General features: G+C 72.2%; 48 protein-coding genes and 1 tRNA gene (2 of these 49 cut by a window edge). 17 read left to right on the forward strand and 32 right to left on the reverse strand.

The window, feature by feature from the left end; translation table 11 throughout:
- From QSK21_RS02120 to QSK21_RS02150, 7 genes are all read right to left on the reverse strand, one after another.
- Nucleotides 1-987: the 5' portion of an SPFH domain-containing protein gene (locus tag QSK21_RS02120; RefSeq protein ID WP_285693211.1), read on the reverse strand. It extends 519 nt beyond the left edge of the window; the window shows 987 of its 1,506 coding nt (coding positions 1-987); the start codon lies at nucleotides 985-987; the stop codon falls past the left edge of the window.
- A 17-nt stretch (nucleotides 988-1,004) separates the two neighbouring features.
- Entirely contained in the window at nucleotides 1,005-1,820 is an 816-nt protein-coding gene (locus tag QSK21_RS02125) for an SAM-dependent methyltransferase (protein ID WP_285693213.1), read from the reverse strand.
- A gap of 60 nt (nucleotides 1,821-1,880) precedes the next feature.
- Nucleotides 1,881-4,157, reverse strand: coding sequence for a transcriptional regulator (locus tag QSK21_RS02130; protein WP_285693215.1), 2,277 nt, complete (start codon nucleotides 4,155-4,157; stop codon nucleotides 1,881-1,883).
- A gap of 1 nt (nucleotide 4,158) precedes the next feature.
- Nucleotides 4,159-4,230 (reverse strand) — tRNA-Pro (locus tag QSK21_RS02135).
- Nucleotides 4,231-4,277: 47 nt separating this feature from the next.
- Nucleotides 4,278-5,276: a YihY/virulence factor BrkB family protein gene (locus QSK21_RS02140; protein WP_285693217.1), complete on the reverse strand. Its 999-nt coding sequence runs from the start codon at nucleotides 5,274-5,276 to the stop codon at nucleotides 4,278-4,280.
- Complete coding sequence (locus QSK21_RS02145; RefSeq protein ID WP_285693220.1) at nucleotides 5,255-5,638, reverse strand: DUF3618 domain-containing protein; 384 nt, start codon at nucleotides 5,636-5,638, stop codon at nucleotides 5,255-5,257. The genes QSK21_RS02140 and QSK21_RS02145 overlap by 22 nt, the downstream gene beginning before the upstream one ends.
- Complete coding sequence (locus QSK21_RS02150; protein ID WP_285693222.1) at nucleotides 5,635-6,162, reverse strand: phage holin family protein; 528 nt, start codon at nucleotides 6,160-6,162, stop codon at nucleotides 5,635-5,637. The genes QSK21_RS02145 and QSK21_RS02150 overlap by 4 nt, the downstream gene beginning before the upstream one ends.
- A gap of 208 nt (nucleotides 6,163-6,370) precedes the next feature.
- Here QSK21_RS02150 and QSK21_RS02155 point away from each other — a divergent pair, with 208 nt between their 5' ends.
- The 3 genes from QSK21_RS02155 to QSK21_RS02165 all read left to right on the forward strand — a co-directional run bounded on the left by QSK21_RS02155 (nucleotide 6,371) and on the right by QSK21_RS02165 (nucleotide 9,342).
- The gene (locus tag QSK21_RS02155) at nucleotides 6,371-7,159 is read left to right on the forward strand and encodes a L,D-transpeptidase (protein ID WP_285693224.1); all 789 of its coding nucleotides are present in this window, start codon (nucleotides 6,371-6,373) and stop codon (nucleotides 7,157-7,159) included.
- A gap of 89 nt (nucleotides 7,160-7,248) precedes the next feature.
- Complete coding sequence (locus tag QSK21_RS02160; RefSeq protein WP_285693226.1) at nucleotides 7,249-7,989, forward strand: choice-of-anchor P family protein; 741 nt, start codon at nucleotides 7,249-7,251, stop codon at nucleotides 7,987-7,989.
- 60 nt (nucleotides 7,990-8,049) lie between these two features.
- Complete coding sequence (locus tag QSK21_RS02165; protein WP_285693229.1) at nucleotides 8,050-9,342, forward strand: glucarate dehydratase family protein; 1,293 nt, start codon at nucleotides 8,050-8,052, stop codon at nucleotides 9,340-9,342.
- 10 nt (nucleotides 9,343-9,352) lie between these two features.
- On the opposite strand, the gene QSK21_RS02170 is transcribed toward QSK21_RS02165, so the two are convergent.
- Genes QSK21_RS02170 through fdh form a run of 4 tightly spaced genes read right to left on the reverse strand, consistent with a single transcriptional unit; the run spans nucleotide 9,353 to nucleotide 15,350 of the window.
- Nucleotides 9,353-10,120, reverse strand: a complete 768-nt coding sequence (locus QSK21_RS02170) for an SDR family oxidoreductase (RefSeq protein WP_285693231.1) — start codon at nucleotides 10,118-10,120, stop codon at nucleotides 9,353-9,355.
- Nucleotides 10,117-11,142: an NrfD/PsrC family molybdoenzyme membrane anchor subunit gene (nrfD, locus tag QSK21_RS02175; protein WP_285693233.1), complete on the reverse strand. Its 1,026-nt coding sequence runs from the start codon at nucleotides 11,140-11,142 to the stop codon at nucleotides 10,117-10,119. Before nrfD ends, QSK21_RS02170 begins: the two co-directional genes overlap by 4 nt.
- Entirely contained in the window at nucleotides 11,139-12,089 is a 951-nt protein-coding gene (locus tag QSK21_RS02180; RefSeq protein ID WP_285693234.1) for a 4Fe-4S dicluster domain-containing protein, read from the reverse strand. Before QSK21_RS02180 ends, nrfD begins: the two co-directional genes overlap by 4 nt.
- A gap of 3 nt (nucleotides 12,090-12,092) precedes the next feature.
- Nucleotides 12,093-15,350, reverse strand: a complete 3,258-nt coding sequence (gene fdh / locus QSK21_RS02185) for a formate dehydrogenase (RefSeq protein WP_285693237.1) — start codon at nucleotides 15,348-15,350, stop codon at nucleotides 12,093-12,095.
- A 72-nt stretch (nucleotides 15,351-15,422) separates the two neighbouring features.
- Between fdh and QSK21_RS02190 the strand changes: the two genes are divergently transcribed.
- Complete coding sequence (locus QSK21_RS02190; RefSeq protein ID WP_285693322.1) at nucleotides 15,423-16,232, forward strand: transporter substrate-binding domain-containing protein; 810 nt, start codon at nucleotides 15,423-15,425, stop codon at nucleotides 16,230-16,232.
- A 46-nt stretch (nucleotides 16,233-16,278) separates the two neighbouring features.
- On the opposite strand, the gene QSK21_RS02195 is transcribed toward QSK21_RS02190, so the two are convergent.
- The 4 genes from QSK21_RS02195 to QSK21_RS02210 all read right to left on the reverse strand — a co-directional run bounded on the left by QSK21_RS02195 (nucleotide 16,279) and on the right by QSK21_RS02210 (nucleotide 20,325).
- Nucleotides 16,279-18,336 (reverse strand): xanthine dehydrogenase family protein molybdopterin-binding subunit, encoded by a 2,058-nt coding sequence (locus QSK21_RS02195; RefSeq protein ID WP_285693239.1) that lies wholly within the window; start codon nucleotides 18,334-18,336, stop codon nucleotides 16,279-16,281.
- Nucleotides 18,333-19,346 carry an FAD binding domain-containing protein gene (locus QSK21_RS02200; RefSeq protein WP_285693240.1) on the reverse strand — a complete coding sequence of 338 codons (1,014 nt, stop codon included), beginning with the start codon at nucleotides 19,344-19,346 and terminating at the stop codon, nucleotides 18,333-18,335. The genes QSK21_RS02195 and QSK21_RS02200 overlap by 4 nt, the downstream gene beginning before the upstream one ends.
- Nucleotides 19,343-19,900 (reverse strand): (2Fe-2S)-binding protein, encoded by a 558-nt coding sequence (locus QSK21_RS02205; RefSeq protein WP_285693241.1) that lies wholly within the window; start codon nucleotides 19,898-19,900, stop codon nucleotides 19,343-19,345. Before QSK21_RS02205 ends, QSK21_RS02200 begins: the two co-directional genes overlap by 4 nt.
- An 80-nt stretch (nucleotides 19,901-19,980) precedes the next feature.
- On the reverse strand, nucleotides 19,981-20,325 hold the full coding sequence (locus QSK21_RS02210) for a phage holin family protein (RefSeq protein WP_285693243.1): 345 nt from the start codon (nucleotides 20,323-20,325) through the stop codon (nucleotides 19,981-19,983).
- A 117-nt stretch (nucleotides 20,326-20,442) separates the two neighbouring features.
- On the opposite strand from QSK21_RS02210, the gene QSK21_RS02215 reads away from it, so the two are divergent.
- Complete coding sequence (locus QSK21_RS02215; protein WP_285693244.1) at nucleotides 20,443-21,678, forward strand: helix-turn-helix domain-containing protein; 1,236 nt, start codon at nucleotides 20,443-20,445, stop codon at nucleotides 21,676-21,678.
- Here QSK21_RS02215 and QSK21_RS02220 read toward each other — a convergent pair.
- Together QSK21_RS02220 and QSK21_RS02225 are read right to left on the reverse strand one after the other, a co-directional pair.
- Complete coding sequence (locus QSK21_RS02220) at nucleotides 21,675-23,027, reverse strand: MFS transporter (protein WP_285693246.1); 1,353 nt, start codon at nucleotides 23,025-23,027, stop codon at nucleotides 21,675-21,677. The two genes, QSK21_RS02215 and QSK21_RS02220, sit on opposite strands and share 4 nt — an antisense overlap.
- Nucleotides 23,028-23,058: 31 nt before the next feature.
- Nucleotides 23,059-24,099: an Ldh family oxidoreductase gene (locus QSK21_RS02225; protein WP_285693248.1), complete on the reverse strand. Its 1,041-nt coding sequence runs from the start codon at nucleotides 24,097-24,099 to the stop codon at nucleotides 23,059-23,061.
- 425 nt (nucleotides 24,100-24,524) lie between these two features.
- Here QSK21_RS02225 and QSK21_RS02230 point away from each other — a divergent pair, with 425 nt between their 5' ends.
- Nucleotides 24,525-24,668, forward strand: coding sequence for a hypothetical protein (locus tag QSK21_RS02230; RefSeq protein ID WP_285693249.1), 144 nt, complete (start codon nucleotides 24,525-24,527; stop codon nucleotides 24,666-24,668).
- 48 nt (nucleotides 24,669-24,716) lie between these two features.
- On the opposite strand, the gene QSK21_RS02235 is transcribed toward QSK21_RS02230, so the two are convergent.
- Entirely contained in the window at nucleotides 24,717-25,775 is a 1,059-nt protein-coding gene (locus QSK21_RS02235; protein WP_285693250.1) for a LacI family DNA-binding transcriptional regulator, read from the reverse strand.
- A gap of 144 nt (nucleotides 25,776-25,919) precedes the next feature.
- On the opposite strand from QSK21_RS02235, the gene QSK21_RS02240 reads away from it, so the two are divergent.
- From QSK21_RS02240 to QSK21_RS02280, 9 genes are all read left to right on the forward strand, one after another.
- Nucleotides 25,920-26,789, forward strand: a complete 870-nt coding sequence (locus QSK21_RS02240; protein WP_285693252.1) for an ABC transporter permease — start codon at nucleotides 25,920-25,922, stop codon at nucleotides 26,787-26,789.
- A gap of 72 nt (nucleotides 26,790-26,861) precedes the next feature.
- Complete coding sequence (locus QSK21_RS02245) at nucleotides 26,862-27,917, forward strand: ABC transporter substrate-binding protein (RefSeq protein ID WP_285693254.1); 1,056 nt, start codon at nucleotides 26,862-26,864, stop codon at nucleotides 27,915-27,917.
- Nucleotides 27,917-28,666, forward strand: a complete 750-nt coding sequence (locus QSK21_RS02250) for an ABC transporter ATP-binding protein (protein WP_285693256.1) — start codon at nucleotides 27,917-27,919, stop codon at nucleotides 28,664-28,666. The genes QSK21_RS02245 and QSK21_RS02250 overlap by 1 nt, the downstream gene beginning before the upstream one ends.
- Before the next feature lie 2 nt (nucleotides 28,667-28,668).
- Entirely contained in the window at nucleotides 28,669-29,889 is a 1,221-nt protein-coding gene (locus QSK21_RS02255) for a Gfo/Idh/MocA family protein (protein WP_285693258.1), read from the forward strand.
- A complete protein-coding gene (locus tag QSK21_RS02260) occupies nucleotides 29,886-31,028 on the forward strand; it encodes a dihydrodipicolinate synthase family protein (protein ID WP_285693260.1) in 1,143 nt (380 codons plus the stop codon). Before QSK21_RS02255 ends, QSK21_RS02260 begins: the two co-directional genes overlap by 4 nt.
- Nucleotides 31,025-31,834, forward strand: a complete 810-nt coding sequence (locus QSK21_RS02265) for a sugar phosphate isomerase/epimerase family protein (protein WP_285693261.1) — start codon at nucleotides 31,025-31,027, stop codon at nucleotides 31,832-31,834. The genes QSK21_RS02260 and QSK21_RS02265 overlap by 4 nt, the downstream gene beginning before the upstream one ends.
- Entirely contained in the window at nucleotides 31,831-33,036 is a 1,206-nt protein-coding gene (locus tag QSK21_RS02270) for an SLC5/6 family protein (protein ID WP_285693263.1), read from the forward strand. The genes QSK21_RS02265 and QSK21_RS02270 overlap by 4 nt, the downstream gene beginning before the upstream one ends.
- A gap of 181 nt (nucleotides 33,037-33,217) precedes the next feature.
- Nucleotides 33,218-35,368 (forward strand): PQQ-dependent sugar dehydrogenase, encoded by a 2,151-nt coding sequence (locus QSK21_RS02275; protein WP_285693265.1) that lies wholly within the window; start codon nucleotides 33,218-33,220, stop codon nucleotides 35,366-35,368.
- Nucleotides 35,365-36,327: a LamG-like jellyroll fold domain-containing protein gene (locus QSK21_RS02280; RefSeq protein ID WP_285693267.1), complete on the forward strand. Its 963-nt coding sequence runs from the start codon at nucleotides 35,365-35,367 to the stop codon at nucleotides 36,325-36,327. The genes QSK21_RS02275 and QSK21_RS02280 overlap by 4 nt, the downstream gene beginning before the upstream one ends.
- Before the next feature lie 27 nt (nucleotides 36,328-36,354).
- Here the strand turns inward: QSK21_RS02280 and QSK21_RS02285 are convergent, their stop codons facing one another.
- Nucleotides 36,355-37,410 (reverse strand): rod shape-determining protein, encoded by a 1,056-nt coding sequence (locus tag QSK21_RS02285; protein WP_285693268.1) that lies wholly within the window; start codon nucleotides 37,408-37,410, stop codon nucleotides 36,355-36,357.
- A 234-nt stretch (nucleotides 37,411-37,644) separates the two neighbouring features.
- On the opposite strand from QSK21_RS02285, the gene QSK21_RS02290 reads away from it, so the two are divergent.
- Nucleotides 37,645-38,517, forward strand: coding sequence for an immunity 49 family protein (locus tag QSK21_RS02290; RefSeq protein ID WP_285693270.1), 873 nt, complete (start codon nucleotides 37,645-37,647; stop codon nucleotides 38,515-38,517).
- Nucleotides 38,518-38,538: 21 nt separating this feature from the next.
- On the opposite strand, the gene QSK21_RS02295 is transcribed toward QSK21_RS02290, so the two are convergent.
- From QSK21_RS02295 to QSK21_RS02355, 13 genes are all read right to left on the reverse strand, one after another.
- Nucleotides 38,539-39,783 carry a hypothetical protein gene (locus tag QSK21_RS02295; RefSeq protein ID WP_285693271.1) on the reverse strand — a complete coding sequence of 415 codons (1,245 nt, stop codon included), beginning with the start codon at nucleotides 39,781-39,783 and terminating at the stop codon, nucleotides 38,539-38,541.
- Between the two features lie 7 nt (nucleotides 39,784-39,790).
- Nucleotides 39,791-40,186, reverse strand: coding sequence for a hypothetical protein (locus tag QSK21_RS02300; protein WP_285693274.1), 396 nt, complete (start codon nucleotides 40,184-40,186; stop codon nucleotides 39,791-39,793).
- A 14-nt stretch (nucleotides 40,187-40,200) separates the two neighbouring features.
- Nucleotides 40,201-40,641, reverse strand: a complete 441-nt coding sequence (locus QSK21_RS02305; protein WP_285693276.1) for a hypothetical protein — start codon at nucleotides 40,639-40,641, stop codon at nucleotides 40,201-40,203.
- Nucleotides 40,638-41,105, reverse strand: a complete 468-nt coding sequence (locus QSK21_RS02310; protein ID WP_285693278.1) for a TY-Chap domain-containing protein — start codon at nucleotides 41,103-41,105, stop codon at nucleotides 40,638-40,640. Before QSK21_RS02310 ends, QSK21_RS02305 begins: the two co-directional genes overlap by 4 nt.
- Nucleotides 41,105-41,587 (reverse strand): DUF6301 family protein, encoded by a 483-nt coding sequence (locus QSK21_RS02315; protein WP_285693279.1) that lies wholly within the window; start codon nucleotides 41,585-41,587, stop codon nucleotides 41,105-41,107. The genes QSK21_RS02310 and QSK21_RS02315 overlap by 1 nt, the downstream gene beginning before the upstream one ends.
- A gap of 6 nt (nucleotides 41,588-41,593) precedes the next feature.
- Nucleotides 41,594-50,638, reverse strand: a complete 9,045-nt coding sequence (locus QSK21_RS02320) for a DUF8616 domain-containing protein (protein WP_285693324.1) — start codon at nucleotides 50,636-50,638, stop codon at nucleotides 41,594-41,596.
- A 9-nt stretch (nucleotides 50,639-50,647) separates the two neighbouring features.
- Nucleotides 50,648-50,953, reverse strand: coding sequence for a WXG100 family type VII secretion target (locus tag QSK21_RS02325; protein ID WP_285693281.1), 306 nt, complete (start codon nucleotides 50,951-50,953; stop codon nucleotides 50,648-50,650).
- Nucleotides 50,950-51,351, reverse strand: coding sequence for a YbaB/EbfC family nucleoid-associated protein (locus tag QSK21_RS02330; RefSeq protein ID WP_285693283.1), 402 nt, complete (start codon nucleotides 51,349-51,351; stop codon nucleotides 50,950-50,952). Before QSK21_RS02330 ends, QSK21_RS02325 begins: the two co-directional genes overlap by 4 nt.
- Before the next feature lie 203 nt (nucleotides 51,352-51,554).
- Nucleotides 51,555-52,679: a galactose-1-phosphate uridylyltransferase gene (galT, locus tag QSK21_RS02335; RefSeq protein ID WP_285693286.1), complete on the reverse strand. Its 1,125-nt coding sequence runs from the start codon at nucleotides 52,677-52,679 to the stop codon at nucleotides 51,555-51,557.
- A 45-nt stretch (nucleotides 52,680-52,724) separates the two neighbouring features.
- Nucleotides 52,725-52,949, reverse strand: a complete 225-nt coding sequence (locus tag QSK21_RS02340) for a hypothetical protein (RefSeq protein WP_285693288.1) — start codon at nucleotides 52,947-52,949, stop codon at nucleotides 52,725-52,727.
- Nucleotides 52,950-52,992: 43 nt separating this feature from the next.
- Nucleotides 52,993-54,105 (reverse strand): polyprenyl synthetase family protein, encoded by a 1,113-nt coding sequence (locus tag QSK21_RS02345; RefSeq protein WP_285693289.1) that lies wholly within the window; start codon nucleotides 54,103-54,105, stop codon nucleotides 52,993-52,995.
- Entirely contained in the window at nucleotides 54,102-55,472 is a 1,371-nt protein-coding gene (locus QSK21_RS02350) for a family 2B encapsulin nanocompartment shell protein (protein ID WP_285693293.1), read from the reverse strand. Before QSK21_RS02350 ends, QSK21_RS02345 begins: the two co-directional genes overlap by 4 nt.
- Nucleotides 55,469-56,884 carry a family 2B encapsulin nanocompartment shell protein gene (locus QSK21_RS02355; protein WP_285693295.1) on the reverse strand — a complete coding sequence of 472 codons (1,416 nt, stop codon included), beginning with the start codon at nucleotides 56,882-56,884 and terminating at the stop codon, nucleotides 55,469-55,471. The genes QSK21_RS02350 and QSK21_RS02355 overlap by 4 nt, the downstream gene beginning before the upstream one ends.
- A 315-nt stretch (nucleotides 56,885-57,199) precedes the next feature.
- On the opposite strand from QSK21_RS02355, the gene QSK21_RS02360 reads away from it, so the two are divergent.
- On the forward strand, nucleotides 57,200-57,218 hold the start of the coding sequence (locus QSK21_RS02360) for a hypothetical protein (RefSeq protein WP_285693297.1). The gene runs 167 nt beyond the window's last position; the window shows 19 of its 186 coding nt (coding positions 1-19); it begins with the start codon at nucleotides 57,200-57,202; its stop codon lies off the right edge, out of view.

Genomic DNA, 57,218 nt, shown 5'->3' on the forward strand with positions numbered 1-57,218 from the left:
CTCGGCCAGTTCGCGCTCGTAGTGCAGGCGCTCGGTCTCCTTCACCCGGGTGGCGGCCATCTCCCGCCGGGCGATCGCCTCCTCCGTCTCCAGCTCGGCCAGCCGGGCGATCCGCGCCTGCTCCGCCCGGTAGGGCTTCTGCAGGTTCTCCCACAGCCGGGACGAGCTGACCACGGCCTCCTTGATCTGGACGGTCACGATCCGCAACCCGAGCCCCTGGTCACGCGACCGCTCGGGCGCCCGGAGGGCGGTCGCGTCGTCGGTCCCGGGGGACTGGGGGGTCGTCCCTCCGGAATGACCGTTCTCGGCCGTTCCCTCGGCGACCGCGCGCAGCCTGGCGGTCAGCTCCTCGATGATCGGCTGCTTGTCGCTGAGGACCTCCCGCACGCCCATGGTGGCGACCTTGTCCTTGATCGCCGCCTCGGCCTGCTCCCGCAGTTGCAGGTTGACCAGCCGCATCGGGTCCTCGCTGTCGCTGAAGTCCAGCTTGCGGTAGGCGACGGCGAAGTCCTGGATGATCCACTGGACGTAGCCCTGCACCAGCACGCCTTGGAGCTCCCGGCAGATGCAGTACGCGTTGATCAGGATGGTCTGGGTGGCGCCGGGGACGACCAGGAACGAGTCGGTGGACGGGTTGAACCGGAACGAGACGCCCACCCCGATGTGCAGCGGCTCCGGCCTGCCGCGCCGCGTGTGCACGACGAACGCGTTCGGCGGGACGAGCACGTTCTTCCACCGCCAGAACCCGGTGATCCGCACGTCCACGGGACCGGGCGCGGACCGGTCGGCGGTGGGAGCGGATGTGCCGCCGGGTCCGCCGCCCAATGCCCGCTGCCGCTTGTGGAGCACGCCCGCCGGTCCCGCGGGCGCGGGGGCCGCGGCGGGCGCCTGGGGTGCGCCGCGCCGCGCCTTGAGATCGTCCTCGAGCACGGCCTGCTGCGCGACGACGCGCTCAAGGTAGGTGTTGCCCTTCTCCGCCGTGCTCATGATGGTGGTCCTTGCGGCTACCGTTTCTTGAGGGCGATCCCGGCCATGCCGAGCTGCTCGCCGGGGCTCAGGTTGTCGGGGTCGACGGGCTCGTCGGGCCGCCACAGCGCCGTGAACACGACGCCGGGCTCGACCAGCTCGAAGTCGCCGAAGTGGTGCTCGATCTCCTCGGGGGTGCGCGCGTAGCCCTCTTCCAGGTTCTCCCGGGTGATCCGGGCGAGCTCCTGCTGGGCGGGGACACCGGTGTCGACCAGCGAGGTCATGAACAGGTAGCTGCCGGGGGCCAGCGCGTCCCGCAGCCGCCCGACCACGTCGTCGGCGATCTCGGGTGACAGGTAGTGCAGCATGCCGACCAGCATCAGCGCCAGCGGGCGGTCCAGGTCGAGGAAGCCGTTCGCCTCGGGCAGCGACAGGATCGCGTCCGGGTCGCGCACGTCGCCCACGGCGACCCTGGTGTTGGCGTTCTCGGCGAGCAGTGCCCGGCCGTGCACCGCCACCAGCGGGTCGATGTCGACATAGAGGACCTTGGCGTCCGGGTTCTGCGCCTGCGCGACCTCGTGCGTGTTGGTCTGGGTGGGCAGCCCGCTGCCGAGGTCGAGGAACTGGTCGATGCCCGCCTCACCGGCGAGCCAGCGCACTCCACGCACCAGGACCTTGCGGTTCTCGATCGCCGACTCGCGCAGGCCGGGGATGTGCTGGATGGCGTGCTCGGCCAGCGCGCGATCCGCCTCGAAGTTGTTCTTGCCGCCCAGCAGCGCGTCATAGGCGCGGGCGATCGTCGGCTTGTTGAAGTCGAGATCCGGGGGCGGCCACTGCGCGGCGTCGTCCGTCATGGCGACCAGCTTAGAGCGCATGATCGTGGACTCATCGGCATTTCGTCCAAGATGTCCCGCTCAGGCCGAACCCGCGCGGGACTCGGCGTGGTCGAGCATCCAGTGCCGCCGGTGGCTCCAGCCCAGCCACCGGCGCGCCTCGGCGGGCGCGGCGGCGCCGTCCAGGCGCCCGCCGGTCAGGACGTGCCGCAGGCCGGCGAGCGCGGGCGACAGCCGCCGCACCACGTGGTCGGGCTGCCGCCTGCACTGGGCCTGGATGGAGGCGACCACGTCGATCTGGTCCTCCAGCCCGCACATGGCCAGGAAGAACACCATCTGGCGCCAGGCGTACGCGGCGTCCTTGACGGTGCTGAGCGGGCGCGGGTTGTTGTGGAGCCGGCCGACGAGCACGCACGCCGTCGCGAACGCGCGCCTGGCCAGGTCCGGCCAGCCAGGGGACGGGTCGACGCCGACCGGATGCACCAGCGCGGCCAGGTTGTGGGTCGTCAGGATCTGCGACTGCTCGATCACCATGCCGTTGCGCGCGACCCAGCCGTGGCCGTAAAGGCCCGCCCGCACGCCCGCCCTCCGTACGCACAGCGCGCCGAAGTCGCCGTGGTCCAGCCGCCGGACCTCGGCGTAGTCGATGCCGTAGTACCGCGCGTAAAGGGTGCCCTCCAGCACGTCGGCGGCCAGCTTGGCGGCGTCGGCGAACTTGGGGGAGAACCTGCCCATGAAGATGTCGGCGGCCAGCTCTTCCACGAACGGAACGCGCATGCCGGCCGCGCGGGCCAGCGCGTCGAACTCGCTGAGCAGCGGGTTGGGCACGATGGTGCCGGGGAACCCCTGCAACGCCAGCTCGCCCAGACGCCTCAGAGCCAGGCGCGCGCCGGTCGCGGCATTCCTGGTGCCGTCCTTGGTGGCATGGTGCTCCTGGACGGCCCGCACCCACGGGAGCTCCTGGAGCCGGACCTGGTGCTCCAGGTTGAGCAGCAGCAGCGACCTGCGGTTGCGGAAGGCCCGGTAGATCGAGGCCATGAGCGCGCGCAGCGACTCATCCCGGTACGCCTGCGCGGTCGTCCACGACACCAGTTGCGGCGCCAGCTCGGCCAGCACTTCCGCCGAGGGGACGACGCCGCGCTCGACCAGGGTGCCGATCGGGGCGGCCAGCGCCGACTCGACGGTCGCGCGCATGCCGGGCGGCACCTGGGTCCCCGCGGCCACGCCGGTGCGGCGCGCCTCGTCCTCGGTGACCGGGACGGTGAGCGCCTCCGGTGAAATGATCCCTTCGTCCTGCGGCAACGCCGACAGGCGCGCGAGCAGGAGCTGCGCCACCGCGTGGTGCGTCGGACGCGCCGCGACCTGCGCCTGCCGCTCGCGCAAAGCCGTGTGCCCGGGTGTTCCTGGCGCGCCGCGCCGCCGCACCATGGAGTCCACGGCGTGCTGGAGCAGGCCGAGGCGGCGCGGGGACAGGCGGCGCCCGGCCATGCTGTCCTCCAGCGCGGTGCGGAGGATGGCGAGGTTCTCCTTGGGCTTGCGGTGCTTGGTGCACAGGGTGTGCTCCGCCGCCAGCCTCCGGTACCGCTCCAGCAGCTCGGCGCCGCGCTCGCGCCACCCTTCCGGCTCGCGGCGGGCCACCCGCCCGTCCTCGACGGTCTCCAGCCAGTGCGCCAGCAGCTCGTCGGCGAACGGGTTCCAGACGGCCAGGGCCTCGTTCATCGTGGCGACCGCCCTGTTGGGACGGTTCCTGCCGAGCGTCTGCCGCACGTCCCCGACGCTGTACCGGTGGACGATCTCGGCGTCGGCGTCGCCCCCCGTGGCGCGGTCGCGCGGGCGCGGCGTGAAGCGGAGCCGGTCTCCGAACGGCTCGATCTCCTCCAGGATCTCCAGCGCCGCGGCGCGGTCCCCGGCGCGGAGCAGCCACGCCACGACCAGCAGCGCGCCCTCCTCGGGCAGGGTGATCTCGTAGCGCCCGCTGTCGAGCAGGGCGGTCAGCTCGGCCAGGCCGTCCTCGGTCAGGTGGTAGAGGAACAGCGCGCGCCGCTCGGCGACGATGCCCGCGCGCCTCGCGGTCTCGATCTCGTACGGGAGCAGCGGCCCGCCCGCCGCGGCCTCACCGGTGGCGAACCCGCCGCGCACCACCTCGGGCGTGACCCACGCGGGCAGTCCCGCGACAGGGGTACGGGAGCCGATCGCCAGGGTGCCGTCGGTCATTCCGGTGAGCACCCGGTTCCAGCCGGCCACGCGCGCCTCGGCGCGCCGCCGGGTCTCCTTGTCCTCGTGGGTGAGCGCGGTCGTGAACGCCTTCGCGAGCTGCCCTACCGGGTAGCCGAGGCCGACCTGCTGTTCTTCACGCATGCCAGCGTGGCAGGATTCGCACCCGCGCCCTCCGGGTCCCGAGCCCGGTGCTCTACTGCTGAGCTACACGCTGCGGTGGACGGAAATGTACGGGACACCCGAATACCACTGCAACGCGATTTATCGCTCGCGAGCCTTGAATCCCCGGGTATCGCGGGGCTCCACATAGGGCTCGCTTTCCTCGGGCAGCCCGGCGGCGATGGCGCGACCGCGTTCGAGCTCGGCGTTCAGCTCCGCGCCGAGCAGGATGGCCATGTTGGACAGCCACAGCCAGACCAGGAAGACGATCAGCCCGGCGAGGCTGCCGTAGGTCTTGTTGTAGGACGCGAAGCCCGCCACGTACAGCGCGAACCCCGCCGAGGCGACCAGCCACAGCGCGATGGCCAGCACCCCGCCCGGCGTCACCCAGCGGAAGCCGTGCCTGGCGTTGGGCGCCGCCCAGTACAGCAGTGAGATCAGGAACGCGGCCACCAGCACCAGCACCGGCCATTTGGCGATGGTCCACGCCGTGACCGCCGCCGGCCCGAGGCCCAGCAGTTCGCCCGCCCGCTCCGCCAGCGGGCCCGACACCACGACCACGACCGCCGACACGGCGAGCAGCAACAGCGTGACCACCGTGATCGCCAGCCGGATCGGCAGCACCTTCCAGACCGGTCTGCCCTCCGGGATGTCGTACACCGCGTTCGCGGCGCGGATGAACGCGCCCACGTACCCGGAGGCCGACCACAGCGCGGCGAGCAGGCCCAGCGCCGCCGCCAGCCCGGCGCCCGCCCGGCCCCCTTGCAGCTCGCGCAGCGCGGTGACCAGCACCTGCCGCACCAGACCCGGCGCCAGATCGCCCACATTGGCGATCAGTGACTGTGAGACGGACCGGCCGGCCAGCCCCACCACCGAGACCACCACCAGCATCGCCGGGAAGATCGACAGCACCCCGTAATAGGTGAGCGCGGCGGCGCGGTCGGTCAGCTCGTCCTCCTTGAACTCGGCGAGCGCCCGCTTGAGGGCGCTCCACCACGCGCGTGCGCCCAGTTCGTGCGGCGACCCCGGCCTGCGGCGCAGGACCGCGCGCAGGCCGCGATGGGGGAGCCCGCCCGTGGTCACCCGCGCACCGGCCACCATCGGGACGCCTGGCGCCTGCCGGGCATGAGCCGCCGGCGGGACGCCGGCTGCCGCCCGGCCTTCATCCGGAGGCCGGCGACCAGCGCCGCGGCGGCCAGCCCGGCGACGCCCACGGCGATCATGGGAACCTTGGGCGCCTCCCTGGCGCCCTGCGCCATGCGACGGCTCCGGGCGGACATGTCGGCCCGCACGCGATCCGCGGACTCCCGCGCCCTGGTCTTGACATCGGTCTTGGCGGCGAGCGCCGCCACCGTGTCGCCGAGGTCGCGCCGCGTCCGCTCGATCTCCGCCCGCAACTGCGCCGTCCCGGCGAGCTCGCCGTCACCCGCCGAACCGGCCATGGGCTGCGACCCCCTCGTCATCGCCGCCCTCCCTGGCTCTCCTGACCCGCGTGCTGCCGACCCGCGAGCTGCGTGGGGCCGGTCCCCGCGTGACCCGTGGTCGCGCGCTCCTTGACCTCCGCAACGTCCTGGCGCGCGCTGCTCATGGCGCGTTCAGGGGTGGGCGGGACGGCGTGACCGGTCTCGCCGCGTCCCATCAGCGCGAGCAGCCCGGCGAGCGCCAGCAGCGCCACGCCGGTGATCAGGGCGGCCAGCCAGACCGGCAGCACCAGCGCCAGCGCGGCGATCACCGCGGCCAGCAGCGCGCCGACCCCGTACAGGGCGACCAGGCCGGCGCCGCCGAACAGCCCGGCGCCGCGGCCCGCGTGCCTGCCCTTGTCCTTCAGCTCGGCCATCGCCAGCCGCATCTCCGCCCTCACCAGGTCGGAGACCTGCTGGGTGGCGCGCGAGACCAGGACGCCGACGCTCTCCCCGCCGTCGGGATGGACGGCGGGGTGCTGCTCGGGAGGCCGGTACACGGTGGCCCCCTGGCGATCGGTGCTCATGGACCTCAGCCCTTCCTGATCGAGCAAGCGAGACTCTGCGCATATTTCGGGATCTATCACCGCCCGTTCCCTCTGTCCGATCTCTAAACGCGGTTCAGCGTGTTTGAGGAAGTTCTTGAAAGAGCGTGCAACCCCTGTGACGGCCCATGCGTATGTGTCGGTCACCGGAAGACCGGCGGTAGAGGAAGGGCCTGAATCCATGGGAAGAATGTCGGGTCGCGCATTCATGGCGGCGGCGACGGTCATCGCGGCCGCGGCCATGTTCATGGCCGGGTGCGGCGGGGGCGCTGGCGGCGAAACCGGCACGTCCCGCGGCACGGGCGGAGCCGGGACACCGGGCGAACTACCCCAGGCCACGACCTACGCCACGCTGAAGGGCCTGCCGCTGGACGACCAGCCGTTCGGCAGGGCCGACGGCACCGTCGTCCGTCCCAAGGCGCCGCTCCCCATCTCCGCCCAGGCGGGCGGTCCCCCGCTCGCGACGCTCCCCGACAAGCAGCTCGGCGGCCCCACCTGGGTCCCGGTCGTGGAGAGCAGGGCCGGGTGGAGCCGGGTGCTGCTGCCCAGCCGCCCCAACCGGGTGACGGGCTGGATCCCCAGCTCCCCCGACAAGGTGCAGACCGCGCGCACCCGGCACCTCGTCAAGGTCGATGTCAGCGATCGCAGGCTCACGCTGCTCGACTCCGGGCGCGAGGTCGGCTCGTGGCGGGTCGCCGTCGGAGACGGCAAGACCCCCACCCCCATCGGGCGGACGTTCATCATGGCGTCCCTCGCCCCGCCCAAGGCCACCTACAGCCCGCTCGTCCTGCCGGTCGGCGCCCACTCGGAGACCCTGGACACCTTCGGCGGCGGACCCGGCACCGTCGCCTTCCACGGCTGGCCCGCCAAGGACGTCTTCGGCAAGGCCGTCACCCACGGCTGCGTCCGCGTCCCGGCGGACGCGCTGACCCGGCTGTCCAAGGCCCCCCTCGGCACCCCCGTGGAGATCGTCGCCTGAGACCGCGTCACCCGGCGCGCCGTCGCCCCGTGCGCCCGCCCATATCCCCGCTGTTGCCCCATCACCATCCGAAAAGAAGAGGGAGACACATGCGTTCACAGGTTCTGTCCCGGGCCGCCGTGCTGGCCGGCGCCGTCGCGCTGCCGCTGGCTGCGGCCCTGCCGGCGCACGCCCTGCCCGCGCACGCACTGCCGGAGCACGGCGTGCGCGGCGCGTCGAGCTCGGCGTACGGGATCGCCGCCACGGGGCCGATCGCCGTTCCGGCGACCCCGTCGGTGTCCTCGTCCGGCCCGAACACGGTCAGCAGGAGCGTCGCCGAGCTGCCGCCCAACCCGATCCTGAAGGCGCGGGTGCTCAACGCCTCGGCCGGCAAGGCGCACGCGCGGGCGTCCGTGGTCGACCTGAGGATCCCGAAGGCGCACCTGACCGCCGACCTCGTCGCCGCGAAGTGCGTCCAGGGCAAGGGCGGCTCGCACCTGGTCAAGGTCGCGCTGAACGGCAAGGTCATCGAGGCGGCGGCCACCCCGAACTCCGCGGTCGGCGTCCAGCTCGACGGACTGGGCACCGTCTCGCTCGTGCTCAACAAGCAGGTCCGCGACGGGCACGGCAGGCTCACCGTCACCGCGATCGAGCTGACCCTGCCGCTCGGCCCCGGGAAGAGCGAGACGATCAGCATCGCGTCCGCCACCTGCGGCGCGGACAAGGGCCTCCCCGGCGGGCCCGGCGAGCCGGGCGAGCCGCAGACGCCGCCGGCCACCCCGCCGTCCGCGCCGCCGGACGAGGCCCCGGCGCCGACGCCCGTCCCCGGTGACCTGCCGGTGACCGGCTGAGGACCTTCCCGGACGAGGGGCTCGCGCGACCCTGTGGCGCGGGCCCCTCATCATGTGTTCATGACACCTCCCGCCTCCCCCCGTCCACGCCAGCGCATCGCCGAGGTCACCGTCACCCCCGTCGCCTTCCGCGATCCGCCGCTGCTCAACGCCGTCGGCGTCCACGAGCCGTACGCGATCCGCGCGATCATCGAGATCCGCACCGACGAAGGGCTGACCGGGCTCGGCGAGACCTACGCGGACGGCGCGCACCTGGCCCGGCTGCGGCGCGCCGCGTCCGCGATCGCCGGGACGGACGTCTGGGACGTCAACGGGCTGGCACGCCGCGTCCGCGCGAGCCTGGCCGGGGACTCCGGAAAGGGCGGCCCGGGAACGGCCGGGATGGTCACCGGCGGCAGCATCGCCGACGGAGTGCTGTCCCCGTTCGAGGTGGCGTGCCTGGACGTGCAGGGGAAGGCGGTCGGGCTGCCCGTCAGCGCGTTGCTGGGCGGCGCCGTCCGCGACCGCGTCGAGTACTCGGCGTACCTGTTCTACAAGTGGGACGCGCACCCCGGGCAGGAACCGGACGCGTGGGGCGCCGCGCTCGACCCCGACGGGATCGTCGCGCAGGCCCGGCGGATGCTGGACGGCTACGGCTTCTCGGCGATCAAGCTGAAGGGCGGGGTGTTCCCGCCCGACGAGGAGATCGCCGCGATCCGGGAGCTGCGCCGCGCGTTCCCCGACCACAAGCTGCGCCTCGACCCCAACGCCGCCTGGACGGTCGCCACGTCGATACGGGTGGGACGGGAGCTGGACGGCGTCCTGGAGTACCTTGAGGACCCCACCCCCGGCATCGAGGGCATGGCCGAGGTCGCCCGCCGGGTGCCGATGCCGCTGGCCACCAACATGTGCGTGGTGGGCTTCGCCGACCTCGAACCGGCGGTGAAACGGGACGCCGTCGGGGTCGTGCTCTCCGACCACCACTTCTGGGGCGGCCTGAACCGGTCTCGGCTGCTGGCGGGAATCTGCGAGACGTTCGGGCTCGGCATGTCGATGCACTCCAACTCGCATCTCGGCGTCAGCCTGGCCGCGATGACCCACCTGGCCGCCGCGTCGCCCAACCTCACCTACGCCTGCGACACCCACTGGCCGTGGAAGGATCCCGCCGAGGACGTGATCGTTCCCGGGACGTTGGAGTTCCGCGACGGCGGGCTCGACGTCCCGTCCGGACCCGGGCTCGGCATCACGCTCGACCGGGACGCGCTGGCCCGGCTGCACGAGCAGTACGAGACCTGCGGCATCCGCGACCGCGATGACACCGGCTACATGCGGCGGATCGATCCCGCGTACGAGATGAAGAGGCCCCGCTGGTGACGCGAGCGCGTCACAGGGCCGTCAGGCCGCCGTCCACGGGGATGACCGCGCCGTTGACGTAGGCGCCGGCGCGGCTGGACAGGTAGACGGCGACGCCCGCCATGTCGTCGGGACGGCCGATGCGGCGCAGCGGGACCGTCGCGGCGATCGTGTCGCCGAACGCCTCCAGGGTGGCGGCCATCATCTTGGACTCGAACGGGCCGGGCGCGACCGCGTTCACCGTGATCGACCGGGGGCCGAGCTCCTTGGCCAGCACCCGGGTGAGGTGGTGCAGCCCCGCCTTGCTGGAAACGTAGGAGTAGCGGTCGAGCGGGGTGGTGATGCCGTCGATCGAGCCGATGTTGATGACGCGGGCCGGGTCGTCGGCGGTGGCGGCCTTGGCGAGCTGGGGCAGCAGGGCCCGGGTGAGGAAGAACGGCGACTTGAGGTTGAGGTCGACGACCTTGTCCCAGGCGTGCGCGGGGAACTCCTCCAGCGGCGCGCCCCAGGTGGCCCCGGCGTTGTTGACCAGGATGTGCAGGGCGTCCTCACGGGCCGCGACGGCCTCGGCCAGGCCGAGGCAGCCCTCCTCGGTGCTGAGGTTGGCCGGGATGGGGATGGCCGTTCCGTCTTCGGCCAGTTCCTGGGCCGCGCGGTCGCACGCGTCGGCTTTCCGGGAGCTGATGTAGACCTTGGCGGCCCCGGCTTGGAGCAGGCCACGGGCGATCATCAGCCCGATGCCGCGGCTGCCGCCGGTGACCAGAGCGATCTTGCCCGAAAGACCGAACAGATCCGTCATGCAGTGATCTTAGGCCGCTGCGACGCCACCGTGTAGTGGGGGTCGAGGGCACTGGCGCGTCCCGCCTCGAAGACACCGAAGCGCAGGCACGCGGAACCGGCGACGAGCGAGCTCCCCGCGACGGCGGCGACCGCGCGGCGGCGTCCGGCCGCGAGCGAGGTGCCCGCGATCCCCGCCACGGTGAGGATCCTGGCGGCGCGGAGCAGGGTGCCGGCCCTGCCCGTCCGGTACGGGCGGGCCTGCTCGCCGAGGCGGCGTTCCATCAGGAGCTCGGCGGCCAGCTCCAGCGCCGCGCCGAACAGCGCCGACGCGCGGGCGGGCGCGTTCTCCCCGGTGGGCGCCGCGATCAGTCCGAGGCCCGCGGCGGCGGCCGCGGCCGACCCGCAGAACACGAACGGAAGCTCGCGATGGGCCTCGTGCCAGGCGGGCACGGCCGTGTCGGCGATCAGGACGGCCGTGTAGCAGCTGACGCCGAGTCCGGTGAACGCCGCCCAGCCGGTGGCGGCCCGTCCGATCAGCCGGATCGGCGTGGAGCGGGCGGCCGGCCCACTGGCGTCCGCGATCGCGGCGACGCCCGCGGCCGGCCCGTACGCGGCCAGGATCCACGAGCCCATGCTCATCGGCGATGTCGGCTTGAACACCCGCAGCATGTTCGCCAACCGTTCCGGGCGTCCGAGATCGTTGACGAGGGCGACGGTGGCCAGCGAGATCGCGCCCAGCGCGCCGAGCCTGGCGGACCTGGCCAGCACCGGCCGGCCGGTCCACTCGGCACCGGCGGCCAGCAGCGAGGAGCCTCCGGCCAGCCCGCCCAGGAACAGGTAGCCGGCGATGTCGCGGGCCGTCCAGGTGGGCGCCTTGATGATCGGGCGGCCGTAGTAGGAGCCGAACTCGGCCTTCGGCGTGACCGTCGGCTCGCCGCCACGGCGGTGCCGTGCCGGCCGTTCCAGGCCGCCCCTCGATCCCGGGACCGCCTCGCGGCCGGGGCGCTGCCCCCGCGTCCCCTGCCTGGTGACATCGCTCATCGCGTCCTCCGGTTCCTGCGCGGGCTTGTGGCCGCGTAAGCGGTGGCGATGCCGCCCAGGAGGGTGAGGGCCGCCACGCCGGCGTGCCTCCACATCGATCCCAGGTCGCGGGTGGTGACGACCGGATCGGGCGGGAGGCCGTAGACCTCGGGTTCGTCGAGCAGCAGGAAGAAGGCGCCGTCGCCGCCGACGCCGTCGTCCGGGTCATGCCCGTAGAGGCGGGCGTCGTCCACCCCGGCCTCGTGCAACTGCTCCACCCGCGCGGCGGCGCGTTCGCGTAGCTCGTCCAAGGGGCCGTACTGGATCGAGTCCGTGGGGCACGCCTTCGCGCACGCCGGTTCCATGTCGTGGGAGATGCGGTCGTAGCACAGGGTGCATTTCCATACGCGGCCGTCGTCCTTGCGCTGGTCGATGACCCCGTACGGGCAGGCGGGCACGCAGTAGCCGCAGCCGTTGCAGATGTCCTCCTGCACGACCACGGTGCCGTATTCGGTGCGGAAAAGGGAGCCGGTGGGGCACACGTCCAGGCAGGCCGCGTGCGTGCAGTGCTTGCACACATCGGACGCCATCAGCCAGCGGAACTCGCCCCGGTCCTCACCGTCGGCGGTGGAGCCTTGGGCGGCGGCCTCGGCGGTGAGGCCGAGGAGGTCCACATTGCTGTAGTCGCCGTGCTCCACGCCCGGGTCCTGGAAGCCGAGCGGCTTGCGCTGCTCGATGAACGCGACATGCCGCCAGGTGTCGGCGCTCAGTCCCTGGGTGTTGTCGTACGACATCCCGGTGAACGTGAGGCCGTCCTCGGGAATGGCGTTCCACTCCTTGCACGCGACCTCGCACGCTTTGCAGCCGATACACACCGAGGTGTCCGTGAAGAAGCCCATCCGGGGAGGGTGATCCGTGTGCCCGGCGTCCGCCGCCACGTCGGCCAGCGGCCCAGAGAAGCGTCCCATGCCTCACACCCCCATGCCGGTGAGCTCGGTGATGCCCGCCCTGCGCTGGTAGTCGAGGACGAGAGCGGGCAGGGCCGGTCCGCGCGGGCGGCGTCCCGGCCTGATGTCGGCGGACAGCGCCTTGACCTCCTGGATGTGGACGTTGGGGTCCAGGGACAGGTGCGCGATCTCGTTGGCCGCGTCGCCCTTGCTGTAGCCGTTCGGGCCCCAGTGGAAGGGCAGCCCGATCTGGTGGACGGTCCTTCCTTGCACTTTCAGCGGCGCTATCCGGTCGGTCACCAGGACGCGGGCCTCGATGGCGTTGCGGGCCGTCACGATGGTCGCCCATCCGCCGTGTTCGAGCGCCCTCTCGGCGGCCAGCTCGGGCGACACCTCGCAGAAGAACTCGGGTTGCAGTTCGGCGAGGTAGGGCGTCCACCTGCTCATGCCGCCCGCGGTGAAGTGCTCGGTGAGCCGGTAGGTCGTGACGACGTACGGGAACACCGCCGAGCCCGGCTCGGAACCACTGGGGTGCAGCCGGTTGTGCCGCTCGGAGAGGATGTGCCGTACCGGGTTGCGCTTCTGGCCGTACAGCGGGTTGTCGAACGGCGAGTCCTGCGGCTCGTAGTGCGTGGGCAGCGGGCCGTCGACCAGCCCTGCCGGGGTGTACAGCCAGCCCTTGCCGTCCGCCTGGAGGATGAACGGGTCGTCCCCCGCGATCGCGTCGGGCCCGACGGCGTCCTCGGCCGGGCGGAAGGACGGGTCCTTGGTGAGCTGGAAGTCCGGGTGGTCGTGGCCGGTCCACTCGCCCTTCTCCGCGTCCCACCAGATCAGCGCCTTGCGTTCGCTCCAGGGCCTGCCCTCGGGGTCGGCGGACGCGCGGTTGTAGAGGATGCGCCGGTCCAGCGGCCAGGCCCAGGCCCACTCGTGCGCCATCCAGTCCTGCTCCGCGGAGGGTTTCTTGCGGGCGGCCTGGTTGACGCCGTCCTTGTAGACGCCGCAGTAGATCCAGCAGCCGCACGAGGTGGATCCGTCGTCGTCCAACTGCTCGTAGGACGACAGGTGCCCCCCGTCCGGGCCGAACCCGTTGATCTCGGCCAGTACCGCCTCCGCGGACGGGTCGCCGTACGCGCCCTCCAGCGGGTAGTCCCAGGTGAGATCGAGGATGGGACGGTCACGCGGGTCGGTGGACCCGGCGAGCTTCTCCCTGATGATGCGGCCCAGGTGGTACATGAACCACAGGTCGCTGCGCGCGTCGCCCTCGGGCTCGACGGCCTGGTGATGCCACTGGAGGTAGCGGTTGGTGTTGGTGAACGAACCGGACTTCTCGGTGTGCGCCGCCGCGGGAAGGAAGAAGACCTCGGTGGCGATGTCCTCGGTGCGCAGCTCACCCGTCTCGATCTCGGGGCCGTCCTTCCACCACGTGGCGCTTTCGATGAGGGAGAAGTCCCTGACGACGAGCCAGTCGAGGTTGGCCATGCCGAGCCGCTGCATCTTGGCGTTGGCCGAGCCGACGGCCGGGTTCTCCCCCATGAGGAAGTAGCCCTTGCACTTGCCCTCCATCTGGGCGAGCACGGTGTCGTAGGTGCTGTGGCTTCCGGTCAGGCGCGGCAGGTAGTCGAAGCAGAAGTCGTTGTCGGCGTTGGCCGCGTCGCCCCACCACGCCTTGAGCAGGCTCACCACGTACGCGCGCATGTGGCCCCACCAGCCTTTGCGCGCGGCGTCGGCGGCCACGAAGCTGTCCAGGTTTTCCATGCGGTGCGCGTGCGGCATGGGGATGTAGCCGGGCAGCAGGTCGAACAGGGTGGGGATATCGCTCGAACCCTGGATGCTCGCGTGCCCCCGCAGCGCCTGGATCCCGCCTCCGGGACGGCCGATGTTGCCCAGCAGCAATTGCAGGATGCTGGCCGCGCGGATGTACTGCGCGCCCACCGTGTGCTGCGTCCAGCCCACCGCGTACGCGAACGCGCTCGTACGGTCACGCCCCGAATTGCGCACCAGCGCGTCACAGACCTTGGCGAACAGTTCCGGCGGCACCCCGCACACCTCGTACACCATCTCGGGCGTGTAGCGCGAGTAATGCCGTTTGAGGACCTGGAACACGCAACGCGGATGGGACAGGGTCTCGTCCTTTTGGGGCGTGCCCACTCCCAGGGCCGCACCGCCCGCGCCATGGCTTTCACTTCGGCCCGCTTCCTGGATGGACGCCCCTCGGTGGGTGCGACGGTTGTATCCCCGGTCGCGCTCCCCCGAGGCGGCGACGACGTCCACGCCCTCGTACAGCCAAGAGTCGGTGTCGTAGTGCCGGGTCTCCTCGTTGAGCCCGGAGAACACGCCGTCGAGGTCCTCGGTGTCCTTGAAGTCCTCGCGCAGGATCGTCGCCGCGTTGGTGTAGTTGACCACGTAGTCGCGGAAGTACGACTCCGTGGTCAGCACATGGTTGATGATCCCGCCGAGGAAGGCGATGTCGCTGCCCGCGCGCAGCGGCACGTAGATGTCCGCGACCGCGCTCGTCCGCGTGTACCGGGGATCGACATGGATGATCGTCGCTCCCCTGGCCTTGGCCTCCATCACCCACTGGAACCCGACGGGGTGCGCCTCCGCGTAGTTCGAGCCCTGGATGACGATGCAGTCGGAGTTCTGGAGGTCCTGCATGAACGTGGTCGCGCCGCCCCGCCCGAACGAGGTGCCCAGCGCCGCCACGGTGGAGCTGTGGCACACCCGGGCCTGGTTCTCCACCTGCACCACGCCCAGCGCGGTGAGCAGCTTCTTGATGAGGTAGTTCTCCTCGTTGTCCAGCGTCGCGCCGCCCAGGCTCGCGATGCCCAGCGTCCGCCGCACGCGGAGGTCGTCGGCCTCCCACTCCCAGGTGTCCGCCCGCGTCCTGACCACCCGGTCGGCGATCATGTCCATGGCGGTGGACAGGTCGAGCGACTCCCACTCGGTGCCGTACGGGCGCCGGTAGAGCACCCGATGCTCCCGGGACGGACCGGTCGTGAGCTGGAGGGTCGCCGATCCCTTCGGGCACAGCCTGCCCCTGCTCACCGGCGAGTCCGGGTCGCCCTCGACCTGGACGACCTTCTCGTCCTTCACGTACACCTGCTGGCCGCAGCCGACGGCGCAGTAGGGGCAGACCGACTGGACCACCCGGTCGGCCGTGGACGTCCGGGGCGTGAGCGAGGCGGTATGCGCCGATTCGGCGGCGGCCCCACGTCCCAACCGGTCGGTTCCCGTCAGCTGGCGGTAGACAGGCCAGCCCTCAACCCACGTACGCACACCCATGGCACTGAGAGCTACCCGACGCACACGCTTCAAACTCGGGCGGTCCGGGAGTGTGACAATGGCCGGGTGCGAATGCGCTTCATCGGGTCCGTGGCCGCGGTTTGCGCGGCCCTCGGACTTCTCAGTGGATGCGCCGGCGAGGAGCGGTCCCCGCTTCTCGACAAGCGGACCCTGGTGGCCGGCGTGCGCCCCGATCTGCCCGGACTCGGCTACCGCCATCCGGACGGCAGGTTCGAGGGACTGGACGTGGACGTCGCCCGCTACCTGGCCCGGCGGCTGGGCAAGGAGGTGCGGTTCGTCCCGGCACTCGCGGCGAACAGGATCCGGCTGCTGCGCGACGGGGAGGTGGACCTGGTGCTGACGTTCTGGGTGGAGCCCCAGTGGAAGGCCCAGCTCACCTTCGCCGGCCCGTACTACCTCTCGTACCAGGACATCCTCGTACGGGACGGTGAGCGCGGGGTGCGCGGCGTGCGCGACCTGGCGGGCCGCAGGATCTGCGCCGTGACAGGCGCGGGCGCGGCCGAGCAGGTGACCGAGGAACGGCAGGTGCCCGCCACGCCGGTGACCGCCCGCAACTACGACCAGTGCGCCGCCATGCTCGCCGACGGCCGGATCGACGCGATCACCACCAACGACACCATCCTGGCCGGGATCAAGATGCGCAAGGGCGCGGGCTTCCGGCTGCTCAACGCGCGGTTCGGCGAGCGGCGCACCGGCATCGGGATGCGCCAGGGCGACCCCGGCGGCTGCGAGGCCGTCAACAAGGCGATCACGCAGATGTACCAGGACGGCACCATGGCCCGGCTGATGGCCAAGTGGTTCGGCCGGTCCGGACTGGACCTGTCGGACGTGGCGGTCCCCCAGTTCGAGGGCTGCCTCTGACGGCGCCGGAATCCCGCCGGCCGTGGCCGAGGGGTTCCCGGTGTGGTCACAGCACCGGCAGGAGCTTTGACGGGGTGATCGGCAGGTCGCGGATCCGCACTCCGGTGGCGTTGTAGACGGCGTTGGCGATGGCCGCCGCCGCGCCGACGATGCCGATCTCGCCGATGCCCTTGCTGCCCATCGGATTCAGCCGGCCGTCGGCCTCCTCGATCCAGACCGCGTCGATGTCGCGCACGTCCGCGCAGGCCGGCACGTGGTACTGGGCGAGGTCGTGGTTGAGGTAGTCGCCGAACTCCCGGTCCATCACGCTCTCCTCCAGCAGCGCCATGCCGAGGCCCATCGTCATGCCCCCGATGAACTGGGAGTGCGCCAGCGTGGAGTTGATGATCCGGCCGACGGCGAACACGCCCAGCATCCGCGGCACCCTGATCTCCCCGGTGTCGGCGTCCACCTCGACCTCGGCGAACTGCGCCCCGAACCCGTGCCTGGCGACCTTTGGCAGCTCGCTGACCTCCTGGGCCGTGTCCACGAACGCCTCCTGGCGGTCGGGATCGGCCAGCAGCGCCTCGCAGGCGCGGGTGATGGCCCTGCCCCAGCCGGCCGTGCCCGACGAGCCGCCCGCCACCGCCGCCTCGGGAAGGGAGCTGTCGCCGATCTCCACGGTGACGCGGGACGGGTCGGTCTTCAGCGCCTCCGCCGCGATGGCCGTCAGCGCCGTGCGGGCACCGGTGCCGATGTCGGAGGCGGCGATCCGCACGCGGAACCGTCCGTCCGGCTCACGCCGTGCCGCGGCCTGGCCGGACCGCTGGTACGCGGGATAGGTGGTGGCCGCCACGCCCATGCCCCGCAGTTTGCGCGTCCCGGGTGCGGGCACGCCGGACGGCACCGGTTCCCGGTCCTCCCAGTGGAAGCGTTCCGCGCCCTCGCGCAGGCAGGCCACCAGGTTCCGGGAGCTGAACGGGAGCCCGCCGACCGGCTCGGTGTCGGTGTCGTTGCGGATCCGCAGCTCGACCGGGTCGATGCCGGCCGCGACCGCCAGCTCGTCCATCGCGCACTCCAGCGCGTACATGCCCGGCGTCTCGCCGGGTGCCCGCATCCAGGACGGCGTGGGCACGTCCAGGCGGTTGAGCCGGTGCGAGGTCAGCAGGTTCGGCGCCGGGTACATGACCCGGGTCACCACCGCGGTCTGCTCGGCGAACTCGTGGACGGTGGAGGTCTGCTCGACCACCTCGTGCAGGATGGCGTTGAGACGCCCGTCGCCGTCCGCGCCGAGCCGCAGCCGCTGGACCGTCGGCGTGCGGTATCCGGTGAGGGCGAACATCTGCTGGCGCGTCACCGCGTACTTCACCGGACGGCCGGTAAGCCGCGCCGCCATCGCGGCGAGGACGACACTGGGACGCGGCGTCCCCTTCGACCCGAACCCTCCGCCCACATGCGGCGACACGACCCGCACCCGGGACCGGTCCAGGCCGAAGACCTGGGCCAGCGTGTTCCGCGCGATCGTCGGGCCCTGGTTGGAGTCGTACACGACCAGGTTGCCCTCCTCGTCCCAGAGGGCGAGGCTGGCGTGCGGTTCCATGGGGTTGTTGTGCTCCGCCGGTGTCGAGTACGTCGCGTCCACCCGTACGGGAGACGCGGCGAAGGCCCCTTCTGGGTCGCCCTGCTCGGTGTCGGTGGGGTAGTCGGGGTTGACCACGTCCGGCCGGTAGAGGGTGGGGTGGTCGGGGCTGAGCCGCACGTCGTGCGGCTCGGCGTCGTACTCGACGCGCAGCAGGCGCGCCGCCTCCTGCGCGGTCTCCGGGGTCTCCGCCACGACGGCGGCGACGAGCTGCCCCCGGTACGACACCGTCCGGGACTGGAAGACCGCCAGCTCGGCGTTGCCGACCGGTTCGAGCCTGGGCGCGTTCTCGTGGGACACCACCTGGAGGACGCCCGGCATCGCCAGGGCCTCGTCCGCGCCTATCGACCTGATCCTGCCCTTGCCCACCGGGGACTGGACGGCGTACAGGTAGGCCACGCCGTCGACCGGGTACTCGTACGCGTACCGCGCCCGCCCGGTGATCTTCTCCCGGGATTCGATCCGCTTCAGCGAGAGGGTGTTCATGCCGTGCCCCCGTGTGTCGTGAGCTCCGCGAGCGTCCGGACCATGAGGTTGCGCGCGAGTTTGACCTTGTAGGCGTTGTCGCGCAGCGGTTCGGCCTCCTCCAGCTCGGCCTCGGCGGCCTGGAGGAAGGTCCGCTCGGTCGCGGCGGAGCCGCGCAGCCGGTCCTCGGCGCGCCGGGCGCGCCAGGGCTGGTGCGCCACGCCGCCCAGCGCCACCCGGCAGTCCAGGATGGTGCCGTCCGCCATCTCCAGCGCCGCGGCGACCGAGACCAGCGCGAACGCGAACGAGGCCCGCTCACGGACCTTGCGGTAGCGGGCGGGCATGGTCAGGGGCGGGACCTCGACGCCGGTGATCAGATCGCCGGGGTCCAGGGTCGTGTCGCGGTGCGGTTCGGTGCCCGGCAGCCGGTACAGGGACGTGGTCTCCTGGCCGACCAGCGGGATGACGCGGTCGCCGAGCCGTCCCATGACCCGTACCCGCGCGTCCAGCGCCGCCAGCGCCACCGCCATGTCGGACGGGTGGGTGGCCACGCAGTCCGGCGAGTGTCCCAGGATCGCGAGGTTCGCGTGATCGCCCTCGCGAGCCGGGCAACCGGTGCCGGGTTCGCGCTTGTTGCAGGGCTTGGAGACGTTCTGGAAGTAGGAGCATCGGGTGCGCTGTAGCAGGTTGCCGCCCACCGTGGCGAGGTTGCGGATCTGCCCGGACGCCCCGGACAGGACGGCCTGCGCCAGCATCGGGAACCGCTCCCGCACCGCGCGGTGCGCGGCCAGGTCGCTGTTCCGGACGGCGGACCCGATGACCAGCCCGCCGCCGGGCTCCTCGACGATCGTGTCGAACGGCAGGTGCGCGACGTCCACCAGCCGACGCGGCTCCTCGACGCCCAGCCGCATCAGGTCGACCAGGTTGGTGCCGCCGCCGAGGTAGCGGACCTCGCCGTCCCCGTTGCTCTCGCGGTGCCGGGCGACCGCGTCCTCCGCGCTGCCCACGCGCTCGTACGCGAAGGGCCTCATGCCCGCGCCCCCTGGGGAACCCTGGACGCCGCGTCCTTGATGGCCTTGACGATGTTGACGTACGCGCCGCAGCGGCACAGGTTGCCGCTCATCCGCTCGCGGATCTCCTCGTCGGACGGCTCGGGCGGCGGCCCGGACGCGAGGTCCTCGGTGACCGCGCTGGGACGGCCCCGCGCGTACTCGTCCAGCATCCCCGTCGCCGAGCACAGCTGGCCCGGCGTGCAGTAGCCGCACTGGAAGGCGTCGCGTTCGATGAAGGCGTCCTGGAGGGCGGTGAGCCGGTCGCCGTTGCCGTCCGGCGAGGCCAGTCCCTCCACGGTCGTGATCTCCGCGCCGTCGTGCGCGACCGCCAGGGCCAGGCAGCCGAGAGCGCGCCGCCCGTCCAGCAGGATCGTGCAGGCGCCGCACTGCCCGTGGTCGCAGCCCTTCTTCGAGCCGGTCAGCCCGAGCCGCTCGCGCAGCATGTCCAGAAGGGACGACCGGGTGTCCACCTCGATCCGGTGCCTGGTGCCGTTCACCAGCAAGGTGATCTCGGCGCTCACTGTGCTGTCCATGGTCGGCCCCTACCCACGATCACCGGCCTGAGTCGGGTGATCGCCAGGACGGGCGGGGGGCTGGGTGCCGGGACTGGGCGCTAGGACGAGTCGGCGATGATCTCGGCGACCTGGCGCGCGGTCTCGGTGGGCAGCGGCGCGGGCTTGCCGCGCCAGTGGCGCGCGGCCAGGAGCGCCGCGCATCCGGCGCCACCGGTGTACGCGGCGGCGGCGACGAGCGCGGCGATCTCCGGGGGCAGCTTGCGCTCCAGCAGCAGAAGGTTGAGGCGGTACGTGGAGGCGGCCGCGAGGGCCCCGAGGGTCCCGGCCACGGCGCCGAACCTCAGCGCGGGCACCCGCTGCCGCGCCTTGTCCTGCACCTCCCGCTGGGCGGCCTCGGCCACGTACCGCGCGAGGGCGAGATTGTCCTCGGTCGACTCGGCCATAGACGCCCTTTACCCCGGCGCGGCGCGCGGACACCCGCCCCGGCCTTCGGACCGACCGTTTCCCCCTTTTCACCGGCTTCCATGAAGACCATGGTGCCGATGGGTTAAAAGTGATTGGTGGAGGTTTCCGACCGGTTGCTGGACATCCCGGACGGCGTCACGCCCGCCATGGTCGCAACGCTGCGCGGGCAGGTGCCGGAGATCGTCCAGGAGGCGGTCGCGGAGATCGAGCGGGGCGTGCCGTGGTACGCCCGCCCGCACGACCCCCGCTACTCGCGGGTCCTGGAGCAGGCCGTGGAACGGGCGGTCGGGCATTTCGCCGACCTGCTCGCCGACCCGGACGCCTCCTCGGCCGAGACCGTGGAGTTCTTCCGGCGGCTCGGCGCGGGCGAGGCGCGCGAGGGGCGCGACCTGGACCCGTTGCGGTCGGCGCTGCGCACCGGCGCCGGGGTGGCGGTGCGGCGGCTCACCGAGGCGTCCGAGCGCACCAGGCACCGGGTCACCGCCACCATGATCGCCCAGGTGGCGCGGTCGGTGCTGGCCTATCTCGACCGGCTCGCCGCGGTGGTCGCCGAGGGCCACGCGGAAGGGCAGGCCGAGATGGCGGCGCGCGGCACCGGCGAGTACCGCGACGGCCGCCGCCGCGCGCTGCTCGAACTGCTGCTCTCCGAGCCCGCGCCGCGTCCCGCCCAGTTGGGCGAGCCCGCGCGGCGCGCGGGCTGGCCACTGCCGCGCACCGTCGCGGCCGTGGCGCTGAGGGAACGACGGCCCGGGGCCCGCCCGCCGTCGCCGCCCGGCGACGTCCTGACCGGGACGCACCTGGACGAGCCATGCCTGATCGTTCCCGACCCGGACGGTCCCGGACGCCGCCGGGCGCTGCGGGACGGGCTGGGCGACTGGGTCGCGGCGATCGGGCCGTCCGTCACGCCCGCCGATGCGGGCAGGTCGCTGCGCTGGGCGCGGCAGACCCTCGACCTGGCCACCGGCGGCGTGATCGCCCACGACGGCCTGGTGGCGGCCGCCGACCACACCCCCATCCTGCTGATGACCCAGGACCGTGACCTGCTGGAACGCGCGGTGTCCGGACGGCTGCGCCCGCTGCTGAAGCTGCGCCCGGCGCAGCGCCGCAGGCTGGCCGAGACCTTCCTGGTCGCGCTCGAATGCGGGTTCAACACCGTCCAGGTGTCGAGCCGGCTCCGCGTGCATCCGCAGACCATCCGGTACCGCGTCCGGCAACTGGAGACGTTCTTCGGCGAGGACATCTACGCCCCGGCGCACCGCCTGGAGTTCCACATGCTGCTGCACGCCTGGCTCGCGATGAACCGCGAGCCAGGCGGCACCACCGGCGTCTAGACGCCCAGCCGCGGCTTCACCGCGGGCACGTCTCCCTTCTCCAGGTCGAACGCGGTGATGTCCATGTCCCTGGTCTCCACCGAGTACAGGAACGCCACCAGCGACACCAGCGACGTGGCGATCAGGTAGAGCGCGACCGTCCACGGCTCACCGCCCGCGCGGTCGGTCAGGTACGCGGCGATGAGCGGGGAGAACCCGACCAGGGCCGTGCTCACCTCGCGGGACGTGGCGAACCCGCTGTAGCGCACCCGCGCCCCGAACAGCTCGGCGTAGAACGCGGGCTGCACCGCGACCATCGGCGCGAACCCGAACGCCACCATGACCACCATCGCCAGGTAGATCAGCACCGGCTCGCCCGTGTTGACCAGCAGGAAGTAGGGGAACCAGAACACCGCGGCGAACACCACCGAGAAGATGTTGAGCGGGCGGCGGCCGATCCGGTCCGACAGCGCGCCGTACACCGGCTGGAGCAGGATCACCACCGTGCCGAAGATGCACACGCCCGCCAGCACCGTCCGGTCGGTGAGGCCCAGTTCGTCGGTGGCGTAGGCGACGGTGAAGGTGGCGAGGGTGTAGACCAGCGCGGTGTCGCCGATGTGCGCGCCGACGCCCACCAGGAGGCTGCGCGGGTAGCGGCGGACGGCCTCGACCACGGGCAGCTTGACGACCTTCCGGTCCCGTTCGACCCGCTGGAAGACCGGCGACTCGGCCACCCGCAGCCGCACGTACAGCGCCACCGCGATCATCGCGAAGCTGACCAGGAACGGCAGCCGCCAGCCCCACGACTCGCGCGCGCCCTGCGGCATGAACGTCACGAGCAGGAACGCGCCCGTCCCCAGGACCAGGCCGATCTGCACGCCGGTCTGCGCGTACGAGCAGTAGTAGCCGCGGCGTCCCGGCGGCGCGTGCTCGGCCAGCAGCGTGGACGCGCCGCCGAACTCGGCACCGGCGCCGAGGCCCTGGAGGATCCGCATCAGCAGCAGCAGGAACGGCGCCCACAGCCCGACCGACTCGTAGGTGGGGAGCAGCCCGATCAGGCCGGTGGCGATCCCCATCACCAGGGTCGTGGCGATCAGCGTGGCGCGGCGCCCGATCCGGTCGCCCAGATGGCCGAACAGGATCCCGCCCAGCGGGCGGAACAGGAACCCGACGCCGAACGTGGCGAACGCGGCCAGGGTGCCGGCGGCGGGGTCGGCGTCGGTGAAGAACAGGTCGCCGAACATCAGCGCGGCGGCCGTCCCGTACACGAAGAAGTCGTACCACTCCAGGGCGGTACCGGTGAGCGCGGCGCCGACGACGCGGCGCAGCTCTGCGTTGGAGGACGTGGTGTTGGCGGGGGTTTCATCCATCGAGTTCTCCTCGGCTGGGAGCGGGATCTCTCTAAGGCATCGCGGCGCCCAGGCGCCGGGCCAGGGCGTGGAGTTCGTCCCAATGGGCCTTCGGTACGGGCACGCCCTCGCGCAGCCGCCGTTCCCGTGTCAGGGTCTCGATCTCCCCCGGGACCAGGACCCTGTCGAACCCTTCGGCGGGCGGCGTCGAGCCCAGCGTCCGGCACAGGTCCTCCGCGCGGGCGCGGAACTCCTCCAGCGGCACGAACGCCTCGACGCGCACGGCCATGACGACCGTCCCGAACCCGCCGTCGTAGCCGGGGAGGCAGGACGCGCCGGTGCCGGTGAGCAGGCCGCCCACCAGTTCGATCAGCACGCTCAGGCCGTAGCCCTTGTGGCCGCCGAACGGCAGCAGCGCGCCGCCCGCATAGAAGGCGGCGGGGTCGGTGCTGGGCCGTCCCGCGCGGTCGACGATCACACCGTCCGGCACCGGCTCGCCCTTCGCCAGGGACATCGCCACCTTCCCCTCGGCCATGGACGCGGTCGCCCAGTCCATGACGAGGGGATCGGCGCCTTCGGCGCGCGGCGCCGCCCAGGCGAGGGGGTTGGTGCCGAGCCGCCGCTCGCGTCCGCCGTACGGGGCGACGGACGGGTCGGCGTTGCCGAACACGAGCCCGACCAGGCCGCGGGACGCCAGCGCGCCCGCGTACTCGCCGAGACGTCCCACGTGGTTGCACTCGCGGATGGCGACGGTGGCGACGCCGTGCTCGGTGGCGAGCCGGGACGCGAGCTCGGTGGCCAGGTGCGCGGCGGGCTGCCCGAACCCGCGGCGGCCGTCGACGACGCCGGTGGCGCCGCGCTGCGCGGCGATCTCGCACCGCGCGGCGGGACGCACCGCACCCGCGTCGATCGCCTCGACGTACGGGATGAGGCGGCGGACTCCGTGGGAGTCGTGCCCGACCAGGTTCGACTCCACCAGCGACCCGGCGACGGCCGCGGCCGTCCCGGCGGGGGCACCGGCGGCCTCAAGGATCGACCGGGCCGCGCGTTCCAGCGTGGTCGCGGGAACCGTCCGGGCCTCCTCCTGACCCATCGCCTGTCACCTCTCGCCGGCGGGCCCCCGAGGTGTGCGTCCTGGTCGGCGGCGGCCGGAACGGGCGCTCACACCCGTGCGTTCCACGTTGCAAAACGCCGTTCTGACTACCGACATCCTGACGGTACTTCGCGGCGGACGAGACGTGAAGAGGCGGTTTCGCTCCACGGCAGCCGCTCGCCGCCTCCGGGGCGGGTCCACCTCGCGCGCGAGTGACGTTGGACACGCTCCGCGCGTACACCTTTTCGTCACGCGGACGAAACAATCCCTCGTATGCAGAACGAACGCCGCCGCCGGCGGCCCGAACTGGCTCTGGACGGGACGAAGCGCAGGTCCAGCACGGTCTAGACCATTTTGCGAAGATCGCCGGATGGTCCCGAAGATCTGTTCACGCGAATCGGATCAAAGGAGGCCGGCGAACCACCGTGAGCAACTCTCTGGCGAATCCCAGGCGCACCCGGCTGATGACCTGGCCCACACAGGGCACGCGCAAGCCGGACCAGGAGAGGCAGGACACCTCCGCGGACTCCGTGCCGTCCGCACCGGACGACCAGGGCAACGGAGCGTGACGCGGGGGTCGCGGGCGGGCGCGACGGCGTCCCCCGCGGCCCCCAGCCCTAGCTTTGGGGTGCGCGCGTGCTCTCTCTGAGCACGACCTCGCCGGCGATGCGCTCCACGCGGCTGCGCCTGCCCGCCGGTTCACGGACGGCCAGTTCCATCACGCGCTCGCCCATCAGATCCAGGGGCAGCGCGACCGTGGTCAGCGGTGGCGTCAGGTCCCGGACGATCGGGATGTCGTCGAAGCCCGCCAGGGACACCTCGCCCGGCACGTCCACGCCGTTGTCGCGGAACGCGGCGAGCGCGCCGATCGCCATCACGTCGGTGACCGCGAACACGCACGTGGGCAGGGTGCCGCGGCGGATCAGCTCGACGGCCGCCGCGTAGCCGCCGTCGCGGGTGAAGCCCGCCTCCACCACCCGTTGATCGGGCAGCATCACGCCGGCGTCGCCCAGCGTCCCGGCGAAACCGGCGAACCGGTCGGCGACGGTGGTGAGCGCGCGCGGCCCGGTCAGCACGCCGAAGTCACGGTGGCCGAGGTCGAGCAGAGCGCGGGCCAGCGCCGCCGCGCCCTCGCGGTTCTGCGGCAGGACGGTGTCCACCCGGAGGCTGCGATGCCGGCTGACCACCGCGACCCGGCCCCCGGCCCGCTGGTAAGGCTCCAGTTCGGCGCCCATGGACCGCTCCCAGTCGCGGTCCTCGAAGCCCGAGCCGATCAGCAGGATGGCGCGCGCCCGCTGCGCGCGCAGCATGGCGATGTACTCGATCTCGCGGGCCGGGTCACGGAACGTGCTGGCCAGCATGACCAGCAGCCCGCGGTCGGAGGCGGCGCGCATGACGCCCCGCGCGACGCTGGCGAAGTAGGGGTCGCTGACGTCGTGGCAGATCACCCCGATCACCTTGCTGGACGCGCTGGCCAGCGCCTGCGCGTGCGCGTTGGGGGTATAGGCCAGCTCGCCCGCGGCGGCCAGCACCCGCTCCCGCAGGTCCGGCCTGACCTGCGCGGTGCCGTTCAGGACGCGGGACGCCGTGGCCAGCGACACCCCCGCCTGGCGCGCCACGTCCTGAAGCGTGACATGCGACCGGATGGCCTGCGGCCGCTCGCCGTCCGCCGTCATCGACCCCCCTCGTCCGTGGCGTGTGGTCCATCTTGCACCGTCCCGGCTCTTGACCTGGAGGTGCGCCCTTCCTACCGTCGTGCGTGACAGTATCTCAGAAAGCGCTTTCAGAATGCGCTTTCATCGGGACGTCCCGGAGGTCTCATGGCGAGTCACGGCACGACCACCGCGCCACCGGCCACGTCCGCCACCGGGGTCGCCGAGCGCCGCGGGCCCACCCCCGGCGAGCGCGCCCGGGACCTGGCCGACCGCGCCTGGCGCCCCATCGGGCTGCTGCTGGCCTGCCTGGCCGCGTGGTGGGCGGTCACCGTGCTAGGACTGATCGAGCCCTACCTCGTCCCGTCCCCGGGGACCACGCTCCGCGTGATGGCCGACAAGTCCTCCTACATCTGGCACCACAGCTGGGTCACCACCTACGAGACCCTGCTCGGCTTCGCCATCGCCACCGTCATCGGGATCGCGGCGGCCGTGGTGATGGTGTACTCCACCACCATCGAGCGCACCCTCTACCCCATCCTGCTGTTCGCCCAGGTCATCCCCAAGATCGCGATCGCACCGCTGTTCGTGGTCTGGCTCGGCTTCGGGATCGCGCCCAAGATCGTGGTGGCGGTGCTGATCGCGTTCTTCCCGGTGGTGATCTCCATGGTCACCGGGCTGAAGGCGGTGGACCCCGAGATGATCGAGCTGTCGGCCACGATGGGCGCCGGGCCGCTCCAGACCTTCACCAAGATCCGCTTCCCCGCGTCGCTGCCCTACCTGTTCTCCGGGCTCAAGGTGGCGGTGACGCTGGCCGTCACCGGCGCCGTCGTCGGCGAGTTCGTCGGCGCCAACGAGGGCCTGGGCTACGTGATCCTCCAGGCCAACGGCAATCTCGACACCCCCATGCTGTTCGCCGGGCTGCTGGTCATGTCGCTGATCGGCGTCGTGCTCTTCGTCCTGGTCGAGCTGGCCGAGCACCTGCTGCTGCCCTGGCACGCCAGCCGCCGAGGCGACTCGGTGACGACGACCTACTGACCTCGTGACCACCACCTCGTGACGACCACCCACCGGCTGCGCAACCCCTCCCACCCACTCATGGAGACCCCCATGAAACGACGGACCCGCCCCGCACAGGCCCAGCGCGACCCCATGAGACTCCGTGTCCTCGCCACGGCGCTCGTCCCCATGCTCGCCCTGACCGCCGCGGCCTGCGGCGGGTCGGACGAGACCACGACCTCGTCCGGCAAGAGGCTCGACAAGGTCACGCTGACCCTCAACTGGTACCCCTACGGCGAGCACGCGCCGTTCTACTACGGCAAGAAGCAGAAGATCTTCGAGAAGCACGGCATCGACCTGACGATCAAGGCCGGGCAGGGCTCGCAGAAGACCGTCCAGGCCACCGGCGCGGGCCAGACCGACTTCGGCTGGGCCGACACCCCGGCCCTGCTGGCCGCCGTGGACAAGGGCGTGCCGGTCAAGAGCATCGGGGTGTTCCTCCAGACCACGCCCGCGTCCGTGCAGGCGTTCACCTCCGCGGGGCTCAAGCGGCCCGAGGACCTCAAGGGCCGGACCATCGCCGGCACGGCGGGCGACGCGCTGCAGCGCACGTTCCCGGTCTTCCTCAAGAAGAACGGCATCGCCGAGAGCGAGGTCAAGGTGCAGAACACCGACCCCGCCGGGAAGATCGCCGCGGTGCTGTCGGGCAAGTCCGACGGCCTGATGGGCTTCGCCAACGACCAGGGCCCGATCATGGCGGCCAAGTCCGGCAAGCCGGTGTCGGCACTGCGCTACTCCGACTTCGGGGTGAACTTCTTCTCCAACGGGCTGCTGGTCGGCGAGCGGAAGCTGAAGAGCGACGGCGACCTGGCGAAGCGGATGGTCGCCGCGACCAGCGAGTCCTGGACGGCGGCGCAGCGCGACCAGGCCGGTGCCGTCGCGAGCATGGCCGGGGCGTCCGAGCAGCTCCCCGCGCCGCCCGTCCTCACCGAGCAGTTCAAGACCACGCTCACCCTGCTGCACACGCCGGCCACGCAGGGCAAGGCGCCGGGCGTGAACTCCGAGGCCGACTGGCGGCAGACGATCTCCCTGTTCCACCAGACGGGCGTCATCACCAAGGCGCAGGAGCCGTCGGCGTACTGGCAGCCGCAGGAGCCCGCGCAGTAATGCTCGCTCTCGACGACGTGACGATCCGGTTCCGCTCCCGCAGGCGGGACGTCACCGCGCTGCGCGAGGTGTCCCTGGACGTGGCCGGCGGCGAGTTCGTGGCCATCGTCGGCCCGTCCGGGTGCGGCAAGTCCACGCTGCTGAAACTGGTGGCGGGGCTGCTCAGGCCCACCTCCGGCACGGTACGGCTGCGCGGCGAGCCGGTGACGGGACCGCGCCACGACATCGGGTACGTGTTCCAGCGCGCGGCCCTGCTGGAGTGGCGCAGCGCCCGCCGCAACATCCTGCTCCAGGCGGAGATGCGCCGCATGCCGTCCGCCAAGGCCCGCGAGCGCACCGCCGAGCTGATCGAGATGACCGGCCTGAGCGGGTTCGAGGACGCGCTGCCGCACGAGCTGTCCGGCGGCATGCAGCAGCGGGTGGCGCTGTGCCGCGCGCTGCTGCACGAGCCGCCCGTGCTGCTGATGGACGAGCCGTTCGGCGCCCTGGACGCCCTCACCCGCGAGCAGCTCAACGTCGAGATGCACCGGATCTGGCGGGAGACCCGCACCACCGTCCTGCTGGTCACGCACTCGATCACGGAGGCGGCGTTCCTGGCGAGCCGGGTCGTGGTGATGAGCCACCGGCCCGGCACGATCAGGGAGATCATCGACGTGGACCTGCCGGAGAGGAACGGTTACGCCGCCACCGTGGCCCTTCCAGAGTTCTCCCGTGTCACCACCCGCATTCGCGAGAAGGGTTTCTCTTGAGCATGGCACGCAGGCCCATCGGGATCGTCATGAACGGCGTCACCGGCCGCATGGGGTACCGCCAGCATCTCGTCCGCTCGATCCTGGCGATCCGGGAGGAGGGCGGGCTGCCGCTGGCCGACGGCACCGTGCTGTGGCCGGAGCCGGTGCTGGTCGGGCGCGACGAGGCGAAGCTGCGCGCGCTGGCCGAGCGGCACGGGCTGGACGGCGCGGGCGGACCGGACGGCCGGGGCGCCTGGACGACCGACCTCGCCGAGGCGCTGGCCCGCCCCGGCGTCGAGATCTACTTCGACGCCCAGATCACCTCGGCGCGGCGCCCGGCGATCGAGGCCGCGATCGCCGCGGGCAAGCACGTCTACACCGAGAAGCCGCTGGCCGACGACCTGGACGGGGCGCTGGCGCTGGCCCGGCTCGCGGACGCGGCGGGCGTCCGGCACGGCGTCGTCCAGGACAAGCTGTTCCTGCCGGGCATCCGCAAGCTCAAACGCCTGGTGGACGGCGGGTTCTTCGGGCGGGTGCTGTCGGTGCGCGGCGAGTTCGGCTACTGGGTGTTCGAGGGCGACTGGCAGGAGGCGCAGCGGCCGAGCTGGAACTACCGGGCGGACCAGGGCGGCGGGATCATCGTCGACATGTTCTGCCACTGGCGGTACGTGCTCGACAACGTGATCGCGCCGGTGCGGTCGGTGCAGGCGCTGGGCGCCGTGCACATCCCCGAGCGGGTGGACGAGGACGGCAAGCCCTACGAGGCGACGGCCGACGACGCCGCGTACGCCGTCTTCGAGCTGGACGGCGGGATCATCGCGCAGATCAACTCGTCCTGGGTCACCCGGGTGTTCCGCGACGAGCTGGTGGAGTTCCAGGTGGACGGCACGGAGGGCAGCGCGGTCGCGGGCCTGCGGCGCTGCCGGGTCCAGCACCGCGCGATGACGCCCAAGCCCGTGTGGAACCCCGACCTGCCCGCGGAGCACGACTTCCGGTCGCAGTGGCAGGAGGTTCCCGACAACGAGGAGTTCGGCAACGGCTTCAAGGTGCAGTGGGAGTTGTTCCTGCGGCATGTCGCCGAGCACGGCGGGCGGTCCGGGGGGTCGTCCTCCCAGGACCAACGCGAGACAGAGTTCCCGTGGGACTTCTACTCGGGTGCGCGCGGCGTCCAGCTCGCCGAGCTGGGGTTGCGGTCGTGGCGTGAGGGCCGTCGCATCGAGGTTCCGGAGCTGGGCCGATGAAGGTGGATCTGCCCGTCGCCGGCGGCTCGGTCGTCCCGTACACGCTGGGAGAGCCGCGTTCCTACCCGCGTCCCTCCGGGCCTGCGCGGACGCGGGTCGCGTACGCGGCGGCACACGTCGTACCGGATCCGTTCGCGGAGCGGCCCACACTCGACTGGGACGCGACGCTGGCGTTCCGGCGCCACCTGTGGTCGTACGGCCTCGGGGTGGCCGAGGCCATGGACACCGCGCAGCGCGGCATGGGCCTGGAGTGGGACGTCACGCGCGAGCTGATCCTGCGCAGCGGCGCCGAGGCGCGGGCGTCCGGTGGGCTCCTCGGGTGCGGCGCGGGCACCGACCAGCTCCCGGCGGGTCCCGCGACGCTGGATCGCGTCGTCGCGGCGTACGAGGAGCAGTTGGCGGTGGTGGCGGAGGCGGGTGCCGTGCCGATCCTGATGGCCAGCCGCCACCTCGCCGCGTCCGCAAGAGGCCCCGACGACTACGCGGAGGTGTACGGGCGGCTGCTCTCCGGGCTGGACCGTCCGGCCATCCTGCATTGGCTGGGCCCCATGTTCGACCCGGCGCTCGAAGGCTACTGGGGCTCGTCCTATCTCGGCGCGGCGGCCGAGACCGTGCTCGCCATCATCGCCGAGCACGCCGCCAAGGTGGACGGGATCAAGGTCTCGCTGCTGGACGCCGAGCGCGAGATCGCCCTGCGTCGCCGCCTGCCCCCGGGAGTGCGCCTCTACACCGGGGACGACTTCAACTATCCGAGCCTCATCAGAGGCGACGACCGAGGCCACAGCGACGCGCTGCTCGGCATCTTCGACGCCGTCGCGCCCGCCGCCGCGACGGCGCTGCACGCCTTGGACGACGGCGAGCTCGACACCTACGAGGAGGTCTTCGCCCCGACCCTGCCGCTCGCCCGGCACCTCTTCGAGACCCCGACCTACTACTACAAGACCGGCGTGGTGTTCCTGGCCTGGCTGTCGGGGCATCAGCGGCATTTCCGGATGGTGGGCGGGCTGGAGAGCGCGCGTCCCGTCCTGCACCTGACCCGTCTGTTCCAGCTCGCGGACGCCGCGGGGTTGCTCCCCGACCCCGAACTGGCCGCTACGCGCATGCGCGCGTGGCTGACCGTCCAAGGGGTGCCGCAGTGACGCTGGAACGTTTCAGCCTGAACCAGTGGACGACGCGCTACTGGCCGCTGCCGGAACTGGTCGACGGCTGCGCGTCCCGGGGAGTCCGCGGGATCGGGTTGTGGCGGGAGCCTGTCGCCGAGTACGGCCTTGCCCGTACGGTGAAGATCGTGCGAGATGCGGGCATCACGGTGACCTCCCTATGCAGGGGCGGCTTCTTCCAGAAAGAGGACGCCATCGCGGACAACCGCCGTGCCATCGAGGAGGCCGCCGAGTTAGGCGCGCCCGTGCTCTTACTGGTCAGCGGCGGGCTTCCCGACGGCTCCCGTGACCTCGACGGCGCCCGCGAACGGGTGTCCGAGGCGCTCGCCGAACTCGCCCCGTACGCGGGAGAGCACAACGTCCAGCTCGCGATAGAGCCGCTGCACCCGATGTTCTGCTCGGACCGCTGCGTCGTGTCGACCCTCGCGCAGGCGCTCGACATCGCCGCTCCCCTGCCCGCGCACCAGGTGGGCGTGGCCATCGACACCTACCACCTGTGGTGGGACCCGGACGCCTACACCGGCATCGCCCGCGCGGGAGCCGAGGGACGGCTGGCCATCTTCCAGGTGGCCGACTGGACCACACCGCTGCCCGCGGGCGCCCTGACCGGCCGCGGGATGCTCGGCGACGGCTGTGTCGAGCTGCGCCGCTTCCGCGAGGCGGTCGACGCCGCCGGGTACGCGGGACCCATCGAGGTGGAGATCTTCAACGACGCGCTGTGGGCGATGCCGGGACCCGGCGCCCTCGACCTCACGCTGTCCCGGTTCGCGGAGCACGTGGAGTGACGGCGTCCGCCCGTACGTGGCGCGGGGCGGCGGGGGCGTGGCTGGGGATCGGGACGGCGCCCGGCGCGCTGGTGCTGGGGGCGCAGATCGGCGAGCGGCACGACGGCACGCTGCCGCTGGTGGCGCTCGTCATCGGCGGCGTGGTCATGTGCGCCTTGCTCGCCGCGCAGGGACGGCGCGGGCTGCGGCCGCCCGCCGGGGAGAACGCCACGCTCTCGGAGCTGTCCCCGCGTTACCTGCCGCCGGTGACCGACCGGGTGGTCACCGGCCTGCTCGGGCTCGCCATGATCGGCTGGTTCGGGTTCAACGTCGGGCTGGGCGGCGGCGCGGTGGCCGCGCTGACGGGGCTGCCGGACGTGGCCGGGGCGCTCGCGCTGAGCGTGCTGATCGCGGCTGTGCTGCTGTCCGGCGGCCGCTGGAACGGTCTCGCGGTGGTGACCACGCTCACCGCGATCGTGCTGATCGCGCTGGTGGCGGTACGGCTGCCGCCGCCCGCCTCGCCGATCTCGGTCGTCCCGTCCGGCGCGCCGCGGGACGTGGGCGCCGCCCTGGCCGTCGACCTGGCCGGCTACATCGGATACGTGTCGGTGTTCGCGGTGCGCGCGCCCGACTTCACCGTGGGCCTGCGCGGGCGCGGCGACCTGTGGTGGTGCGTGGGCCTGCTGGTGGGCCCGGCGCTGGCGGCGAGCGTGGTCGGCGCCGGTCTGGCCGCGGCCAGCGGGTCGTCGGACGTGGTGGCGGTGCTGGCCGGTCCCGAGGGGCTGCCGGTCGCCAACCTCTTCGTCGCCGTCTCGGTGATCGCGCCGACGCTGTCGGCCGTCCACTCCGGGGTCTTCGCCGCGCGCCGGTTCGCCGCGCGGCTGCCGTACGCGGCGACCGTGCTGGTGATCGCCGTCCCGGGCACCGTGCTGGCGTCCCTGCGGGTGGACCGGCTGCTGCTGTCCTGGCTGACGCTGCTGGCCGCCACGCTCCCGGCGCTCATCCCGCCGATGACCGCCGAGGCGGTGCGCCGCCGACGCGGCCACAGGGGCGGGCGGCGCCGGGTCTCCACGTGGCTGTGGGCGCCGGGCGCGGCGCTCGCGCTGGCGCTGACGCTCGCGGGGTACGCGGCGGCGGCACCGGCGGGGCTGGCGCTGTCGCTGCTCGCCACGGTCGCGCACGGGGCCTTCGGCGCGTTCCGTGCCGAGCAACGGGCACGGTAGGCAACGAGCACGGTAGGCAACGGGCACGGTAGGCAACGGGCACGGTAGGAGCCTTGACGGCCGCCGGGGCTTCTCGTACGTTCATGAAAGCGCTTCCAGAAAGCGCTTTCCAGCCTTCTCTCACCCCCCTTGGACGGCCGGAATGACGACACGCCGAACGAACCGCAGACCCGGATGGCGCGTGGCGACCGTGCTCGCCCTGCTGCTCACACTGCCGCTCACACTGCTCGCGGCCCCGCCCGCCGCCGCCCGCGACGACGGCCCGATCCTGGACCCGATCCCCGAGGACCCGGCGCCCTCCGGGCTGGGACTGGTCGTCAAGGAGGTCGCGCAGCTCCCCGAGTCCACGCCGACGCCGCCGGACATGGTGGTCGACCCGCGGCTGATGCGGCACAACCGGATCAACTACGTGGGCGAGGTGCCGGACGGCTCCGGCCGGCTCTACGTCCCCGACCTCAACGGCAAGCTGTACCTGCTGGACAAGAAGACCTACCGGCACACGGTCTACCTGGACGTCGGCGCGACCTTCGCCCCCGACTTCTTCTCCGCGCAGGGCCTCGGCGAGGGCTTCGGCTTCGTCGCCTTCCACCCCGCGTTCAAGAGGAACGGCAAGTTCTACACCGTCCACGTGGAGTCGGGGCCGGGCATCGCCGCCAAGCGGCCCGACCTGACGCCGCAGCCCAACACCGCCTACCACAGCGTGATCAACGAGTGGACGGCCGGCGACCCGTCCGCCTCCACCTTCCATGGCACCCGCAGGGAGATCCTGCGGCTGGGCTTCGGCGGCCGTATCCACAACATCCAGCAGATCGACTTCAACCCCAACGCCCGTCCCGGAGACGCCGACTACGGCAAGCTCTACATCGCGGCCGGGGACGGCGGCACCGCGAGCTCGTCCGCGACCGGCGGTGACCCGCAGAACCTGGCCGTACCACAGGGCAAGATCCTGCGGATCGACCCGTCCGGGAACGACAGCGCCAACGGCGAGTACGGGATCCCCGACGACAACCCGTTCGCCGGCCAACCCGGCAAGCTCGGCGAGATCTACGCCTACGGCATGCGCGACCCGCACCGGTTCACCTGGGACGCGTCGCCTCTGGGGGCGGACCCCCAGACCCCCTGGGCTTCGCCCGCAAAGCGATCACAGGGCGGCACCCACCGCATGTTCCTCGCCCACATCGGCGAGCACGCGATCGAGTCGATCCACCACATCGAGCCGGGCAGCAACCTGGGCTGGAGCCTGCGCGAGGGCGCGTTCCGGTTCGACACCACCGACCGCTGCTTCCTCTACCCGCTGCCCGCCGACGACGCCCGATTCGGCTACAACTACCCGGTCGCCGCGTACGACCACGACCCGCCGCCCGGCCACCCCTGCACGACCGACAGCGGCCACGCCATCTCCGGCGGCTTCGTCTACCGCGGCGCCCACCTGCCCGCGCTGCGCGGCAAGTACCTGTTCACCGACATCGTGGACGGCCGGCTCTTCTACACCGAGGAGCGGGACATGAAGCGCGACGTGGCGGGACGCGACCGCGCGCAGATCTACACGCTGCACGCCTACGACACCAGCGGCAACCCCGTCACGATGCGGCAGCTCGCCGGGGACGACCGCGTCGACCTGCGGTTCGGCTCGGACGCCAAGGGCGAGCCCTACCTGCTCGCCAAGGCCAACGGCAAGATCTGGAAGGTCGTCGGGACGCGCTCCTTCGCCGACTGCAAGACCGCCCCGGTACGGATCACCGACGCGGCGTCGGCCCGCGACTGGGCGCCGGTGACCCCGTCCAAGTGGCGGTTCACCGGGCGCGAGGTCATCCTGGCCGAGGCTGGCGAGGAGCGCCCCGGGCCACGGCGCCCGTTCGAGTACGCCGTCCTGCGGAAGGGGCCCGTGCTCGGCTCGTCCCGGATCGACGCCCAGGTCAGGCTGGACACCCCGGTCTCCGTCAGCAACCGTGACGTGATCATCGTGTTCGGGTACCGGGACGACACGCACTTCTACTACGCCCATCTGTCCAGCGACAACACCATCTACCCGCACAACGGGATCTTCGTGGTGAACGCCGCGGACCGGCTGCGGATCGACGAGCAGTGGAACGACCAGCGGCGCGTCGTCCACGGCGCCCCGCCCGCCGTCACCGACGCCGACTGGCACCGCGTGCGCGTCAAGCACTGCGCGGGCACGGGCGAGATCGGCGTCTACATGGACGGCTCGCACCGCCCGCTGATGACGGCCGTGGACACCACGTTCGACTCGGGACGGGTCGGGTTCGGCTCGTTCGACAACATCGGCCGCCTGCGCGGACTCACCGTCCTCGGGACGAGGAGCCACAAGTGACCATCCGATGCCCCAGGGTGGCGGCCCTGGCCACAGCCGCCACCCTGCTCGGCGCCTCGCTCGCCGCCGTCCCGGCCCATGCCCAGGGCCGGGACGGGGGCGGGCCCGGCCCCGACGTCATCCCCTCCCTCCGGCGCGACCTCGTCGCGTACTACGACTTCGACCACCCCGTACGCGGACAGCCCGGCAAGGAACGCGACCGCGGGTTCTCCGGGACGGACATCGACCTGGTCAACGGAGGCGCGGCCATGCGCGTCCGTGACCACGCGCACCGCCACAGCGGGCGGGCCGCGCAGTTCGGCCAGGTCGATCCGGACGCGGACGGCAACGACGACTGGAAGGCGGGCGTCTACTCCGCCACGGGCGTGCCGTCCCTGCGCGCCTACAACGCGGCGAGCGGCGCCACCATCATGGGCTGGTTCAAGATGACCGGACCGAACCCCAGCCCCAACACCACCACCCCGGATCCCACCGACCGGTACAACGCGGTCGGTCTCGCGGGGGTCCTCTCCGGCACCTCGCAGGGCCACGACGTCCGGGCCCTCCTGGAGCTGATCAACGTGGACGGCGTGCTGCGGCTGGTCGCGCTCGGCCGCCGGGTGGACGGCGCGTCCTCGCAGACCTTCGCCGCCGACGAGGACTGGCAGAGCATCCTGCCGCTCGGCACGTGGGTGCATCTGGCCGCGACGTTCGACTTCGACAACGGCACGATGGCGCTCTACAAGAACGGCAGGCCGCTGTCCGGCTTCTCCACGCTGCCCGGCGACCCCTGGCAGCTTGAGGGCCCGCCCGAACCGGACCTCACCAGCCCGTCCGACCCGGCCGGAATCAAGATCGGCGGTAGCTTCCCGCAGAACACCCTGGAACGCAACCCCTGCAACTGCCGGATGGACACGCTGATGTTCCTGGACCGGCCCGTGACCGCGGCCGAGGTGAAGCGCCAGTACCGGCGGGGCTGACCCCGTCCGGGCCCTGGGCCGCCGCCGCTAGCCCGCGGCGGCGGCCCAGAGGGAGGTGTGCTCGTCGTCCATGTCGCGGCAGCGTTGCAGGAAGCTCGCCGCGCCCGTCACGGCCGCGTTCAGCGTGTTGGGCGCCACCCGGACGGGCAGGCCGGTCTCCTTGGCGATCAGCTCGTCCAGTCCGGGGAGCGCGGCGCTTCCGCCGGTGAGCGTGATCCCCGCGGCGCAGATCGCCGCCGCGAGTTCGGGCGGCGCCACGGCGATCCCGGCGCGGACGGCCTCCACGATGGCGGCCAGCGGCGGGCCGATCGCCTCCCGCACGTCGGCGGAGGTCAGCACCGCCGTGCAGGGCAGCTCGCTGTACTTGTCCTTGCCGTGGACGAGGGCGACCCCGTCCCGCCCCGGCAGCGCGGCGCCGATCCGCAGCTTGACCGACTCGGCCGTGGAGGGCGCCAGGACCAGCCCGTACTCCCAGCGGGCCTGCGCCATGATCGCCTCGTCCAGGGTGAGGCCGCCGACCAGAGCGGTCCTGGAACCGAGCAGCTCGGTCCCGATGATCACGCCGACATCGGTGACCTGTGCCCCGATGTCGGCGACGACCACGACGTCCTCCGGATTCCTCGGCAGCCCGACGCCGGCCGCCGCCGCGAGCGGCGTCGCGACGACCGTGAGCCCCCGCGCGCCCGCCCCGTACGCGGCCGTCCGCACCGCGCCCAACTGCACCTGCGTGATCCCGCTCGGGACGGTCACGGCCATGCGCGGCTTGGCCATGTACGCCTTGTAGTGCCAGCGGTGACAGGAGCGCATCAGCGAGCGCAGCAGGGTCTCGGTGTCGGCGGCCTCGGCGGGCACCCCGTTGCGGATCGGGCGGATCAGCTTCACGCCCCGCTCACCGGCCAGGTCCAGCGCCGACGTCCCGGCCGCCAGCAGCCGCCCGTTCGAGGCGGAGCGTGCGATGGCGGACGGTTCGCTGGCCACCACGCCGCGTCCGTTCACGTGCATCCTGACCGTGGCGCTGCCGAGGTCCACGGCGGTGGCACGGCACGGGAAGTCCCCCAGCCGCGCACGCCCCTGGTGAGCCATGCCTCCTGCCCCCTGGTTCTCGTGACCGATCCGCTTGACGCTCCTCCCATGTCCTCACCCCGCCGGGTTTGCCCTAACACCAGCGACGAATCCCGGTATGGCAAATGGCGGGCCTTGTCCGCCTGAGCCTGGGCGTCCGTCCCGATCATGGGGAGTGGCCGGTTCCCGCGGGTCTCGGTACGGTGGCCCGGAGGGTCGGCGAGCCTGATGATCCAGCCCCCGGAGGGAGACGGCGTGCGCGTCGTAGAGCGTCACGAACTCGATCTTGCGTTCGCGAAGGAGCAGGTCGGGCGGTTCCACAAGCGCGCGATGGAAAGCGACATCCCCAGGCTCACGCGCACCCCGGCACGCCTGCGCGACCTGCTCACCCACGCGCTGGGCGAGCTGGGGTACCGGTGCGCGGCCGACCCCGGCGCCTACGAGGGGCACACCTGGGAGGCCGCCACGCTGGCCATGCAGGCCGGGGCCGCCGTCTTCCAGGTCGCGCAGCGCACCGAGGGCACCGTCGAGTGCAAGATCTACACCGAGCCGGTGGCGATCCCGGCGACCGGGCCGACGCACTGGTCGAACGAGGCCAACTGGCTCAAAGCGCTGTTCCTCACGATGATCTGCCGGGAGCGCGAGCGCACCGACATGCTGTGCGCCGTCCCCGAGGAGCTGCTGCGGGCCTCGGACGCCGGCGGGGTCCCGCTCCCCTACCTGGAGCACTGGGGCCGCGCCCTGCGCACGTGGTGGCGGCGGGAGCCCGAGCACTACGACCACCTGATCGAGGCCGTGCGGCAGGCCGACCCGGACGCGCCCGGCCTGGACCGCGACGGCGGCGAGCACATCGCGCTGCTGGCGTTGCCGCGGATGAAGATGTTCAAGGCGATCGCCGAGAACGACGAGGCCGCCTTCAACGGCGCCCTGTTCGAGGCGCTCGAACTCCACCGCACCTACTGGACGCGGGACGACGAACGCGCCGCCAACTCCACGTCCTACATCGCCCTCGAACCCCTCGCGCTGGCATGCCTGGCCAGGGAGTTGGGGTTCACCATCGACGTCCAGTCGCCCTACATCCCCGAGGCGCTGCTCGACGGCCGCTGGGTGGGTGAGTTCCCCACCTGACCGCTCTGGTCCTAGGGAGCTCTAGGAAGCGGGCGGGGGCGGCCCCATGAGAAGGCCCTGCCATTCGAGGGTGCGTATCGCGGCCTCATGCGCCGCCGGGCCGACCTCGGGCAACCGGAACCCCTGGGAGCGGATGTGCTGGACCAGGTCAGGGGCGGGCGCGACGCCATGGGCGCGGAGATGGTAGGGGACCCCTCCCAACCAGACCCACGTGCCGTCGGTATGGAAGGTGTTCGGGACCCTTGCGGGACGTCCCGGGTCGTAGCCGTCCGCAAGGGGCGCGCCGCCGTCCCACACCACGGGCGCCTGCTCCAGGTAGGCGATCAGGGCGTCCCGCTCGTGGTCCGGGACGGGCGGACGCTGCACCACCGCCACGTCATCGGGCGCGGGATTGAACGCGATGGGCAGGGACTGCTCATAGCGAGCGGCGAGCCGCCCCAGCTCGTAGAGGCTTGCGGCGGTCTGCTCTTGCGCGTCCTGCGGAACGGCGCCCGCGCCCTCCGCAGACATCGCACGGCAACGCGCCAGCGCCTCGATCGCGGGCACACCCTGCTCGTACAGCTCGCGTAGGCGAAGGACCCACGGGCCACCGGCGTTCACTCCCGCGACGCCCGCGTCCTTACGCGCCATATAGGAGGCGGCGTTCTCCGTGGGGGAGGCCCACAGGTAGCCGAGCAGGACCGATCCTCGCATGACCGGCAGATACCGGACCGGCCCCTGCGTCTCGGGCGTGTAGCTGGGCGGCAGTTCGAAGGTCAGCGGGCCCCAGCCCTTGGACCTGTCGGCCGGCGTGCCGTCCGGGTACTCCCCGTCCTGGATCAGCGGACCGGGCGTCGGCGGGCGCCCAGGGTCGGCCAGCGCCTCCACCTGTTGCAGCGAACCGGCCGTCTCCTCCCGCACACCGGCCGGGACGCCGCCGCCCCGCGGATCCTCGGGCGCCCCGATCCAGCGGCGGATCGCCTCCCGCGCGGGCAGCCCCTCCGCGTAGGCCCGCTGGAGCCGTTCCTCCCAGATGAAGAGCGCGTACCAGCCCTCCTGGAAGAACTCCCTGCGCCGCAGGAAACCTGCGGCCCTGTCGGTCACCGACGCCCACAGGAAACCGATATGGCGCCCGCCCAGCATCACCGGCAGGTAGACCACCGGCTTGCGCGTGAACGGTTCGTAGGTCTCCGGCGGCGGCTCCCTGTACGCGGGCACCCCCGACGGAGCCCCGGACGGAGGGAACCCGCCCGGCGGCGGTGACGGTACCTGGGGAGGTTGGCTCACAACGGCCTCATCGGGACGAACTCGTGATGGCGGTGACGGCGTCCTTGCGCGCGTCCTCGCTGACCTCGGGCAGCCGGAAACCGGCCGCCCTGATGTGGGCGACCAGGTCGGGTTCCGGGGGGACGCCGTGCGTCTGGAGGTAGTAGCCCACGGCGCCCGGCCAGATCCACGTCCCGTCCGTGTGGTAGGTCAGCGGCACGCTGGACGGCCGCCGCGGGTCCATGAGATCGGGGTCGAGGCTCCGCGCGGCCAGGACGATCGGCGCCTGCCGCAGGTACCGCACGACCGCCTCGCGCTCGTCGTCGGGCACCGCCGGGCGCTGGACGACGGGCGTGCCGTCCGGAGCCGTCGAGTCGAACGGCCGGGCCATGCGCAGCCCGCTCCCGGCCGGCGGCTGGGTCATCGCGCTCCCCTCCCTTACCTTTCCTGTCCGTTGTCGTGCCCGTTCGCGCCCGGAGGAAGGTATCCGCGGCCCCGGGCGCGCAGTTCGGCCTCGAAGAGCCCGTGCGTCCGCTCGCGGAGGGTGCGGACCAGGGCGGCCTCCTCGGCCGTCAGGTCGCGTCCCTCGGCCCTGGCGGTGTCCTCCAGGCCGTTGATGGTCTCATACAGGGCGTGGACGGGACCTTCGCCCTTGACGTGGCGGGCGCGGTACTCCTCCACCCTCTGGACGAACTCGTCCCGCGTCACCGTCTCGATGTCCGCCTGCGTCCCGTAGCGGATCTTCCGGACATAGCTCATGTCGCGCAGGAACTCCCCGGTCTGCGGGGAGACCGCGAGGCAGTCCAGCCCGCCTCCGGGCGGCCCGACGAAGACGACCGGCCGCCCTTCGTAGACGTAGTACTGCGGGAGGTCGCTCATGTCCTCGTCTCTTCGGCCGGGGTCTCTTCGTTCGAGGCGGGCGCGAGACCCAGACGGGGAAGTTCGAGGTCGTCGCCGGTGCGCTCGTTCCACGCCTGGTAGGTCCAGCCATCGGGGCCGGCGATGCCGTAACCGTCCCGGAGGGCCGTCACGACGCTGTCGGCGAGGTCGCGGTACTGCCGGGACGACGCGGGCCAGGAAAGCGTCCGCCACCAGTTCTCATGGCCGGGGGGCAGGGGTTCGTTCCATCCGGCCCGAGCGATCGCCCGTTCCCCTTCCCGCGTGGCACGAGCCGGCTCGGGAAGCCAGGAATTGACGACGACGTAGGCGACGAGCTCGGCGTCTCCCTGGGAGAACTGCGCGTACCGGCCGCGCTCGTCGGGCTCGGACACCACCAGGAGCGCACCGGCCGGCAGCCCGGCGAGCTCCTCGGCCAGGCCGCTGGCGAACTCCTCCCACGTCATCACAGCTCCTGGTACACGTCCCGGTCGTATTCGTCGATGTACTCGTTGGTGGAGAGCGCGATATCGACGATCACCGAGTACTTGAGCACCGAGACGGTCGAGTTCTCACCACGCCACCGCACCTCGGGGGTCTCTCCGGGGAGCCGGTGCGTCGGCGGGCCGAGCGCGGCCGACACCGCCTCGACCGACTCGGCGAAGACGTCCTGGAGCCAGGCGCGTTCCTCGGCCGACTCCCGATCGATGTCCGAGCACACCGCCGCCCGGACATGCACCGCCCGGCCCTCCTCGAATTCAAAGTTCCCGGTGGCGATTCCGAATCTCGTTCCCAGCCGGGCCCCCATTTCACGAAGGGACTCGACCGTCCAGTCGAAGGCCGCGGCGATCGCGGGGACATCGTCCGGATCACGCGGCCACTCGAGAGCGCGCAACCGCAGGGCCATATCCGCGAGTTCTTGATCGGACAGCCTCCGGAAGTCACTCATGGACCGTCATCCTACTACCGGCCTCAGACCGGCGACCCGGCGCGGCACGAAGGGGGCGCCGCCCCTCGTCAGATCGAATCGCGACCACTTCACATTACCGGCCTCATCGGAATGGACGGTGTAGTACTCGACCTGAAGCGTCCCGTTGTCGAGCGCCTTCTGGAGCGCTTCCCGCAAGTCCGGGCGGTCGCGCAGCGCGGCCTTCAGGTCCGGATCGCGCTCCAGCACCCAGGCGAGGTACTCGGGGGTGCCCTGCTCCGCCTTCTTGCCGCCATCGACCAGCCGCCCGCCCAGGTCGGAGCCGACGCCCTTGGCCTCCACCACGGTGAGACGCGGAGGATCCCTGGTGAGGGCGGCGGTCACGTCCAGGGTTCCGGGCACCCCCGGCTCGTCGTCCACCAGCGGTGTGAGCCGGACGCCTCCGGCGGCGTTGGTGGCGAAGTCGATGGCCGCGACCATTCCGAGCCGCTCGCTGAGGCGCACCAGTTCCTTGTTCTTGGCGGTGTACTGGCGGGCGAGATCGGAGAGCCTGTCCAAGTCGTCGATCAGGGCGGCCCGGCGCTGCGGGTCCAGCGCGGTGTTATTGCGCACCGCCTGCGCCGCGGATTCGAGCGTATCGCGCAGTTTCTTCTGACCCAGATCGTGAATCCGCTCGATTCCGTAGAGATTGCCGCCGTCCTCTTTCTTCGGGAATCCCGCTATTCCGGGCAGCGCGTCTATCTGGGCCCGCAGCGCATCCTTTTCGGCCTCGACCTTCGCGCGCTGCGCGGCCAGCTCGTCGAGCCTCCGTTTGGCCTCGTCGCTCGGAGTGTGGTCATGGGGCCCGTCGGCCACCACGGCCTCGAAGTCGTAGGGACGTTCCCGGAACTTGTCCTTGACGAACCGCCCGGTCTTCTCGTCCTGCAACTGCTGGGTCAGCTCGTTACGGAAGGTGCCCGGATCGTCCCCGTCGAAGTGCAGCCTGCCGTCCGGGGTGCGGAACGTCGTCTCCGGGTCGCCCTCCCTGTGCAGCCTGCCGTCCGGCCCGGTGATCAGCGGCGGAGGATCGTCCTGGGACGGCGCTGCCCTCGCGGCGAGATCGGTACGCGGCCCGGCGTCCTGGCCTTCCGGCGGATCCGAGGGGTATCCGTCGTGGCCGGCGGGCGTGGTGGTGCCGTTGGGGTGGTGGGCCGTCCACGAGCCGTTCGGAGGCCAGGTGGGCTGCGGGCTGCCGTCCGGACCCCGCTCGGCGGACGACGCGAAGACGTTGCCGTCGCTGTCGGACCAGGCCAGGCCGTGCGGGGCCAGGACGGGGACGCCGAGCCTGCGGGACAGTTCGGCGGCGAAATCACCCTCGCCCGTCCGGCACGACAACAGCATGACCTCGCGGCCGTTCCAGTTCGGGTCGTTGCGGATGAGCGCCGCCACGTCGTCCACGCTCAGCCTGCGCCCGCCCACGCGCACGCCATCCGGGTCCCCGTGCGCGTCGACGACGAACCGCCGCGGATCCGCGGGGACGCGGCGGGCCAGATCGCGCATGCCGTCCTCGCCCGGGCCGTAGAAGGCGCGTCCGGCCAGGGTGGATGTGCTGTCACGGAAGACATCCCGCAGATGCTCCGGCAGGTCGGCCGGGACGTGTTGGCCGGCGGGCGCCTCGGCCTGATGCGAGGGCTCGGCGGCGTGCTGGGGGCTCGGGGCGTCCTGGTACCAGCCGTACTGGGACGCCGCCGGGGGCCGCGCCGGACCGGCGGGCCGTCCGCTCAGGTCGGCGCCGGGGCCGCCGTCGCGCGGGCCTGGCGGCGGGACGTCCTGAAGCGCCCGGTCGAGGGCGTCCTTGAAGCGGCCGATGACCCGTTCGTTGATCGCCCGGTCGAGCGCGTCCTCCTCCGGGGTCAGCGGACGGTTCTGCTCCTCGGCCGCGTTCGGCAGGTCGCGGCGCACCTCGTACAACGCGTGCTCGTAGGCGGCGACCTCGTCGATCGACTTCAGATGCAGCCGCAGCTCGCCGATGTGACCGTTCGGCATGCGGACGGTCAGCTGGACGTCCCGATAGCCGCTCGGAACGGGGTTGAGCATCCGGTCCTTGAACGACACGATCTCGATCCCGTGCCGGGCCGCGACCGAGCGGAGGCCGTCGAGCGCCCGGTACAGGTCCGCGACCGTATCGAACTGGATCTTGGCGCCCAGCAGATCGTTCAGCCGGCTCGCGTCCCCGCCGTAGTCACCCATGATCTTGTCGAGGGCCCGCACACGGTCCTTCTCACCGGGACGCATATGCGGTTCCCCGCCCAGCGCCGGATCGTGCACCAGCGCCCGCAGCGCCGGAACCGACTCGCGCATCCGCTGGTACAGGCCGTCCAGGTAGGAGTTCAGGTACGGGTCGTTCCTGCCGTTGGCCGGATCCACCTGGGACGGGTCGAAGTCCGGCTGGGACGGCGCGACCCGCGGGTTGCGGTCCTCGCCGGGACGCCGGCCCTCCTGCACCTCGCCCGCCAGCCGCTCGCTGATCTCGCGCTGCGCGTCGGTGAGAGGAGTGGGCTCGGCCTTCGGCCCCGTCCCGTCCAGGATCGCCTCGGGACCGCGCCGCTCCACGTCCGCGACCGCCTGCTCCAGAATGCCGACCGCCTCGGGGTGGCCGAGCAGGCTGTTGAGCGTTTTGGGACGGGACAGCAGCGACTCCCGCAGCGACGTCTCCAGCGCGTTCAGCCCGTCCCCGGCGACGATGCGCGCCAGCTCCGGGTGATGGGGAAGGTCCTCCTCAAGCCGGCGGCGGAGGTCGCTCCCGAGAGGCTCGCCCGCCCGCTCCAGCATCCGCTGGACCTGCGGGTCGTCCATGACGCGCCGCACCGTGTCGTCCGGCCGGCGTGCGGCCTCCGACGGTGGTTCCGCGCCATGGTTCGCGTCGCCCTCACTCGGCGACGAGGCCAGCTCACCGCCGCGCGCCGCCACGGTTCCCGGAGGCGGACCCGGCGGGATCGCGGTGGCCCGGATGTCGTAGACGGGCCTGCCTCGCTCATCCACCCCCCGGTACTCCACGCTGGTGATCTCGTACCGGGTGCCGCGCGGCAGGATCAGCTCGCGCTGGTCCGGATAGGCGCTGTCGTGCCCCATCCAGACACCGCGCGACCCGGGCGGCAGGTCGATGTGCATGTGGTAGCTGAACGGGTTGCCGTCCACGGTCGCCGGATCCCGCCCGAGCGAGGTGGACATGTACGCGGGCTCGGTCTGCGTCGACCCCACCAGCAACGCCGGGTCGCGGCTCCCCAGCGGCGTCCCGTCCGCGAGCCGCATGAACGACACATCGTGCAGCCCGCGCTCCACCTGGATCGGCTCGGGAAGCGGCTGGTTCAGGGCCTGGTCGAGTTCGGCGATCCGCTGGTTGAACGCGTCCACCGTGGGCGGCCCGCCCAGGTACTGGGCCAGGAACTCCCGCTGCTGCGAGGACTGCACCAGGCCGGCGATCCGGTGCTCGGGGTTGGGGAACGACAGGATGTGTTGCAGCAACGCCCGCTGCTGAGGCGACAAGCCGGGGTTGGACCACAGGCGATGCAGGTCCGCCGTCCGCGGCACGTAGCCGCCGTTCATGCGGGCCAGCTCCCACGCCGCCCGGTGCTCGTTCTCGATCCGGTTCAGGTAGCCGGGCAGATCCGCCCCGGGACGCAGGAACGGGTTCGGCATCGACTGCACCGTGTACCAGTGCAGCGCCTGCTGAAGCTGGGGCGGCAACCCGTCGAACACATGCCCCAGATGGTTCTCGCCGTACGCGTCGCCCTCGGCATCGCTGTCGAAGCGCCGCACCCCGTCCGGCCCCACCTGCCCGGGTGCCGGGTCGGCAGGCGGAGGATCGGCCGCGGTCCACCCGCTCGACGACACCTGCCCGTTCTCGTCCACCCGGACCGGCCCCGTCGGGCTGACCACGCGAACCCCGAGCTCCTGCGCGAGCCGCCGCCCGTACTCCCCGCCACCCACGTTGTCCGCGAGCAGCATGACCTCGCGGCCGTTCCAGTTCGGGTCGTTCCGGATGAGCCGCGCCGCCTCCTCGGGCCGCAACCTGCGCCCACCCGGCGCCAGCCCATCCCTGTCCCCAGGCCCGTCCAGCACGAACCGCCGAGGATCCGCCGCAACCCTCCGAGCCCGCTCACGCAACGCCGGATCATCATGCAGCGACCGCCCGGCCGGAGTCTCCCCACCCCGAGTGTCAGCCCCCACCCCGGGCTCACCAGGCGCCCGCGGCTCCCCACCCGAACTGGAATCCCCGGCCAACCGAGAATCAACAGCCGCCCCAGACCCCGCCACCCGCGGATCAGCAGGCGTTCCAGAACTCGACGCCCGCGCATCACCGGGCGCACCTGTGGACGTACGAGAATCGCCGGACGTGCGCTGCCCAGCGACGCCGCCCGGGTCCGAAGCCGCACGCGGATCAGCCACATCCCGCGAATCCGCAGACGTGCGCGACCCCGCATCCCCTCGCGAATCAGCACCAACACCCGAAGACGCCGCCACCCGCGGATCACCGGGCGATCCGGAACCTGCCACACCCGGATCACCGGGCGTGCCCGCCGGTGCGCGGGAATCAGTGCGCTGCCCAGCGACGCCACCCTCACTCGCACGTCCACCAGCAGGCGCCGCCGAACCCGTTGGGGTAGGCGAACCAGAAGACACACGCGGATCGCCAGGCATTCCTGAGCTTGGTGTGCGGACATCGGCGGGCGTGCGCTGCCCAGCGGTGCCCTCAGGACCCGAAGGCGCTGTCGTGGCCACCGAGCTGGGCGCGCTAGCGGGCACACGTGGATCGCTTGGCGTGCGCTGGCCGGTGGTGCTTTCCGGGCCTGAAGCCGTACGCGACCCCGCTCTTGGATCAGCGCCAGTGTCCGAAGGCGTTGTCGCAGCGGGCGTGCGGGAGTCGGGGCGCTGTTCGGCGGCGGTGCCCTCGCCTGCGCGCCCAGCGGCGGGCGCAGTTGGGGTAGGCGAGTGAGAAGGCGCACGTGGATCGCTAAGCGTGGGTTGTCCAGCGTTGCTTTCTGGGACTGAAGCCGCGCGCGGGTCTCGCGGCCCCGCGTCGGCTCGTGGATCAGTGCCAGTGCTTGAAGGGGCTGCTGCGGGCGTCCAGGAGCCGGAGTCCGACCTCGCGTTGGATGTGGCGCCCGGACTCGCCGGGGCTCGGGCATCGCCGGGCGTTTCGGGGCTTGGTGTAGGTGGGGTGGGGGTGTCCGGTTGTTGGCCGGGGCCTCGGGAGGCGGCTGGGGTTCTTGCGGTGTCGGGAGGGGTGGTGACGGGGTGGCCTGGGGCGTGGCCCGCGGTGCCGGACGGGGTGGTGTCGCCGTTGGGGTGGTGGGTGGTCCAGCCGCCGTTCGGGGGGAGGTCGGGCAGGGTGCGTCCGTCCGGGCCGGTGGTGCCCGAGGAGGCGTAGACGTTGCCGTCGGCGTCGGACCAGGCGAGGCCGTGCGGGGCGGTCACGGGGACGCCCAGGCGCGCGGCCAGTTGTTCGGCGAAGGTGCCGCCCGCCGTGTCGCACGACAGCAGCATGACCTCGCGGCCGTTCCAGTTCGGGTCGTTGCGGATCAGGTCCGCGACGTCGTCGACGCCGAGCCTGCGGCCGTCGACGATCACGCCGTCGGCGTCGCCGTGGGCGTCCACGACGAACCGGTCGGGGTCGGGAGGGACGCGCTGGGCGAGGTCGCGCATGGGAGCGTCGTCCGCGCCGTAGAAGGACCGCCCGGCGGGTGTGGCCTCGCTGTTGCGGTAGACATCGCCCAGGTGGGACGGCAGTCCCTCAGGTGCTCCGGTGTCCTGCTGGTCCGCCGTGCCGGGGTCGTCGGTGGACTCGGCCGACTCGCGGTGCCGCGGGCCGTCGCCGTCCTGGGGCGGGGCGCCGCCGCCGTCCGTGGTCTCCCCGCTCAAGTCGAACTGGCGGCGCTCGTATCCCGCGTAGTACGGGTTCCCGTCGTCGTCGATGCCCACCTTGGCGCGGGCGTAGTGGTATTCGAGCTGTCCGTCGTCCAAGGCGTCGCGCAGCGCGTAGGCGAGGTCGGCGTCGTCCCCGCCGCGCTGCTCCATCGCGTCCAGCAGGCTGTCGACATAGGCCGGGTGGCCCTGCTGGTAGGAGAACCCGCCCTCGCCTATGCGGGAGCCGAGCTGGGCGGACGGCCCCTTGGCCTCGATGACATAGTGCCGCACCTCGCCCGTCTCGGGGTCGGTGACCCGGTACACCTGGTCGAACTCGCCGCTGCGCGCGGTGCGGGCGGGTTCGCCGTCGGCGTCCGGACGCGGGAACAGTTGCTCGACCTGGACCTCCCGGTCCCCGTACCGGTCGCGGAGCAGGTCGGCGAACGCGTCCCTGGCGGCGTTCTCCCCGAGGTCCTCGCCCAGGCCGGTCTGCTCCTCGAACGCCTGGCGCCGTTCCTCGAAGTTCTCGGGCGAGGAGTCGTTCTTGTAGTTCTCGGCGGCCTCCCTGGCCCGTTCGATGGCCTCCGAACGCTGGTCGATGAGGCCCTGGAGTTCCGCTCGCCGCTCGGGGGTGGCGGACTGCGAGACGGGCTGCGGCTCCACGTACTGGGCGCGGACGACGGGCCTGTCCGGGAGCGGGTCCCAGCCGCCGCGTTCGGCGTTCCAGGCCAGCGGCGGGTGGACGTGTCCGTCCGCGTCCGGGGTGGTGGTGCGGCGGATGGCCTGGCCCTCGCGCAGGTAGTAGTTGCTCCAGTCGAGGGTCTCCCGCTTGAGCCGGCGCGTCTCGGGGGAGTCCTTGACCGAGTCTCCGGGGGTCCGTTGCGGGTCCTGCGTTCCCGCGTCGTCGTCCCCGCGTGAGCGTGGCGCGGGGTCCCCGTCCTGCTGGGGTGTCCTTCCGTCCCCTTCGGAGCCACGCGGTGGGACGGAGTCGCCTGCGAGCGACGACGACGGTGAATCCGTACGTGGCGGGGTGCCACCGGTTGGCGAGGGCTGTTCGGTCGGTGTGCTCGCCGGGTCGGGCCTGGCGGCGGGCGCGGCGCCGTCGGGGCGCTGCGTCCCTGCGGGGGTGGCCGGGTCCGCGGTTCGCGGGGGTGGCACCGTGCTCGCCGGATCCGGCCTGGCGGCCGGTGTGGGGCCGTCGGGTCGTGGCGCCGTGGGTGGGTCTGCTGGGCGGGGACGGGTGCCGCCATTGGCGGGAGTGGTGTCGGTTCGTCCGGGGCGCGTGCTCGGCGGCTGCGATTCGGGACGGGTCAGCGGGTCCCTTGCCGGCGGGCGGGTGTCGGTGGACGGGGATGGCGAGGGGCGGGACCCTGGTGAGCCGCCGCCCGATGGGGATCCGCCGCCACCGGCCATCCCGGGGGCGCCGCCCATGGGGACGGCGCCGGGTGAGGCCGCGGGGCCGGGTGTCGCGCTGCCCGCCGGGGTGCTCGCCGCCGCGGGCGCGGGCGCGCCCCCGGCCGTGGACGGGCTCCCGGACGCGCCCGCATCGCTCGGCATGGACGAGAGTGACGCACCCGGGATCGTTCCGGGAGCGGGGCCGCCGCCACCGCCGGTGTCACCGGCCAGCAGGCTCGCGACGCGGTTACCGCCGCCGGACGTGCCGCCGTCCGAGGAGCCACCGCCCGGCGATCCACCGTCGCTGTGAACCGGCGTCGGTTGCGGCGATCCACCCGGTGACGAACCGCCGCTCTCCGTGCCTCCGGTGGACGGCGTCGGCGAGCCGTGGCTGCTGGAGGTGTCGGTCGAGGGGCCACTGGACGGCGAGGACGAACCGGACCCGTCCGTGCTGCCGCCGGGGCTTGAGTAGGTGGAGGGCGGCCCGCTTGAGGAGTCCGAGCCTCCGGGCGGTGGGCCTGAAGGTGATCCGCCAGGCGATGGGCCGTCGCCCGTGCTCGGCGCGGGGCCATGGGTCGGGCCGGAGCCGGGGTTCGATCCGCCATCGCCACCGCTCTGGCCGGAGCCCCCGCCATCGCCGTATCCCGTGCCTGGAGCGGGGCCGGAGCCCGCGTGGGTGCCGCCGTCTCCGCTGGAGCCCGTTCCGGGGCTCGGGCCGCCTTCGCCGCCGGTTCCCGAGCCGCGGCCTGGACCGGAGCCGCCCGGGTCCGAACCCGAACCGGGGCTTCCGGGATCCGATCCTGGGCTGGAGCCGCCGGGGTCCGATCCGCCCGCGGGGTTCGAGCCGCCGCCGTCGTCGGAGCCTCCCGGGTTCACACCGCCGCCCGCGTTCCCCGAGCCGAACTCGCCGAGACCGCCTCGCGCACCACCGATGGCGCCGCCGGCCGCGCCGGAGGTGGCGCCCTTGGCGATGTCCTCCCACGAGAGGCTTTCGCCGTGAATGGCGGCCGAGGCCACGGTGCCCGCGACGCCGCTGATGGCCTCGGAGGCGCCCTCCCGCACGGCGCCCTTGAACGTGCTGCCGAGCGCGGTGTCCGCGGCGCCGTCGACGCCGGGGATCTTGCCCAGGCCGCCGGCGACACCGCCGGAGATCGCGCCGCCGATGGCGCCGTCCACGGTGGACCGGAGCGTCTGGCCCCAGTTGATCCCGTCCCGGTTGCCCTGCGCCACCTGGATGCCCTGGATCAGCAGGTCCAGGCCGCCGCCTTCCAGCGCGCCCATGACCGCCCCGTGGATGATGACGTTACGGGCCAGCCAGGACAGCAGCCGCTGGAAGATCGTCCGGGAGGCGATCTGCGCACCCGCCTCCACCGCCGGGATCGCGGCCGTGGACGCGCCGAACGTCGCGAAGGCCGAGTAGATCAGCATGATGATCTCGATCGCCGTGATGATCAGCAGGGCGATGAACATGTACTTCGCGTACTCGATGTCCGTCGCGCCGTCGTTCATCACCTTGGCGAGCTGATCGCACGCGTCGGCCAGTTTCGTCAGCCGTTGCGGATCGGTGCTGACCCAGGTGTCCCAGTGCGCCCTGAAGCGTTCGGCGGCGTAGCCGTCCAGCGTGCTGACCACGTCGAACGCCACGCTGCCCAGGTCGTCGATCAGGTTGCGGACCTCACCGCCGGCGGTCGTCCAGCCTTCGGCGACCCGCCGCATGGCGGTCTCGTCCCCCTCCGGCCAGTCGGCGCCCACGATCCAGGACAGCCATTTGACCGAGTCGGGGATCTCCATCCCCACGGGTCAGGTCCCCCTGATCGTCGCGGCGTCCTCGGCGGCTTCGTACTGCTTGGCCATCTGGTCGACGCCCTTGCGGACCTCTTCGAGGCCCTTCGCCAGCTCGCCGAACAGCTTGAGCACGTCCTGGCTCGGCTTGAGGTAGTTCTTCTCGAACTCCTGGCCGGTCTTGTCGCCGCCCCAGCACTTGCCCTCGGCCGAAATGGCGGCGTTCAGCCGGTCGTGGATCCTCTTCAGGGTGCTCGACCCGGTGGTGAAGCCGCGTCCGGCGCGCCGCAGCCCCTCGGTGTCGACCTGTAGTTCGTACGTCATCGGTCCAGCAATCCGTAGCGTTCGCGGACGGCGTCGAAGTCACGGGGCGGCTCGCGGACCAGCTTGGTGAGGTCGAAGCCCTCCTCGGTGGCGCCCTCGGGGACCAGCCCCTCCATGGCCTGCTTCATTTGCGCGGAGACCTCGCCGACGGCCTTGCCGGACGCCTCCATCACGGCCTCGGCCAGTTCCTCCGAGCCGAGCCTGCGCAGGCCGCGCGGGTCGAACTCCACGGAGGTCAGGCGGCCCTGGCGGTCGACCTTGACCTTGACGGTCCCGTCCTCGGACTCCCCTTCGGCCTCGATCGCGGCCAGCCGCTCCTGTAGCTGCTTCAGCCCAGCCTGGCGGCGCTTGTACTCCGCCAGCAGCTCATCGATGTGAGCCTGCCACTCCGCGCGCACCCCTGATCCCTTCGCGATCCCCTGGCACGGCCGGTCGTCACCTCGCCCGTCATCTGATCAAGACGCGGCCGAAAGCTTCATTGTTCATGAATGCGCCGGATTTCTCCATCCCTCTGCATAACCGGCGCTCTTGATCTGCGGAAACGCCGAAAATCCCGGACAAGGTGATCAACCGCGCGACGCGGGCCCGTTCCGCCGGACGATCAACCCGCGGCACGGAGGCGTTCGGCGACGCGCTCGGGCGGGACGTCGTTGATCCACGCGCCCATGCCCGACTCCGAGCCCGCCAGGTACTTGATCTTGTCGGGTGCGCGGCGGATGGAGAACAGTTGAAGGTGCAGGCGGAGCAGGTCGCGTCCCTCCCCCACCGGGGCCTGGTGCCAGCCCGCGACGTACGGAAGCGGCGCCCCGTACAGGGCGTCGCAGCGGCGCAGCAGGTCCCGGTACAGGACGGCGAGCTCGTCGCGCTCGTCCTCGGTGAGCCCGGCCAGATCCGGTACGTGCCGGTGCGGCATCACATGGGCCTCGACCGGCCAGCGCGCCGCGGCCGGGACGAACACCGTCCAGTGCTCACCGGCCCGCACGATCCGCGAGCCGGCCGCGCGTTCGGCGGCCAGCACGTCGCCGAACAGCTCGCCGCCCGTCGCGTCGCGGTGCGCGGACGCCCGCTCCAGCATCCGCGCGGTACGGGGCGTCACGAACGGGTAGCCGTAGATCTGCCCGTGCGGGTGGTGCAGGGTCACGCCGATCTCCACGCCGCGGTTCTCGAACACGAAGACCTGCTCGACCTCCGGCATCGCGGACAGCGCGGACGTGCGTTCCGCCCATGCCTCGATCACGAGCCGGACCCGGGACAGCGGCAGCCGCGCGAGCGTCGCGTCATGGTCGTCGGTGAAGCACACGACCTCGCACCGCCCCGTGCCCGGCATCCGCGGGAACAGCTCGTGCCCGTCCACCGCGTCCAGGACGCCCCGGGACGCGGAGCCTTCGGGACGGGCGGAGCCCGCGGACCTCGCGGGGACCGGTGTCCGTGCGGAGAACGACGGGAAGCGGTTCTCGAAGGACACGACCTCGTAGCCGGGGTCGGGGATCTCCGAGGCGGGGCCGCCCGGGCACAGCGGGCACTGGTCCGCCGGGGGAAGGAACGTGCGGGTGTTGCGGTGAGCGGTGATCGTCACCCATTCGCCGGTGAGCGGGTCGCGCCGGGACTCGCACCGCGGCTCGACGGCCGGAAGGTCGCGGGGGTCGGGCACCGGCACCCGGCCGCGCCGGTCGTCGAAGTAGATGATCTCGCGGCCGTCGGCCAGCCTGCTGCGCGTGCGGAACACCGGGCGAAGACTACTAAGCGGGGACCGCGCGCCCCCAGGCGACCGCTAGGGCCAGCGGTACCCGGCGCCCTGGCCCGGGATGTGGTACGGCTGGTAGCACATCGTCGTCACATGCTCGTCCTTGCAGGTCAGGCACAGATAGGTACGGTGCCCGCGCAGCCCGCGGCCCCGCTCGACACAGGGCGGGCAGCCGCAGGGCGACCAGCCGACGATGACACGTCCGGGACCGAGCCGATGCCCCTGCGGGCACATGAACGGCACATGCTGCACGCGCCCAGCCTACTCGAACATATGATCGACAGCCATGCGGCGGCTAGCGGTCGCGCTCCACCACCATGCGGGCCAGCGCGCGCAGTTCGTCGGCCGCCGGAGGGCGGGGAGCCGCCAGGTCGAGATGGACGAGGGACTCCTCCAGATACTCCCCGGCACGCTGGACGGCCCAGGCCCGGCCGCCCGCGGCCTCGACGAGGCCGGCGGCACGGGCGGCCTCCGCGTCGCTCAGCGCCTGGTCCCGGTGGTAGAGCGCGGCCAGTTCCGCGGCCTCGGGCGTGCCCGAGGTGAGGGCGGCCACGACGGGCAGGGACTTCTTGCGGCTGTGCAGGTCGGAGTGGACGGGCTTGCCGGTGACATCGGGATCGCCCCAGATGCCCAGCAGATCGTCGACCAGTTGGAAGGCCAGGCCGAGCCGCTCCCCGAACCTGCGGAAGTGCTCGATCCGCGCGGCCGGGCCGCCACCGTGACCCTCGCGGCCGTGCCCGTCGTGGCCGTGCCCCTCGCGGCCGTGCCCGTCGCGGCCGTGCGCTGCGCCGATCGCGCAGGCGCCGCCGAGCAGCGCGGCGGTCTTGTTCGCCGCCATGGCCAGGCACTCCGGCAGCGTCACGTCGGCGCGGCGCTCGAACGCCATGTCGGCGCTCTGCCCCTCGACCAGGTCGAGCACGGCCCTCGCGAGGATCCCCACGGCCCGCGTCGCGGCCGGGTGCCCGGCGGCCGTGAGCGCCTCGAACGCGCAGGCCAGCAGGGCGTCCCCGGCCAGGATCGCGGCGTTGCCGCCGAACACCGCCCAGGTGGCGGGACGGTGCCGCCGCACCAGGTCGCCGTCCATCACGTCGTCGTGCAGCAGCGAGAAGTTGTGCGCCAGCTCGACGGCGACCGCGGCCGGCACCGCCGCCTCGGCGGTGCCGCCGGCCGCCCGCGCCGTCAGCAGGACCAGCGCCGCGCGGATCGTCTTGCCCCCGCCCCCGGCGGCGGGACGGTCGTGCTCGTCCCGCCAGCCGAAGTGGTACGCCGCGATCCGGCGCATCGAGTCGGGAAGGTAGGCCGCGGTCTCGTGCAGCGCCGGGTCGAGCAGGCCGCGGCACCAGGCCAGCACCTCGCTCGCGGGCCGGGCCGGGACCGCCTGCCCCGGTACCGTGGCCTCACCGGTCACCGCGCCACCTCGACGTTCTCCAGGACGCCCAGCGCGTCCGGTACCAGCACCGCCACGGAGTAGTAGGAGCTGACCAGGTACGAGACGATCCCCCTGGAGTCGACGCCCATGGCGCGGACCGTCACCCCGGGCCGGACCTCGCCGGGCAGCCCGGTACGGCGCAGGCCGATCACGCCCTCGTCGTCCTCGCCGGTCCGCAGGCACAGGATCGAGCTGGTCCCGGACGGGCTGATCGGGATCTTGTCGCAGGGGAGGATCGGCACTCCGCGCCACGCCTGGACGCGGGCGCCCTCCCGCTCGACCGTCCGCGGGTAGACGCCACGGGCCGTGCACGCGCGGCCGAACGCGGCGATCGCCTTGGGATGGGCCAGGAAGAACCGCGACTTGCGGCGCCGGGTCAGCAGCTCGTCCAGGTCGTCCGGGGTGGGCGGCCCGGTGCGGGTGGAGATGCGCTGCCGCAGGTCGGCGTTGTGCAGCAGCCCGAAGCCGCGGTCGTTGACCAGGTCGTCCTCCTGGCGCTCGCACAGTGCCTCGACGGTCAGCCGCAACTGCTGCTCGACCTGGTTCATCGGCTCGTTGTAGAGGTCGGCCACGCGCGTGTGCACCCGCAGCCTGGTCTGCGCCACGCTCAGCTCGTACTCGCGCGGAGACGGCTCGTAGTCGACGAACGTGCCGGGCAACACCGGCTCACCGGCATGACCGGAGGCCAGCTCGACCGCCGCCTCGCCCTTGCTGTTGCGCGGAGGCTCCGGCGCCCGCCGGTACGCGTCGAGGTGTGCGCGCAGCGCCTCGGAACGTCCGGTCAGCTCCTCGATGTCGGCGAGGGGCAGGACCAGGACCGTCGTCGGGGTGAGCGCCCTGGCCGAGCGTTCCCAGGTGGCGCCGGGCCCGAGCAGCGCCCGGTCGCCGAGGAACCTGCCACCGGTCAGGATCTCCAGCGCCGTCTCGCCGCCGTACTCGCCCCTGCCGGCCAGCCGCACCTTGCCGTGCGCGATCAGGACGACCCGGTCGAGCGGGGCGCCCGACTCCACGATCGGTTCCCCCGGCCCGTACTCCCGCTGGACGAGCCGTTCCGCGAGGGCGGTCAGGACCTCGTCGTCGGCGAACCCCCGCAGCGGCGCCAGCTCGGCCAGCTCGGCGGGGACGACGCCGACCCGGTCCCCGGTGTCGACGAACGTGATCAGCCCGTCGCCGAGCCGGTAGGTGAGGCGGAGGTTCACCCGGTAGGCGCCGGATCTCACCTCGACCCAGGGCAGCAGCCGCAGCAGCCATCGCGGGGTGATGGCCCGCATCTGCGGCACGGACTTGGTCGTGGTCGCCAGGTTCCGCGCCGCCTCCGTGCCGAGGCTGAGCCGCCGCGCGCTCATGGGGCCTCGCCGTGGGCGATCTCGGCGCCGTCCAGGATCGCCAGCGCGTCGGGCACCAGCACGGCGGCGGAGTAGTAGGCGCTGACCAGGTAGGAGATGATCGCCCTCTCGTCCACGCCCATGAAGCGGACCGACAGGCCGGGCTGCACCTCGTCGGGCAGGCCGGTCTGGTGCAGCCCGATCACGCCCTGCGCGGCCTCGCCGGTCCGCATCAGCAGCACCGGGCTGGTGCTGGTCGCGCTGATCGGGATCTTGTTGCACGGATAGAGCGGGATGCCGCGCCAGGCGGGAACGCGGTGGCCCCCGACGTCCACCGCGTCGGGGTAGATCCCGCGCCGGCTGCACTCGCGCCCGAACGCCGCGATCGTCTTGGGATGGGCGAGGAAGAACGCCGGCTCCTTCCAGACGAGGGTGAGCAGCTCGTCCAGGTCGTCGGGCGTGGGCGGGCCGGTGCGGGTGGGGATGCGCTGGCTCGGCTCGGCGTTGTGCAGCAGCCCGAAGTCGCGGTTGTTGACGAGCTCGTTCTCCTGGCGTTCGCGCAGCGCCTCGATGGTCAGCCGCAACTGCTGCTCGACCTGGTTCATCGGCTCGTTGTAGAGGTCGGCGACCCGGGAGTGGACGCGCAGCACGGTCTGCGCCACGCTCAGCTCGTACTCGCGCGGGGACGGCTCGTAGTCGACGAACGTGCCGGGCAGCACCGGCTCGCCGGCATGGCCGGAGGCCAGCTCGATCGCCGCCTCGCCGTGCGGGTTGACCGGCCGCTCCGGCCCCTGGAGGAACCGCTCCACATGCGCCCGCAGGTCCTCCGAGAGGTTGAGCACCTGCTCGAACTGCTCGCGGTTCAGGGTGAGCACGGTGCAGGCGGTCAGCGCCTTGACCGAGTACTCCCAGGCGGTCTCGTCGCCGACGAGGGCACGGTCGCCGAAGAAGCCGCCACCGGCCAGCACGCCCAGCACCGCCTCGTCGCCGTACTCACCGGTGCCGATCTTCCCGGCCTTGCCGTGCGCGATCAGGACGACCCGGTCGACCGCGGTGCCGGACTCGACGATCAGCTCGCCCGGTTCGTACTCCTCCTCGATGAACCGGCCGGCCAGCGCCTCCAGCACCGGCTCGTCCTCGAACCCGCGCAGCGGCGCCAGCTCCCCCAGCTCGCGCGGGACGACCCTGATCTGGTTGCCGGAGTCGAAGAACGAGACCCGCCCGTCGCCAACGGTGTAGCTGACCCTGCGGTTGACACGGTAGGTGCCGCCGCCCGCCCGCACCCATGGCAGCAGCTTGAGCAGCCATCGGGTGGAGATGCCCTGCATCTGGGGGACGGACTTGGTCGTCGTGGCAAGGTTGCGCGCCGCCTGCGTGCTCAGGCTGAACTGCTGGTCCGTGCCCTGCCCGTTCACGCCCTGCTGCTCCGTCACGATCCGCACCGCCGATCTCTGAGGGTGTGCCTGCGGACGAAGCTACACAGGGTGATGAGTCCATAACAATGCGAGAGTTTTCTCACCTTGGATCAACAGACACTCGCTCCCATGCGGCCCCACAGGTGATAGCGCCGGAAGCCCGCCCGGACCACGATCCGCGGGTTTAATACCAGGTCAAACAGGACCAGAATGATGTAACTCACACCTTCTGGGCGCCCCGCCATGGAAGCCGGCGGCCCTCAGCGGACGTTGCCAACCTGGAGGTCCGGGTCCGGCAGGAGGATCCGGCGCATCCGAAAGGAGGAGACCGGAGTGACCACCGTATGGATCG

The sequence above is a fragment of the Actinomadura sp. NBRC 104412 genome (assembly GCF_030269515.1).
Taxonomy (GTDB): domain Bacteria; phylum Actinomycetota; class Actinomycetes; order Streptosporangiales; family Streptosporangiaceae; genus Spirillospora.

Coding starts and splice junctions, on each gene's coding strand:
- QSK21_RS02125 (WP_285693213.1), bottom strand. CDS start 1,820: ATGACGGACGACGCCGCGCAGTGGCCGCCCCCGGATCTCGACTTCAAC.
- QSK21_RS02130 (WP_285693215.1), bottom strand. CDS start 4,157: ATGCGTGAAGAACAGCAGGTCGGCCTCGGCTACCCGGTAGGGCAGCTC.
- QSK21_RS02140 (WP_285693217.1), bottom strand. CDS start 5,276: ATGGTGGCCGGTGCGCGGGTGACCACGGGCGGGCTCCCCCATCGCGGC.
- QSK21_RS02145 (WP_285693220.1), bottom strand. CDS start 5,638: ATGACGAGGGGGTCGCAGCCCATGGCCGGTTCGGCGGGTGACGGCGAG.
- QSK21_RS02150 (WP_285693222.1), bottom strand. CDS start 6,162: ATGAGCACCGATCGCCAGGGGGCCACCGTGTACCGGCCTCCCGAGCAG.
- QSK21_RS02155 (WP_285693224.1), top strand. CDS start 6,371: ATGTCGGGTCGCGCATTCATGGCGGCGGCGACGGTCATCGCGGCCGCG.
- QSK21_RS02160 (WP_285693226.1), top strand. CDS start 7,249: ATGCGTTCACAGGTTCTGTCCCGGGCCGCCGTGCTGGCCGGCGCCGTC.
- QSK21_RS02165 (WP_285693229.1), top strand. CDS start 8,050: ATGACACCTCCCGCCTCCCCCCGTCCACGCCAGCGCATCGCCGAGGTC.
- QSK21_RS02170 (WP_285693231.1), bottom strand. CDS start 10,120: ATGACGGATCTGTTCGGTCTTTCGGGCAAGATCGCTCTGGTCACCGGC.
- nrfD (WP_285693233.1), bottom strand. CDS start 11,142: ATGAGCGATGTCACCAGGCAGGGGACGCGGGGGCAGCGCCCCGGCCGC.
- QSK21_RS02180 (WP_285693234.1), bottom strand. CDS start 12,089: ATGGGACGCTTCTCTGGGCCGCTGGCCGACGTGGCGGCGGACGCCGGG.
- fdh (WP_285693237.1), bottom strand. CDS start 15,350: ATGGGTGTGCGTACGTGGGTTGAGGGCTGGCCTGTCTACCGCCAGCTG.
- QSK21_RS02190 (WP_285693322.1), top strand. CDS start 15,423: ATGCGCTTCATCGGGTCCGTGGCCGCGGTTTGCGCGGCCCTCGGACTT.
- QSK21_RS02195 (WP_285693239.1), bottom strand. CDS start 18,336: ATGAACACCCTCTCGCTGAAGCGGATCGAATCCCGGGAGAAGATCACC.
- QSK21_RS02200 (WP_285693240.1), bottom strand. CDS start 19,346: ATGAGGCCCTTCGCGTACGAGCGCGTGGGCAGCGCGGAGGACGCGGTC.
- QSK21_RS02205 (WP_285693241.1), bottom strand. CDS start 19,900: ATGGACAGCACAGTGAGCGCCGAGATCACCTTGCTGGTGAACGGCACC.
- QSK21_RS02210 (WP_285693243.1), bottom strand. CDS start 20,325: ATGGCCGAGTCGACCGAGGACAATCTCGCCCTCGCGCGGTACGTGGCC.
- QSK21_RS02220 (WP_285693246.1), bottom strand. CDS start 23,027: ATGGATGAAACCCCCGCCAACACCACGTCCTCCAACGCAGAGCTGCGC.
- QSK21_RS02225 (WP_285693248.1), bottom strand. CDS start 24,099: ATGGGTCAGGAGGAGGCCCGGACGGTTCCCGCGACCACGCTGGAACGC.
- QSK21_RS02235 (WP_285693250.1), bottom strand. CDS start 25,775: ATGACGGCGGACGGCGAGCGGCCGCAGGCCATCCGGTCGCATGTCACG.
- QSK21_RS02240 (WP_285693252.1), top strand. CDS start 25,920: ATGGCGAGTCACGGCACGACCACCGCGCCACCGGCCACGTCCGCCACC.
- QSK21_RS02245 (WP_285693254.1), top strand. CDS start 26,862: ATGAAACGACGGACCCGCCCCGCACAGGCCCAGCGCGACCCCATGAGA.
- QSK21_RS02250 (WP_285693256.1), top strand. CDS start 27,917: ATGCTCGCTCTCGACGACGTGACGATCCGGTTCCGCTCCCGCAGGCGG.
- QSK21_RS02255 (WP_285693258.1), top strand. CDS start 28,669: ATGGCACGCAGGCCCATCGGGATCGTCATGAACGGCGTCACCGGCCGC.
- QSK21_RS02260 (WP_285693260.1), top strand. CDS start 29,886: ATGAAGGTGGATCTGCCCGTCGCCGGCGGCTCGGTCGTCCCGTACACG.
- QSK21_RS02285 (WP_285693268.1), bottom strand. CDS start 37,410: ATGGCTCACCAGGGGCGTGCGCGGCTGGGGGACTTCCCGTGCCGTGCC.
- QSK21_RS02300 (WP_285693274.1), bottom strand. CDS start 40,186: ATGACCCAGCCGCCGGCCGGGAGCGGGCTGCGCATGGCCCGGCCGTTC.
- QSK21_RS02305 (WP_285693276.1), bottom strand. CDS start 40,641: ATGAGCGACCTCCCGCAGTACTACGTCTACGAAGGGCGGCCGGTCGTC.
- QSK21_RS02310 (WP_285693278.1), bottom strand. CDS start 41,105: ATGACGTGGGAGGAGTTCGCCAGCGGCCTGGCCGAGGAGCTCGCCGGG.
- QSK21_RS02315 (WP_285693279.1), bottom strand. CDS start 41,587: ATGAGTGACTTCCGGAGGCTGTCCGATCAAGAACTCGCGGATATGGCC.
- QSK21_RS02320 (WP_285693324.1), bottom strand. CDS start 50,638: ATGGAGATCCCCGACTCGGTCAAATGGCTGTCCTGGATCGTGGGCGCC.
- QSK21_RS02325 (WP_285693281.1), bottom strand. CDS start 50,953: ATGACGTACGAACTACAGGTCGACACCGAGGGGCTGCGGCGCGCCGGA.
- QSK21_RS02350 (WP_285693293.1), bottom strand. CDS start 55,472: ATGAGCGCGCGGCGGCTCAGCCTCGGCACGGAGGCGGCGCGGAACCTG.